46 protein-coding genes (2 of these 46 running past the window's edge) are annotated in these 57671 nt (G+C 42.0%); 28 read left to right on the forward strand and 18 right to left on the reverse strand.

Annotated elements, in window-relative coordinates; genetic code table 11:
* Both lepB and BUC17_RS09285 read left to right on the forward strand, forming a co-directional pair.
* A protein-coding gene (gene lepB / locus BUC17_RS09280) for a signal peptidase I (RefSeq protein WP_073363590.1) crosses the window boundary here: on the forward strand, nt 1-1595 show its 3' portion. Its footprint begins 4 nt before the window's first position; 1595 of the gene's 1599 nt are visible here — the last part of the coding sequence; its start codon lies off the left edge, out of view; the stop codon is at nt 1593-1595.
* Between the two features lie 2 nt (nt 1596-1597).
* Entirely contained in the window at nt 1598-2221 is a 624-nt protein-coding gene (locus BUC17_RS09285) for a WbqC family protein (RefSeq protein WP_083544850.1), read from the forward strand.
* On the opposite strand, the gene BUC17_RS09290 is transcribed toward BUC17_RS09285, so the two are convergent.
* From BUC17_RS09290 to BUC17_RS09315, 6 genes are all read right to left on the reverse strand, one after another.
* Nucleotides 2207-3259, reverse strand: coding sequence for an endonuclease/exonuclease/phosphatase family protein (locus BUC17_RS09290; RefSeq protein ID WP_073363593.1), 1053 nt, complete (start codon nt 3257-3259; stop codon nt 2207-2209). The two genes, BUC17_RS09285 and BUC17_RS09290, sit on opposite strands and share 15 nt — an antisense overlap.
* The gene (locus BUC17_RS09295) at nt 3259-4125 is read right to left on the reverse strand and encodes a rhomboid family intramembrane serine protease (RefSeq protein WP_073363595.1); all 867 of its coding nucleotides are present in this window, start codon (nt 4123-4125) and stop codon (nt 3259-3261) included. Before BUC17_RS09295 ends, BUC17_RS09290 begins: the two co-directional genes overlap by 1 nt.
* A 1-nt stretch (nt 4126) precedes the next feature.
* The gene (locus BUC17_RS09300) at nt 4127-4927 is read right to left on the reverse strand and encodes a rhomboid family intramembrane serine protease (RefSeq protein ID WP_073363596.1); all 801 of its coding nucleotides are present in this window, start codon (nt 4925-4927) and stop codon (nt 4127-4129) included.
* Nucleotides 4924-6789, reverse strand: coding sequence for a DNA mismatch repair endonuclease MutL (gene mutL / locus BUC17_RS09305; RefSeq protein WP_073363598.1), 1866 nt, complete (start codon nt 6787-6789; stop codon nt 4924-4926). Before mutL ends, BUC17_RS09300 begins: the two co-directional genes overlap by 4 nt.
* A 106-nt stretch (nt 6790-6895) precedes the next feature.
* Nucleotides 6896-7387 carry a 6,7-dimethyl-8-ribityllumazine synthase gene (ribH, locus tag BUC17_RS09310; RefSeq protein WP_073363600.1) on the reverse strand — a complete coding sequence of 164 codons (492 nt, stop codon included), beginning with the start codon at nt 7385-7387 and terminating at the stop codon, nt 6896-6898.
* 33 nt (nt 7388-7420) lie between these two features.
* Complete coding sequence (locus tag BUC17_RS09315; protein ID WP_073363697.1) at nt 7421-8230, reverse strand: tetratricopeptide repeat protein; 810 nt, start codon at nt 8228-8230, stop codon at nt 7421-7423.
* A gap of 140 nt (nt 8231-8370) precedes the next feature.
* Here BUC17_RS09315 and recF point away from each other — a divergent pair, with 140 nt between their 5' ends.
* The 12 genes from recF to BUC17_RS09375 all read left to right on the forward strand — a co-directional run bounded on the left by recF (nt 8371) and on the right by BUC17_RS09375 (nt 20772).
* On the forward strand, nt 8371-9450 hold the full coding sequence (gene recF, locus BUC17_RS09320; RefSeq protein WP_073363602.1) for a DNA replication/repair protein RecF: 1080 nt from the start codon (nt 8371-8373) through the stop codon (nt 9448-9450).
* A 54-nt stretch (nt 9451-9504) separates the two neighbouring features.
* Complete coding sequence (locus BUC17_RS09325) at nt 9505-10227, forward strand: thioredoxin domain-containing protein (protein ID WP_073363603.1); 723 nt, start codon at nt 9505-9507, stop codon at nt 10225-10227.
* Nucleotides 10224-10901, forward strand: a complete 678-nt coding sequence (locus BUC17_RS09330) for a DUF2461 domain-containing protein (protein WP_317044514.1) — start codon at nt 10224-10226, stop codon at nt 10899-10901. Before BUC17_RS09325 ends, BUC17_RS09330 begins: the two co-directional genes overlap by 4 nt.
* Nucleotides 10902-10941: 40 nt before the next feature.
* Nucleotides 10942-11955: a UDP-N-acetylmuramate dehydrogenase gene (murB, locus tag BUC17_RS09335; RefSeq protein WP_073363607.1), complete on the forward strand. Its 1014-nt coding sequence runs from the start codon at nt 10942-10944 to the stop codon at nt 11953-11955.
* A 1-nt stretch (nt 11956) separates the two neighbouring features.
* A complete protein-coding gene (locus BUC17_RS09340) occupies nt 11957-12571 on the forward strand; it encodes an FMN-binding negative transcriptional regulator (protein ID WP_073363610.1) in 615 nt (204 codons plus the stop codon).
* Nucleotides 12572-12630: 59 nt separating this feature from the next.
* Complete coding sequence (locus BUC17_RS09345; protein WP_234977699.1) at nt 12631-13755, forward strand: glycosyltransferase; 1125 nt, start codon at nt 12631-12633, stop codon at nt 13753-13755.
* Nucleotides 13746-14294, forward strand: a complete 549-nt coding sequence (locus BUC17_RS09350) for an RNA polymerase sigma factor (protein ID WP_073363612.1) — start codon at nt 13746-13748, stop codon at nt 14292-14294. Before BUC17_RS09345 ends, BUC17_RS09350 begins: the two co-directional genes overlap by 10 nt.
* Before the next feature lie 165 nt (nt 14295-14459).
* Entirely contained in the window at nt 14460-15281 is an 822-nt protein-coding gene (locus BUC17_RS09355) for an energy transducer TonB (protein ID WP_073363614.1), read from the forward strand.
* Nucleotides 15282-15358: 77 nt separating this feature from the next.
* Nucleotides 15359-16603, forward strand: coding sequence for an MFS transporter (locus BUC17_RS09360; RefSeq protein WP_073363616.1), 1245 nt, complete (start codon nt 15359-15361; stop codon nt 16601-16603).
* 77 nt (nt 16604-16680) lie between these two features.
* Complete coding sequence (lipA, locus tag BUC17_RS09365; RefSeq protein WP_073363618.1) at nt 16681-17553, forward strand: lipoyl synthase; 873 nt, start codon at nt 16681-16683, stop codon at nt 17551-17553.
* A gap of 10 nt (nt 17554-17563) precedes the next feature.
* Nucleotides 17564-18562, forward strand: coding sequence for a type I glyceraldehyde-3-phosphate dehydrogenase (gene gap / locus BUC17_RS09370; RefSeq protein ID WP_073363620.1), 999 nt, complete (start codon nt 17564-17566; stop codon nt 18560-18562).
* A 32-nt stretch (nt 18563-18594) separates the two neighbouring features.
* On the forward strand, nt 18595-20772 hold the full coding sequence (locus BUC17_RS09375) for a hybrid sensor histidine kinase/response regulator (protein ID WP_073363622.1): 2178 nt from the start codon (nt 18595-18597) through the stop codon (nt 20770-20772).
* On the opposite strand, the gene BUC17_RS09380 is transcribed toward BUC17_RS09375, so the two are convergent.
* Both BUC17_RS09380 and lpxK read right to left on the reverse strand, forming a co-directional pair.
* A complete protein-coding gene (locus BUC17_RS09380) occupies nt 20764-21585 on the reverse strand; it encodes a purine-nucleoside phosphorylase (RefSeq protein WP_073363701.1) in 822 nt (273 codons plus the stop codon). The two genes, BUC17_RS09375 and BUC17_RS09380, sit on opposite strands and share 9 nt — an antisense overlap.
* Complete coding sequence (lpxK, locus tag BUC17_RS09385; protein WP_073363624.1) at nt 21557-22588, reverse strand: tetraacyldisaccharide 4'-kinase; 1032 nt, start codon at nt 22586-22588, stop codon at nt 21557-21559. The genes BUC17_RS09380 and lpxK overlap by 29 nt, the downstream gene beginning before the upstream one ends.
* A gap of 48 nt (nt 22589-22636) precedes the next feature.
* Between lpxK and BUC17_RS09390 the strand changes: the two genes are divergently transcribed.
* The 6 genes from BUC17_RS09390 to BUC17_RS09415 all read left to right on the forward strand — a co-directional run bounded on the left by BUC17_RS09390 (nt 22637) and on the right by BUC17_RS09415 (nt 30779).
* Entirely contained in the window at nt 22637-23203 is a 567-nt protein-coding gene (locus BUC17_RS09390) for a hypothetical protein (RefSeq protein ID WP_143161769.1), read from the forward strand.
* Nucleotides 23204-23244: 41 nt separating this feature from the next.
* Nucleotides 23245-24378: a Nif3-like dinuclear metal center hexameric protein gene (locus BUC17_RS09395; protein ID WP_073363628.1), complete on the forward strand. Its 1134-nt coding sequence runs from the start codon at nt 23245-23247 to the stop codon at nt 24376-24378.
* Between the two features lie 3 nt (nt 24379-24381).
* Nucleotides 24382-25161: a zinc ribbon domain-containing protein gene (locus BUC17_RS09400; RefSeq protein ID WP_073363630.1), complete on the forward strand. Its 780-nt coding sequence runs from the start codon at nt 24382-24384 to the stop codon at nt 25159-25161.
* Nucleotides 25162-25209: 48 nt separating this feature from the next.
* A complete protein-coding gene (locus BUC17_RS09405) occupies nt 25210-26043 on the forward strand; it encodes an alpha/beta fold hydrolase (protein WP_073363632.1) in 834 nt (277 codons plus the stop codon).
* A gap of 26 nt (nt 26044-26069) precedes the next feature.
* Complete coding sequence (gene rluF, locus BUC17_RS09410; RefSeq protein WP_073363634.1) at nt 26070-26789, forward strand: 23S rRNA pseudouridine(2604) synthase RluF; 720 nt, start codon at nt 26070-26072, stop codon at nt 26787-26789.
* Nucleotides 26790-28562: 1773 nt separating this feature from the next.
* Nucleotides 28563-30779: a DUF7619 domain-containing protein gene (locus BUC17_RS09415; protein WP_083544852.1), complete on the forward strand. Its 2217-nt coding sequence runs from the start codon at nt 28563-28565 to the stop codon at nt 30777-30779.
* Here the strand turns inward: BUC17_RS09415 and BUC17_RS09420 are convergent, their stop codons facing one another.
* The 6 genes from BUC17_RS09420 to BUC17_RS09445 form a co-directional block, all read right to left on the reverse strand.
* On the reverse strand, nt 30780-31268 hold the full coding sequence (locus BUC17_RS09420) for a GNAT family N-acetyltransferase (protein WP_073363638.1): 489 nt from the start codon (nt 31266-31268) through the stop codon (nt 30780-30782).
* Nucleotides 31268-32155, reverse strand: a complete 888-nt coding sequence (gene folD, locus BUC17_RS09425; protein ID WP_073363640.1) for a bifunctional methylenetetrahydrofolate dehydrogenase/methenyltetrahydrofolate cyclohydrolase FolD — start codon at nt 32153-32155, stop codon at nt 31268-31270. Before folD ends, BUC17_RS09420 begins: the two co-directional genes overlap by 1 nt.
* A gap of 85 nt (nt 32156-32240) precedes the next feature.
* Nucleotides 32241-33602 carry a signal recognition particle protein gene (ffh, locus tag BUC17_RS09430; protein WP_073363642.1) on the reverse strand — a complete coding sequence of 454 codons (1362 nt, stop codon included), beginning with the start codon at nt 33600-33602 and terminating at the stop codon, nt 32241-32243.
* Nucleotides 33603-33734: 132 nt separating this feature from the next.
* Nucleotides 33735-34196, reverse strand: a complete 462-nt coding sequence (locus tag BUC17_RS09435; protein WP_073363644.1) for a hypothetical protein — start codon at nt 34194-34196, stop codon at nt 33735-33737.
* A 40-nt stretch (nt 34197-34236) separates the two neighbouring features.
* Complete coding sequence (locus tag BUC17_RS09440) at nt 34237-34938, reverse strand: hypothetical protein (RefSeq protein WP_073363646.1); 702 nt, start codon at nt 34936-34938, stop codon at nt 34237-34239.
* A 191-nt stretch (nt 34939-35129) separates the two neighbouring features.
* Nucleotides 35130-36149 (reverse strand): hypothetical protein, encoded by a 1020-nt coding sequence (locus BUC17_RS09445; protein WP_073363648.1) that lies wholly within the window; start codon nt 36147-36149, stop codon nt 35130-35132.
* 89 nt (nt 36150-36238) lie between these two features.
* Here BUC17_RS09445 and BUC17_RS09450 point away from each other — a divergent pair, with 89 nt between their 5' ends.
* From BUC17_RS09450 to BUC17_RS09460, 3 genes are read left to right on the forward strand one after another with little or no spacing between them, the layout of a single operon-like run.
* On the forward strand, nt 36239-36751 hold the full coding sequence (locus tag BUC17_RS09450) for an RNA polymerase sigma factor (RefSeq protein ID WP_073363651.1): 513 nt from the start codon (nt 36239-36241) through the stop codon (nt 36749-36751).
* A gap of 38 nt (nt 36752-36789) precedes the next feature.
* The gene (locus tag BUC17_RS09455) at nt 36790-37701 is read left to right on the forward strand and encodes a FecR family protein (protein ID WP_073363653.1); all 912 of its coding nucleotides are present in this window, start codon (nt 36790-36792) and stop codon (nt 37699-37701) included.
* A 47-nt stretch (nt 37702-37748) separates the two neighbouring features.
* Nucleotides 37749-40232 (forward strand): TonB-dependent receptor plug domain-containing protein, encoded by a 2484-nt coding sequence (locus BUC17_RS09460; protein WP_073363655.1) that lies wholly within the window; start codon nt 37749-37751, stop codon nt 40230-40232.
* Nucleotides 40233-40261: 29 nt separating this feature from the next.
* On the opposite strand, the gene argS is transcribed toward BUC17_RS09460, so the two are convergent.
* Complete coding sequence (gene argS / locus BUC17_RS09465; RefSeq protein WP_073363657.1) at nt 40262-42034, reverse strand: arginine--tRNA ligase; 1773 nt, start codon at nt 42032-42034, stop codon at nt 40262-40264.
* 199 nt (nt 42035-42233) lie between these two features.
* Between argS and BUC17_RS09470 the strand changes: the two genes are divergently transcribed.
* Nucleotides 42234-46808, forward strand: coding sequence for a choice-of-anchor L domain-containing protein (locus BUC17_RS09470; protein ID WP_073363703.1), 4575 nt, complete (start codon nt 42234-42236; stop codon nt 46806-46808).
* 100 nt (nt 46809-46908) lie between these two features.
* On the opposite strand, the gene BUC17_RS09475 is transcribed toward BUC17_RS09470, so the two are convergent.
* Together BUC17_RS09475 and BUC17_RS09480 are read right to left on the reverse strand one after the other, a co-directional pair.
* Complete coding sequence (locus BUC17_RS09475) at nt 46909-47916, reverse strand: 3-oxoacyl-ACP synthase III family protein (protein WP_073363660.1); 1008 nt, start codon at nt 47914-47916, stop codon at nt 46909-46911.
* 115 nt (nt 47917-48031) lie between these two features.
* A complete protein-coding gene (locus BUC17_RS09480) occupies nt 48032-49291 on the reverse strand; it encodes a T9SS type A sorting domain-containing protein (RefSeq protein WP_073363662.1) in 1260 nt (419 codons plus the stop codon).
* A 125-nt stretch (nt 49292-49416) separates the two neighbouring features.
* On the opposite strand from BUC17_RS09480, the gene BUC17_RS09485 reads away from it, so the two are divergent.
* From BUC17_RS09485 to BUC17_RS09495, 3 genes are all read left to right on the forward strand, one after another.
* On the forward strand, nt 49417-51822 hold the full coding sequence (locus BUC17_RS09485; RefSeq protein ID WP_073363665.1) for a S9 family peptidase: 2406 nt from the start codon (nt 49417-49419) through the stop codon (nt 51820-51822).
* Between the two features lie 126 nt (nt 51823-51948).
* Nucleotides 51949-52491 carry a DUF2975 domain-containing protein gene (locus BUC17_RS09490; protein ID WP_073363667.1) on the forward strand — a complete coding sequence of 181 codons (543 nt, stop codon included), beginning with the start codon at nt 51949-51951 and terminating at the stop codon, nt 52489-52491.
* A 2-nt stretch (nt 52492-52493) separates the two neighbouring features.
* Nucleotides 52494-52712, forward strand: a complete 219-nt coding sequence (locus BUC17_RS09495) for a helix-turn-helix domain-containing protein (protein WP_073363669.1) — start codon at nt 52494-52496, stop codon at nt 52710-52712.
* Nucleotides 52713-52719: 7 nt separating this feature from the next.
* Here BUC17_RS09495 and BUC17_RS09500 read toward each other — a convergent pair whose 3' ends face one another.
* The gene (locus tag BUC17_RS09500) at nt 52720-53640 is read right to left on the reverse strand and encodes an ABC transporter ATP-binding protein (protein WP_073363705.1); all 921 of its coding nucleotides are present in this window, start codon (nt 53638-53640) and stop codon (nt 52720-52722) included.
* A gap of 473 nt (nt 53641-54113) precedes the next feature.
* Between BUC17_RS09500 and BUC17_RS09505 the strand changes: the two genes are divergently transcribed.
* Nucleotides 54114-57671 carry part of the coding region annotated (locus BUC17_RS09505; protein WP_073363671.1) for an Ig-like domain-containing protein on the forward strand (this coding region is incomplete at its 3' end). 98 nt of the annotated region lie beyond the right edge of the window, so 3558 of the 3656 annotated nt are shown.

The raw sequence follows: 57671 nt of genomic DNA on the forward strand, positions 1-57671 counted from the left end.
CATTTACACAATGGTTCGTTTTTATCCTGATTATCCAAGTGATCCATGCCGCTGGAACGTGGAAATTCTATGTGGCTGCAGGTCGTAAAGCATGGGAAGCTTTTGTACCGCTGTACAATGCCGTTGTTTTGTTGAAAATAGTGAAGCGTCCCTCCTGGTGGCTGCTTTTATTTTTTATACCCATCATTAATTTGATTGTCATCCCAGTGGTTTGGGTAGAAACCTTGCGAAGTTTTGGTAAAAAATCGACCGGCGATACCGCTTTGGTCGTATTTACATTGGGATTGTACCTCTACTATGTAAACTACACCCAACCGCTTACCTATGAAGCCGAACGCAGCACCCATCCCGCTACCAAAACGGGAGAAACAGTCAGTTCGATTCTGTTTGCCATTGTTGTGGCTACTTTTGTTCACACCTATTTTATTCAACCGTTCACGATTCCAACCTCCTCTTTGGAGAAATCGCTTTTGGTAGGCGACTTCTTATTTGTGAGTAAGTTTCACTACGGTGCAAGGGTGCCCAACACCACAGTTGCCGCGCCTATGGTGCATGATACTATCCCGTTATTACGAAAAAAATCTTACCTCTACGATGATGAAAATCCAAATTCGTGGAAACAAAAATTACAATTACCTTATTTGCGTATCCCCGGATTTGAAACGGTAAAAAACAATGACATCGTGGTATTCAACTGGCCCGCTGATACGGTAGCGGAATTCTTTGTCAAAGACCGAAAGTACCTCAAACCGGTTGATAAGAAGTCCAATTATGTTAAACGATGTCTTGGTATTCCTGGCGATAGTTTACAAATCAAAGAGGGAATAGTATATGTAAATGGTAAACCCCTAGTTTTACCTGAACGTGCTAAACCGCAGTATTCGTATACTGTAACGTATGACCATAAGCAATTTTCTGATATTACTCCTTTTTTAGAGGAAAATGATGTTACTGACGGCGGTGGAGTTGCCAATGGCCGTTGGGAGAGCGATACACTTTTCATTAATGCCATGACCGATGATGTGGCTAAGAAATTACGCACCGTTACGGGGATTAAAAAAGTGGAACGGATTATTTTTAAAGAGGCTAGTTTAAGTGTTTTTCCGTATACTAAACCCTGGAACATCGATAATTACGGGCCGATTTACATTCCTAAAGCTGGGGCAACAGTAGCTTTGGATTTGAAAAGTTTACCCTTTTACAAAAAAATCATCCAAGAATACGAAAACAATACCCTTCAGATTCGCAATGGTGAAATTTTCATCAATGGAAAACCGAGTACCTCTTACACTTTTAAACAAAACTACTATTGGATGATGGGAGATAACCGTCACCGCTCGGAAGACAGTCGTTTTTGGGGGTATGTACCTGAGGATCACATTGTAGGGAAACCAATTTTCATTTGGATGAGTGTGAAAAACTTTGACAAAGGATTTAAAAATTGGAGTATTCGTTGGGACCGCATGTTTACAACGGTTAGTGGCGAAGGACAACCCCAATCGTACTTCAAATATTTCTTGGTTGCATTGGCGTTGTACTTTGTAGGCGAATATTTCTGGAAAAAGAGAAAAGCAAAACAATCGGAAGAACAATAATCGTGTCCAAAGTATTATTACATCCCGGATATTTCCCTTCTATAAGTACATTTGTTGCCTTAGCAAAAGCTTCGCATGTAGTTTTTGAAACGGGCGATCATTTTCAAAAACAAACCCACCGCAACCGAATGTACATCTACAGTCCCAACGGATTGCAATTGTTGAATGTTCCCATCAAACATATAAAAGAAGGACACCAAAAAATGCGCGATGTGCGTTTGGAAACCGCTTTTGATTGGCAAAAACAGCATTTTAAATCGCTAGAAGCCGCCTACCGAACGTCGCCTTTTTTTGAATATTTTGAAGATGATTTACGACCGATTTTTGAAAAAAAACACGAATTCCTTTGGGATTTAAATTACCAAACCTTAGAAATTGTTTCCCACTGTTTAGGTTTGGACTTCCCCTACGAAGAAACAGAGGAGTACCATAAAGAAGTGACCGATGTTTTGGATTTTCGCTATTTAATTCAAGGAAAAAAAGATCCTACCCTGATTGAACCCTACGTTCAAGTTTTTGGGGATAAACACGGTTTCTTAAACAACCTTAGTATCCTTGATTTACTCTTTAACGAAGGACGACGCGCTTTGGATTATCTGAAACGACAATCGTTAGCGGGGCTCTAACTTAATACGGGTTACAATTGGAAAGTGGTCGGAGTTCTTGAATTCAGGAAAATGTTGAAAGGACTTCACTTTAAAACGACGATCGGCAAAAATATAATCGATACGTGCCGGATAGTATTTAAAATTATACGTTGCGCCAAATCCTTTTCCCGCTTCTTCAAAACAATCATTCAAGTCGCCTTTGATGCCGCGATACACATACGAAAAGGCACTGTTATTCATGTCACCACAGATAATCATCGGGTAGCGGCATTCTTTTTTATGCTCCATTAATTCTTCGGCTTGAATTTGCTGCTTTTTGAATGCTTCCGAAATGCGATGCAGCACCATAGTCGATTTGCGCTTGTTGATGGAATCGACGTGCTGTTCCATCTCATTCACATCGGGTGAAATTTTGATGGATTGTAAATGCATGTTGTACACGCGCAGCGTATCCCTTCCTTTCCGAATATCAGCGTACACCAACATATTATCCGACCCTTCAAAAGCGATTTGTCCTTCGTCAATAATCGGATACTTAGAAAAAATAGCCTGTCCCGACTTTATTTGATAACCTTGCATGAATACTGTTCGGTACTTATACACCCGCAAATCAACGCCCGCATTTTCAGAATACTCTTGCAAACACAATACATCAGGATTCATCTCATTGATGAAACGGCGAATATCTTCTTTGACATGTGGACTGGGAAGCCATTGAAAAAGATTGAACAAGCGAACATTATAACTCATCACAACCATATCGCCTTCTTCTTTAGGTAAATCAAGGGCGGAGAATTTATAGAATTTATTGATAAAGGTAATGCCCAAAATCAACACCAATCCGGAGGCAATCATTTGCCGTTTCATTTGAAGAAGCCAATAGACAAAAAATAGGGCATTGACAATAAGAAAGAAAGGCAAAACAAGGGTAAGTACCGATAAAAAAGGGAAAAATTTTGGCGCTAAAAACGGAAGTACATAAGCAATGAAGGTGAGTATGACCACCGTCACATTCAACCCTAACATCAGCTTATTAAATCGTGATAATTTGCGCATTATTCGTTTCCTGCTCGAAATAAAAATTCTTTTTCCGCTTGGGTTAAACTGTCATAACCCGATTGACTAATTTTATCTAAAATCTCATCAATTTGTTGTTGTTTTTTGTCTTTTAAAACCACTTTAGAGGTGGTGCTTGTTGTTTTCCGTTGCGGATTTTTGTGCACACGGGTAAACGGCGACTTCGATTTGGGTTGCCCTAAAGTAGCAAAAAAAGTAATAATTTTCGTCACCGGTTGACTTAAGTCTGTACCCGATTGCAACAACTTCATGTAGAGAACCCCAAAGGTTGCCCCCGCGAGATGTGCGATATGTCCGCCTGTATTCGACATGGAGATTTGCAAAACGTCTAAGAGTAAAATAACCCCTGTTACATGCCATAGCTTTACGTTTCCAATCAGTAACAATCGTAACTCCATAAGCGGTTGGTAAACGGTGACCGCGGTTAAAACGGCCAAAACAGCTCCTGAAGCCCCTACAATGATGCCGTTACCGCCCAACAAAGTATAGGCAATACTGTAAGCCAATCCCGAAAACAAGAGGCTGAAGAGGTACATCCCCAAAAATTGCTTTTGGGTAAAAAAGGTTTGAAACAGTCGCCCTGCAAAATTGAGCATGACCATATTGAAAAACAGGTGAAAAAATCCGGAATGCAAAAAACCATACGAGATTAAGGTCCATGGCTTAAACAACCAAGCGTTGAAACTCGAAGACAAGGCCAACCAATCGGGATAGGCAAAAAATCCTTCACGAAATTGGTAAAAGAAAGGAATGGCCAGAATAAAAACGCCTACATTCCAGTAAATAACCTGATTAACGATGCCGCCAATTCGGTATTGTAATTTGATATCTTCCCAGATACGCATATTAATTCCAACGGTTTTGATTAAACTGATTTTTTCGCCACACCCACATCATGATAAATCCGAACAAGGCACCTCCAAGGTGGGCAAAATGGGCAATGCCTGTACTGTTACCGCCAAAAATGGATGTCCCGCGGTAGCCCATGATCAAATCCAAAAGTACCAAAGCTGTGACATAATACTTTGCTTTAATGGGTACTGGAATAAACAACATCATCAATTCGGCATTGGGAAACATAAAGGCAAAAGCGACCAATAAACCATAAATAGCGCCCGAAGCTCCTACCATTGGGGTTTGGTATTCTTTTACGGCTAGCGTTAAGGTGTTGAATTGGTCTTGGGTAAAACGGTATTTCTCCAAAAGCGTATTCACCTCACCTACAATTTTATAATCGCGATCCACAGAAAGATTGTAATTGGCATTCATCAAGAAATTGAAATCATCGGGTGCGATTTGCAAACTCGACAATTGCTGAGCAACGTCTTGGACAATAAAAAAACTAACCCCCATGTGAACCAAAGCGGCGCCCAAACCACATGAAATGTAAAAAAACAAAAACTTGGAGCTACCCCAGATACGTTCCAACATGGTGCCAAAAGAAAACAAGGCAAACATATTGAAAAACAAATGCATGAATCCGCCGTGCATAAACATGTACGAGAAAAACTGCCACGAACGGAAGCTCTCATTTTTGAAATAATGCAAAGCAAAATAATCGGTGGCATGAACCAAAGGAATACACCCCAAAAAGAAAATAACATTGATGATTAAAAGCTGTTTAACCACAGGGGACAATTGCATCATAGCGAAAATTTTTTATCGATTTCATCCACACTCATTGTGATAAAGGTGGGCTTTTGTTGAGGACTTACATTGGGATCTTTGCAGGCAAAAAGGCCGTTGACTATCATTTCTTGTTCTTTTTCCGATAAAACAACCCCTTTTTTGATCGACAAGGATCGTGCCATCGCTTTGGCCAAGGTATCGTTGGGACTAAAACTGTCGGTAAATCCTTCCTGAAACGCATGCAAAACCGTTTCAAACACGCTAGGAATGGCTTGCGCTGTCGTATTGACAGGAATGCCACTCACCACAACCCCTTCGGTTTCCCAGCGTTCAAACTGGAATCCCACAGCCTGAAGCGCAGGTTCGAGTTCGACCAATAAATGCATTTCAACCGGTGTAAACGACAGCGACAAGGGAAACAAAAGTTGCTGACTTGCGGCTTGTTGCACCGTTATTTGCGTTAAAAACTGCTCATAAAGAATTCGTTGGTGCGCTCGGTTTTGATGAATAAACATAAGCCCCGATTTGATAGGACTTACGATATATTTTCGCTGCAACTGATAGGTTTTGGTAACGGCAGCCTCGGGTTCTTGATCATTGAATAACGAAGGTGTGGCGCGTTCATGCGCTGATTCGGGAACATACATCGCTTCGGTATCTTGTTTTAAACCAACATACAAACTCTCCCACGAAGCCGAAGAGGGCGCTGGAGTAAACCGTTGTTGGCGAACCGATTGTTGCGTTGATGTTGATCGAACAGGAGTACTATCATCGGCAAACGGATTGTAATGCTGATCGACTTGAATGGTAGGATAAGCGGCCTCTTTATGCTGATACTCGTAGGGCGTATCCAAATTAGGATCGCGCTCAAAATCCAAAACGGGAGCCACATTAAACTGCCCCAAACTGTGTTTGACCGCTGCCCGTAATATAGCATAAAGCGCCTGTTCATCATCGAACTTAATTTCGGTTTTGGTAGGATGGATATTGATGTCAATGGTATGCGGAGGCACATCCAAATAGATAAAATAACTGGGTTGCATGCCTTCTTTCAACAAGCCTTCATAGGCCGACAACACGGCATGATGAAGGTAACTGCTTCGAATGTAGCGGTCGTTGACGAAAAAAAACTGCTCGCCCTTATTTTTTTTGGCAAATTCAGGTTTTCCAATAAATCCTTGAACACTCACAATTTCCGTAGTTTCTTGAACCGGAACGAGCTTTTCATTGGTTTTTCCTGCAAACAAATTCACAATGCGTTGCCGCTGATTGGAAATAGGCAGATTAAAGGTTTCGCTGCCGTTGTGGATTAGGGTAAAATGAATGCCGGGATGGGCCAAGGCAACCCGTTGGAACTCATCCATGACATGGCGAAACTCTATGTGTTCGGACTTTAAAAAATTTCGTCGGGCGGGAATATTGAAAAACAAATTTTTAATCGCAAAGGACGTCCCTTTGGGGACTACTGCGGGATCTTGGGCAATAAACTTGCTCCCCTCGATGATGATATGAGTCCCCAACTCGTCTTCGGCTTGTCGGGTTTTCATTTCAACATGAGCAATCGCCGCTATGGAGGCCAGGGCTTCCCCTCGAAACCCTTTGGTATGAATAGAAAATAAGTCCTCTGCATGACGAATCTTGGAGGTCGCATGGCGTTCAAAACAAAGGCGGGCGTCGGTGACATTCATACCAATGCCATTATCGACTACCTGTACCAAGGACTTACCGGCGTCTTTAACAATCAACTTAATGTCGGTTGCCTTCGCATCTACCGCATTTTCGAGCAATTCTTTTACCACAGAAGCCGGACGTTGTACCACCTCACCTGCGGCAATTTGGTTGGCAACGTGATCGGGAAGTAATTGAATTATTGACGACATACCATGCAGAAATTAGTAAACCTATCTTTTCAGACAAATCCACGCAAAGTTAGCGAAAAACTAGGGTTTAAAAAACAAAAAATCCTGCCGCAGCGACAGGATTCGATTATTGTTTTGTTCGTTGCCGTAGCGCGGCCATGTGAATCGCTGTGATGGCAGCTTCGACTCCTTTATTGCCATGCTTTCCACCACTTCGATCGATGGATTGTTGTTCGGTATTGTCGGTGAGCAAACAAAAAATAACAGGTTGAGCTCCCAAGCAATTCAAATCTTTGATGCCTTGCGTTACCCCCTCACAAACAAACTCAAAATGCATGGTTTCCCCTTTGATCACGCAACCAATCGTAATTACACAATCAACCGGTTGATCCATCATGCGTTTGGCACCGTAAATTAATTCAAAACTTCCGGGTACCTCCCAGGTCATGATGTTTTCAGGGCGAGCGCCACAATCGAGTAAGGTATGTAAAGCCCCTTGGTATAAGCCATGGGTAATGTGTCCATTCCAGGCAGAAACAACAATCCCAAACCGAAAGTCCTTCGCGTTTGGGATTGTATTTTTATCGTATTGGGATAAGTTTTTATTTTCCGTTGCCATGCGTAATAGGGCGTACTAGATCATGAAGTGGAATTACTTCACCATTCCGATTAGCGCATCGATTTGCTGTGCTTCAGGAGCGCTTTCGTACTGTTCCTTAATTTCGGTAAAGTACTTTAAGGCGTCTGCTTTTTTTCCCATTTCCACACACATAACACCAGCTTTGTATAAATAACGTGGCGTTGTGAACTCATTCGCTTTAGCACGAGCTGCTTTTTCGTAATATTCTAAAGCTTTAGCATTGTCTTTTTTCTGTGCATAGGCATCACCAATAGCTCCAACCGCAATCGGACCGGTAAAATCGTCATTGGCTTTGTATGCTTCCAAAAATTTGATAGCATCATCGTACTTCTTCAAATTCAAATACGCGATACCTGCATAATAGTTGGCCAAATTCCCCGAATCGGTTCCACTGTATTGACTTGCCAAATCCACAGCACTTTGCTTTCCTTCGGCACCTTTGACCACCAAGGTGAACAAAGAATCTTGTACTTTAGGATCTTGTGCATCAACAGCTGCTTGGAAATTTTGCTGGGCTACATATAAATCGTCAGTTGCTTTTTGCTCGTTAGGCTCAACAACAAATTTCTGATACAACAAATACCCGATGGTCATCAAAGCGGCACCACCCAAGAACCCTAAAATAAATTTTTGGTTACGAGCAACCCATTCTTCGGTACGTGATGCGGTTTGGTCTAAAGCATCAAACGTACGAGCCGTTGCACTGTCCTTTTCATCAACATTGGGCACGTCTTCCAAGAACTGATTGTCCATCTTTACGTTCTCATCGCCTTCTACTTTTTCTTTGGGGGCTTTGTATCCTCTTTTATTATATGTTGCCATGTATGTTAAATTAGTGTGCGCAAAAATATAATTTTTATTCAAATTTAAAAGCCCTTTTTTTCGATATTTTTCAATAATTTGCACCTCTTGTAAAAATCTCCTTTACGAGGCAATCGAACAGGCTAACCCTTTGTTTTGCAATGTTTTTAAAACGCATTTCTTTACTAAACTATAAAAATATCGCTGAAGTAACCTATGCTTTTGACGCTAAAATCAATTGTTTTGTAGGGAAAAATGGAGTAGGCAAAACCAATGTATTGGATGCCGTGTATCACTTGGCTTACGGAAAAAGCTATTTTAATCCGTTGGCAGCGCAGAATATTCAACATGGGACCGATTTCTTTATGATTGAAGGAGAATTTGAAAAACAAGAACGCAGTGAACATATCGTTTGTAGCTTAAAAAAAGGACAGAAAAAAGTATTGAAACGGAACGGTAAACCCTATGAAAAGTTTTCTGAACATGTGGGACTCATTCCGTTAGTCATCATTTCACCCTCGGATACGGATTTGATTGTAGAAGGAAGTGAAACCCGCCGCCGCTTCATGGATACCGTGATTTCGCAATTGGATGCTCCCTATTTGCAACAACTAATTCAGTACCAAAAAGTGGTCAGTCAACGGAATGCTTTGTTGAAGTATTTTGCCTTGAATCATACGTTTGACCCCGAAACGCTGGCCGTATACAACCACCAATTGCATCAATTGGGCGCACCTATTTTTCAAAAACGACAAGACTTTATTGCTTCATTTGAACCCATTTTTCAAAAACACCATCACCACATTACTGGGCGTGCTGAACGGGTTGAACTTCGCTACGAAAGCGATTTGCTGGAAGCGTCCACCGAGACATTGTTGGCAAGGAATCTCCCACGCGATCGCCAGTTACAATATACAGCAACCGGCATTCACAAAGACGATTTGTCATTTTTAATAGAAGGCTATCCCATAAAAAAATACGGTTCGCAAGGCCAACAAAAATCGTTTTTAATCGCCTTAAAATTGGCGCAATTTGAATTTGTAAAAAAACAAAGCGGTGAAAAACCCATTCTCCTTTTTGATGATATTTTTGATAAATTGGACGAAAATCGGGTGCAGCAAATTATAGCCTTGGTGCAACAAGAAGAGTTTGGCCAACTTTTTATCTCCGATACCCATCCTGAACGCACGGAGCAATTGGTAAAAAACACCCAACAATCGTATAAATTATTTCATTTGTAACAAAGCTTACAGAATGGCTATCTTTACCCTATTATTTTCGCAAAAAAATAACCGATGAAAAAAATTACTTTAGTGTTGTTATCCCTAGTGATGCTAACGGCCAGTTGCCAAAAAAAAGCAACCGAATCAACCGAAAAAAATGCTGAGAGTCGCTATGAAACATTAGACGCACAAGCCTTTGCAACAGCTATAAAAAACCAAGCTGAAGCTCAAATTATTGATGTACGAACACCCGAAGAATTTGCGGCTGGCCATCTTGACAAAGCGAAAAATTTGAATTGGAATGCCGCTGAGGAATTTGAAAAAGGGGTAGCACAACTCGATCGATCAAAACCTGTCTATGTGTATTGTTTGGCGGGAAGTCGTAGCACTGCGGCTGCCAAAAAACTACAAGAAATGGGATTCACAACCATTTATGAACTGGAAGGAGGCTATCAAAAATGGCGTGCTGCCGGGTTGGCTAATGCTTCGGCTGCGGGAGGAATGACCCAAAGCGATTTTGAAAAGCTTTTGAATACCGACAAAAAAGTACTGGTCGATTTCTACACAACATGGTGCGGCCCCTGTAAAAAATTGAAACCAACGCTGGATAAAATTGCTACCGAAATGAGCGACAAAGTGGTTGTGGTTCGCATTGATGCTGAAGAAAACCTCGCATTGGCAGAAGCCCTTAAAGTAGAAGGATATCCCACGCTGATGGTGTATGAAAACAAAAAACAAGTGTGGCGTTATTTGGGCTACCTTTCGGAAGAAGAACTCAAAAAACAATTGCAATGATGACTACTCGTGAAGCGTTTGATTTCCTTGAAGCGCTCAAAAACAATAACAATACGGAATGGTTTCACAGTCAAAAAAAAGCCTATGAGGCCTACAAAAAATGGTATCATAGTACCATTGCAGCAGTTTTGGAGGAGCTAAAAAAATGGGACCCATCTCTCGAACCCCTTGAGCCTAAAAATTGTACGTTTCGTATCAATCGCGACATCCGTTTTTCAAAAGATAAATCGCCGTATAAAACCAATATCGGCATGTGGTTTACCCAAGATAAAAGTCAGAAAAACAGTCCTGGCTACTACATTCATTATGAAAAAGGCGCCTCGTTTATTGCGGGTGGCGTATGGTGTCCAGAACCCGAGCAACTGAAAAAAATCAGAAAGGAAATTGAATTCTTTTACGAAGATTTGGATGATATTGTCCATGAAAAATCATTTGCAACACAGTACAAATCCTTGTCGCGGGAAGAAGGCAACGTGCTCAAAAAAGCGCCCAAAGACACCGACCCGAACCATCCTGGAATTGAATTTTTAAAATTAAAAAGTTTTACAGCAGCCGCTCCCCTTGCCGACGAGCGATTTCTTGAACCCGATTTTGGTAAAAAAATAGCCCGCGAATTGGCGGTTTTAAAACCCTTAAACGACTTCCTTCGCCGGGCGTTGGAGACTGAAGAATAAACCCACAATTTACAACTTCTTGCGTTAAGCAATTTCCGTTATGACCATTGAAACTCATTTTCCCTTAAAAAAATACAACACGTTTGGCATCGAAGCCTTTGCCCAAAAATTTGTCGAAGTGCAAACCCTAGAGGAATTGCAAACGGTGTTGCATCAGCACGTAAACGAACCTAAATTTATCCTCGGAGGCGGTAGTAATATGTTGCTCACACGCAATATTGAAGCCTTGGTGATCCATGTAAATTTGAAAGGAAAAAAGGTAATTAAGGAAGACGATGACCATGTGTGGGTAGAAGCGATGGCGGGTGAAAATTGGCATGAATTTGTGCTTTGGACCTTGGAACACAATTACGGTGGTCTCGAAAACATGTCCCTGATTCCCGGAAATGTGGGTACAACCCCCGTTCAAAATATTGGAGCCTACGGGGCCGAAATCAAAGACACCTTTGTTTCGTGTGAAACGATAACCATAGATGGACAGTCGAAACGAACTTTTGATAGGGAAGCCTGCCAATTTGGATACCGCGAAAGTGTTTTCAAACAAGAGGCCAAGGGAATCTACATCATTACATCGGTTGTTTTTCGCCTAACCAAACGAAACCACAGCATCAACAGTAATTATGGCGATATTCAAGCGGAATTGGCCAAAAACAATGTGGTCACCCCCACGATCAAAGACATTAGTAACGCGGTAATAACGATTCGTCAACGCAAACTTCCCGACCCGAAAGAGTTGGGCAATAGCGGTAGTTTTTTTAAAAATCCCGTGATTCCCCGCACGCATTTTGAAACCGTACAAGCTCAATATCCCGATATAAAATATTATGACGTTTCCCCTACCGAGGTGAAAGTGCCCGCAGGTTGGCTTATCGAACAAGCGGGACTCAAAGGATATCGTGAGGGCGATGCAGGAGTACATAAAAATCAAGCCTTGGTATTGGTAAATTATGGCAATGCCACGGGACAAGACATTTTGAAACTATCCCAAAAAGTACAACAAACAGTTTGGGCAAAATACGGTATTGCCATCGAAGCTGAAGTAAATATTATTTAGCATGTATATTCCCGAAAATTATAGCCTTTCCAACCCAGAAGAAATGCATGAATTCATTCGGGCCAACAATTTTGCAATTCTTGTTAACCAAACGCAAGGCCAATTGTGGGCCACTCACCTGCCGTTGGTTTTGGATACAAAAACGGATGGCACACCGTATCTTTTGGGACATCTCTCCAAATTAAATCCGCAGCACCAAGGGTTTTTAGAAAATGATGCTGTCCTTGCTATTTTTTCGGGTCCCCATGCCTATATTTCTTCCTCTTGGTATGATCATGAAAATGTTCCGACGTGGAATTATATCGCAGTGCATGTCTATGGAAAAATAAAAATCCATTCACACGAAGAAGCGCTAGCGGGCTTGAAGAAACTTGTTGATTTACAAGAAGTAACTTCAGAGCATCCCATTCGAATGGAAAATCTTTCAGAGAAAACCCTGCGTGAAGCCCGGGGTATCGTGGGATTTGAAATCACCATTACCGACACACAAGGACAGAAAAAACTATCCCAGAATCGGGATGATAAAAACTACCAACGTATTCTGAATGCCCTCGAAAAAACAGCCGATCCAAATACCCATGCCTTGGCACAAGCGATGCGTAAAAACCGTCCGTAAAATGTTAAAATCGAGGTTGTGTATTGCCTAGAGAATCGCTACCTTTGCGCTCGCTTTAAATGCAATTTACCACTATGGTTTTAGGGACTCTTTTTGGATTATTTATTGCCGCTGTTGCTGTTCAATTCTTATATTACGTTTTCGTTTTTGGCAAATTTGCGTTTCAAAAAGCCCAACAAGGCGCCCCAAAACGCATTCCAGTTTCGGTGATTGTCTGTGCCAAAAATGAAGCTGAAAATGTCTTAAAATTGGTTCCCCTTTTGGCCGAACAAGACTATCCTCAATTTGAAATTGTACTCATCGACGATGCCTCAAGTGACGATACCTTGGCGCATTTTGAACATTTTGAAGCAATCTATCCCAATATCAGGTTGGTTAAAGTAGAAAACAATGAAGCCTTTTGGGGCAATAAAAAATTTGCCTTAACCTTAGGCATTAAAGCCGCCAAATACGAATATTTACTGTTTACCGACGCCGACTGCTACCCGACTTCAAATCAATGGATCAAAGAAATGACGGGTCATTTTACGGCGCAAAAAACCATTGTACTTGGCTATGGCGCTTATGAAAAAGTAAAAGGGTCGTTTTTGAATAAATTAATTCGTTTTGAAACGCTACTAACCGCCACCCAATATTTTGCTTGGGCGCGTTTAGGAAAACCTTACATGGGCGTAGGTCGTAATATGGCTTACAAACGCGAAGAATTCTTCCGGGTTCGGGGCTTTATGGATCATATGAAAATACGTTCGGGTGATGACGATTTGTTTATCAACCAAGCGGCCAACGGAAAAAATACGGTGTGCAGTTATACGACAGATAGTTTTACCTATTCACAGCCCAAAACGACATTCAAAGATTGGTTCCAACAGAAACGACGTCATGTCGCAACAGCCCAACATTACAAAGGATTTGACAGCTTTCAACTAAGTGTTTTTTACCTGAGTCAGCTGCTATTTTTGCTCACCCCTATAGCCTTGTTGGCTTTTCAATACCAATGGATTGTAGTGTTGAGCTTGATTGGTTTTCGGTACATTTTTTGCTGGATAGTGTTGGGAATGGCAGCCGGGAAGTTGAAAGAAAAAGACGTGATGTATTTCTATCCGTTGATTGAAATCGTTCTCATTTTCACCCAACTTAACGTAGCTTTCACCAATCTTTTTTCAAAACCTGTGCATTGGAAATAATTCATCACATCGAAAAAGCAAAGAAAGGCGATCAAGTGGCCTTCACCTTTTTACTCGACCATTATTGGAATGAGGTGTATGGTTTTATGCTCAAACGCACTGAAAATGAAACCGATGCTGAAGATATTACGATTGAAACCTTTTCCAAAGCTTTTGACAAAATAGCGACGTATAATCCCGAATTTCAATTCAATACCTGGCTGATTGCCATTGCTAAAAATGTACATATCGACTTATTGCGTAAACGAAAATCAGCGCTTTTTATAGAAATAACCGACAAGGAAGACCAACAAGCTTATAACATAGCAGACACTTCTCCTACCGCTGAAGACGAACTAATTACGGAACAAAACTTATCCCGTTTGCTGCAATTTATCAAAGAACTCAAACCTCACTATCAAGAAGTAATTCAATTGCGTTACTTCCAAGAATTGAGTTATCAAGAGATTTCAGAGCACTTAAATGAACCGTTGAGCAACGTAAAAATCAAACTTTTACGAGCCAAAAAACTGCTGGCTGAAATCATACGAGGACGTTAGATTGTTTCGTTTTTCCCTTTTTTTTTGATGTAAATCCAATCGTGTTGTTAAAAAATTAACGCTATCCTACAATATTGCGATTCGTACCGGCGTTATCGTAATACAAACGCTTTTCATCCTTTTGCCTATGTAAAAAAGATACGCTAACATTAACACATTAGAACTATGAACCATGTAAGTATCTTTGAAAAAAAATGGCTAGATGTCATTTTTGAGGGTAAAAACCAACAGTATGGCGCCTATCAACTTCGGCGCGAAAATGAAAAAACCACCTGGTTAGCTTTTATTTTTGGGCTTTCCTTGCTCACTTTTGGCATCTTTCTTTTAAGCTCGTTTCACACTAAGCCAACCCCCGATAACAATCTGCCACCTATACTTAGCGATACGCTTGTCTTGACCAAAGTTGAGATTAAAAAAGAAGTTCACAAAGGGGAATCGGCCCAAGCAAAGACTACAGAAAATGAGGTAAAAAAATACACCCCAGTTGCGCCTGAATTAGTACCTGTCGAACCTGAACCTGAGCCCAAAGATCCTGTAGTAAATCCAAATCCTGGCTTGGGTAGCGATACGGGTACAAGTACGAATCCGTTTGCGAATGGTGGCGACCCCAATGGAACGAGTACACAACCAACCTCTGGAGGTGATTCGGGCAATGCTATCGACCCCAACGCCATTGAAAACGCTGTGGGACTGGATGAACAACCTGAATTTCCGGGAGGCATTAACCGTTTTTATGAAGAAATCAAACGAAGATTTGACCCGCAAGCGCTTGAAGAAACCGATCAGGTACATAGAGTTTTTGTCACTTTTGTCATTGAAAAAAACGGAACCATGACCGACATTCAAATTTTACGCAATGCCGATGAATCGGTTGACAAAGAAGCACTGCGCGTTTTACATGCCATCAAAGCCAAATGGCGTCCCGGGCAAAAGAAAGGGCAAGCCGTACGCTCCCGTTTTACCATTCCGATTACCGTAAGCCAATAACCAAATAGGTATTCCATGAACCGTAGCAAATCGCTGCGGTTTTTTTTTAGTATTTTAGCCCAACAAAGCCAACCTATATGACCCAATTTTCTACCCAAGAAAAATGGAAACACCTCTTGAGTTTTCCAGTAATTATTGCTGCTTTAGGCTATTTTGTTGACATTTACGACCTATTGCTGTTTGGTATTGTTCGCGTTCCTAGTCTCACCGAACTCAACCTTGATGTCGATACCGTAGGAACAAAAATCATCAACTACCAAATGACAGGCCTGTTGTTGGGCGGCATACTTTGGGGTGTTTTTGGGGACAAAAAAGGACGTTTGTCGGTGCTCTTTGGATCCATTCTTGTGTATTCCTTGGCCAATATCGCTTGTGGATTTTTACCACAACTCGAGGCGACACATCAAGCCTCCGCTTATGCTTGGTTGCGCTTTATCGCAGGGGTTGGCTTGGCGGGTGAACTCGGTGCCGGGATAACCTTAGTTTCGGAAAGCTTACCCAAAGAATTACGCGCTCTGGGAACGTCTTTGGTGGCTGGTTTTGGGTTATTGGGAGCGGTGGTGGCACAACTTACGGTGGAAATGGCCGACAATTGGACTACGGCCTACTTTATCGGGGGTGGATTGGGTCTCTTGTTGTTGGTGCTTCGCATTAGTGTCACCGAAAGCGGGATTTACAAGAGCATTGCCGAAGATACAACCTTGTCCAAAGGGAACTTTTTGAGCCTATTTACGCACAAAACCCGTTTGATAAAATACCTTAAATGCATTGCGATCGGGCTGCCCACTTGGTATTGCATTGGTATTCTTGCGATGATGGCCAATCAATTTGCTCCCGAAATGGGAATTGACACTATCGTTCCCGGGAAAGCCATCATGTGGGCGTATGTAGGAATATCGGCTGGGGATTTTGCCAGTGGATTTATTTCCCATGCTTTGCATTCGCGAAAAAAAGCCATCTTGTACATGATGCTATTTACGGTTTTGGGCGTGATTGGAATGTTGTTTGGTGGCGCTTACTCTGAACAAAGCTATTATTTTTTCTGTGTTTGGTTGGGACTCGGTACGGGCTATTGGGCGATGTTTGTCACTGTGGCAGCCGAACAATTTGGCACCAATTTGCGCAACACCACAACCACAACAGTACCCAACATGGTGCGCGGTTTACTTCCTTTGATGTTACTCCTCTTTGATTATTTAAAAAAAGACCTTTCCATCATCCATGCCGCGATGTGGGTAGGTGTTTTGGCCTTTTCCTTGGGAATTTACGCTACCTTAACTATTCCAGAAACGCATGATAAAGAATTGGACTTTTTGGAGTAACAAACGATTCTTAAAACTTTAACACATCACCGAATTTCTCAAATTTTGATTGTATTTTTGCGTACAATTTTCGAATTATGCACACAGAAACTACCAACGTATTGCCTCCCAATGGAAAACCTAAATGGCTCAAAGTCAAGTTACCCATTGGACAAAAATATACTGAATTACGGGGGCTTGTTGACAAATATAAACTCAATACGATTTGCACCTCGGGAAGCTGCCCCAATATGGGGGAATGCTGGGGTGAAGGGACCGCAACGTTTATGATTTTGGGGAATATTTGTACCCGTTCGTGTGGTTTTTGTGGGGTAAAAACAGGACGCCCTGAAACGGTGGATTGGGACGAACCTGAAAAAGTAGCCCGTTCGATTAAAATTATGCGCATCAAACACGCCGTAATTACCAGTGTGGATCGCGACGACTTGAAAGACATGGGCTCCATCATTTGGTTGGAAACCGTAGAAGCCATCCGACGCATGAATCCCGAAACGACCTTAGAAACTTTGATTCCCGACTTCCAAGGCATTCACCGTCACATTGATCGTATCGTTGAAGCCAATCCCGAAGTGGTGTCGCACAATATGGAAACCGTACGTCGTTTAACGCGTGAAGTGCGAATTCAAGCCAAATACGACCGCAGTTTGGAAGTATTGCGCTATTTAAAAGAAAAAGGAATTCGCCGCACCAAATCGGGGATCATGTTGGGATTGGGTGAAACCGAAGCCGAAGTCATTGAAACCATGCAAGACTTACGCAATGCCAATGTGGATATTGTTACCTTGGGACAGTATTTACAACCCACCAAGAAACACTTACCCGTAAAAGAATTCATCACCCCAGAGCAGTTTGAAAAATATGAACGTATTGGGAAAGAAATGGGATTCCGTCATGTAGAAAGTGGCGCGTTGGTTCGTTCAAGTTACCACGCTGAAAAGCACATTCTATAACCGCCTACACATGCAAAAAATTCGAGTAGCCATCAACGGATACGGACGCATTGGCCGCAATTTGTTTCGATTATTGTGGAATCATGACGCCATTGAAGTGGTTGCCATCAATGACATTGCCGACACCGCTACGATGGCGCACCTCACCCGTTATGACAGCATTCATGGACGCTTTGGTATACCTGTTTCGGCCGAAGCTGATTTTTTGGTCGTTGACGGTCACAAAATTCCCTTTTTTCACGAACGAAACATTGCGCAAATTCCTTGGGCTTCTGTAGGTGTGGATGTTGTGGTTGAAGCGACGGGAAAATTTAAAAGTTATCAGGCATTACAAGAACACTTGGAGGCAGGAGCCAAAAAAGTAATTTTATCGGCCCCCTCTGAAGTGCCAGAAATCAAAACCATTGTTTTGGGGGTCAATGAAAAAGAACTCGATGGGTCTGAACAAATTATCTCCAATGCGAGTTGCACCACCAACAATGCTGCACCCATGATTCAAATTATTGAAGAGTTGTGTGGTATTGAACAAGCCTATATCACCACGGTACATTCGTACACTACAGACCAAAGTTTACACGACCAACCCCATAAAGATTTACGTCGTGCCCGGGGAGCCTCACAATCCATTGTGCCTACTACTACCGGTGCCGCCAAAGCATTGACCAAAATATTTCCTCACATGGAAGGAAAAATTGGAGGTTGTGGCATTCGGGTTCCCGTTCCCGATGGCTCCCTTACCGACATTACATTCAATGTTAAACGCGATGTCAGTATTGCCGAAATCAATCATGCGTTTCAAAAAGCAGCGCAGGGTCACTATAAAAACATTTTGGATTATACCGAAGACCCAATCGTCTCTGTGGACATCCTTGGCAATACCCATTCTTGTCTTTTTGATGCGCAACTGACTTCTGTTATCGACCGTATGGTTAAGGTCGTCGGCTGGTATGATAACGAAATCGGGTATTCTTCGCGATTGGTCGATTTAATTCGTTTGATTTCCAAATAATTTTATTATTTTGTGGTCAATATTGCCCTGTAATGAGAAAACTTTGGTTTTTCATCGTATTTACTTGTGTCGTATCGGCACAAAAAAAGGTATCGAAGCCCTTCGATAGTGTTGGCTATTACTTCGAACAGATACAATACCACAAAAAAGCAAACAACTATAGAAACTGCCTTAATTTTGCCCAAAAAGCAATCAATTATGCGCAAAAGAAAAGCGATGAAAAAGCTTTAGGGGATAGTTATTTCAATTTAGGGCTTATTTATTTTGATTTAAAAAAGAATGAAGACGCGATCGACGCTTTTGTACGAAGTATTGCTTTTTATTCGAATTTAGCCCCCTCACGAGAGCAAGCTTTGTGTTATTATTACTTGGGACTTACGTACATTGAGCAAAATAACACCGCATTGGCAGAGAACAATTTGAACAAGGCCCAAGCCATTTACCAAAAGTTAAAAATTCATAGCGCTATTGAAATGATTAATCTACAGCGCGCCATCGTATACAAACGTATGGGGCGAAATAATCAAGCGCAAGGAATTTTAGAGAAAATTGTAAGTCTTACCGACACGGTACACAACCGAAAAATCGTTCCCGAAGCCCTCTACCATTTGGGGATGTTGGAAAAGGAGAAAAAGCGCAATAACTTGGCCTTAAACTACATGACGCGTGCCCTAAAACAATCGGAAGGACAAGCGGGCCTGCAGGCCAAAATACTTCTAGCATTGAGTGAAATTTATGAGAAAAATGCCAATCTCGAGCTTTCACACGCCTACTTAAAACGCTATGTACAGTTGAAGGAAAAAAATGATATTCAATACCTTCAAAAAATTGAACCGGTCGATTTTGACTCCTTCAAAAATGCTGAAAAACTTAAGCATGCGGAGCAATTGGAACGGGAAAATGAGAGTCAAACGAAAGCCAAAAACTTTGCGAAACTCATCAGTATTTTGGCTATTGCCCTGATTTCAATTCTTTCGTTGTTGAGTTTATCGTTATACAAAAACAACATCCTCCGCAACGAATCCAATAAATTGCTTCAAGAAAAAAACCGCGAATTGGAAATCGCCAAAGAGCGTGCTGAAAATGCCACTAAAGCGCGGTCTGAATTCCTTTCGACAGTGAGTCACGAATTGCGAACTCCTTTGAATGCAATCAATGGAATTACCCACCTTTTGATTGAAGACAACCCCAAAGAAAGTCAGATTGAATATTTAAACTCCCTTCAATTTTCTGGAAATTATTTGTTGACTTTCATCAATGACATTTTGGAAATCAATCGAATTGAGTCGGAAAACGTACCGGTGGAGAATATTCAGTGTGCATTTCATACCCAACTCAAGAACATTCAAAACTCATTTAAAGAAATTGCCCAGGAGAACAATAACATTTTTGAAATTGACATCGACAAATCGATTCCGGAACATCTTATTTGTGACCCGACGAAATTATCGCAAATCATCATCAACTTGGTGAATAACGCCTTGAAGTTTACCAAAAATGGCCACGTGCGTTTAAGCACTCATTTGGAGGAAATTCAAGACAAAACCATCAAAATCAAATTCCAAGTAGCCGATAATGGCATTGGGATACCCGAGGACAAACAACATGAAATCTTTGAAAGTTTTTCACAAGGTTCGATAGAAATCAACCGCAAATACGGGGGCACAGGTTTGGGATTGGCCATTGTAAAACGATTGGTCGAATTGTTGGGCGGTACCATTACGTTGAACAGTAAAGTGGGGCTTGGCACAACGTTTACTTTCATTTTACCGTTCCAAGTCAGCGAAACCCTAATTGAAGAAAAAAAGACATTTGAAACGGAAGAACCCGTCGAAACCGTGGTCGAAGGAAAACGTATATTGCTAGTTGAAGACAATAAAATCAACCAGATGATTACCAAAAAAATGTTGGAAAACCGCGGGATGTCCTGTCGTATCTTAGATAATGGCGAAGACAGTGTTACCCTACTTCGTAAAGAGCCCAACAGTTATGATTTGGTGTTAATGGACGTGCATTTGCCTGGCATTAACGGCACCATCGCTACGCAACAAATTCGGGAATTCAACACCCAAATTCCGATTATTGCTTTGACCGCGATTTCTTTAAATGAAAACCGAGAGATGCTTCTTTCGTATGGAATGACCGAAGTGTTGACGAAGCCGTTTGAACCCGAAAAGTTTTATAAAATTATTGCCGATCACCTACTCTAAGGTATCCGTTTGGATCAATTCACGAATGAGTAAACGCACCTGAGGTTCGGCCTTTTGCGCAGCTTTAAGCACCTCCGCATGATTGACTTCTTCGATACTTTCTTCATTGCCCATGTCGGTAATGACCGATAAGCCAAAAACCTCCATATCCATGTGCCGTGCCACGATAACTTCGGGAACTGTAGACATCCCCACACAATCGGCTCCTAAAATTTTAACCATTCGATACTCGGCTAAGGTCTCAAAAGTAGGCCCTTGCAAGGCTAAATAAATCCCTTCGTGAACTGGAAATCCAGCCTGTTGGGCAATGGCATGTGCTCGGGCAATAAGGGTACGATTGTAGGGTGCACTCATGTTTACAAAGCGAGGCCCGAAACGTTCCTCATTGACACCCCGCAACGGATGTTCGGGCATCATATTGATGTGGTCGGTGAGCAAAACAATTGAACCCACCTGGTACTGTGGATTCACTCCCCCCGAAGCATTAGAAACAATAAGTTTGGACACCCCCAAGGCTTTCATCACCCGAACCGGGAAGGTCACTTGGGTCATGGAATATCCTTCATAATAATGAAAACGACCTTGCATGGCCACAACTTTCTTGGCTCCGATAGTTCCAAAAACCAACGCGCCTTGGTGCCCTTGAACGGTTGATATAGGGAAATTCGGAATTGCTGCATACGGTAAAACATGCGTTATTTGGATGTCCTCGGTAAAACTCCCTAACCCCGAACCCAATATCACCCCGTAATCGGGTGAAAATGAAGTTGCCTTTTTGATGTAATTAACGGTTTCTTGTACTTGTTCCCACATAATCTTGAATGAGTTGTTTCCATTGGTTTTCATGTTGCAAAAGTTGACTTTGCATGGGAAGATAATACAACGGTAATTCTAGTCCTTTTCCGTATAAACGCACAAAATCTTTTTCTGTCGTAATCACTGTTTTACCCGCAAACTCCCGATTCATTCGTTCAATATCTTGCGTAGAAAAAGAGTGGTGATCTGGAAATCGAAGGGTTTGACTTTCGGTTGCGCCCACAAATTCCAAAAAGGGTTTTGGTTTCGCAATTCCGGTAACAAACACACAATCAGCTTTGTTTACACTTGACCACGCCCTACGATTTTGACCGTCATAGACCCCATCTTCGTAGACAATTGTACTAAAAAAAACAGGGACCGAGGCAGCCAAACGCTGTCGTATCTTCTGCTGTGCAAGTTCCGACAAATTGGGGGGACATTTTGTGACAATTATCATGTGGGCGCGTTGTACCCCCGAAGTAAACTCACGTAGAGTACCCGTAGGCAACATCCAATCGTCGCAATACAAATCATCATAGGCCGTCAACAGGATATAAAACCCTGCTTTTACGCGTCGGTGTTGAAAAGCATCATCAAGTAAAATGACTTCGGGTTGCGGCTTTCGGGCCAGCAATTGCGTAATGCCCCGCACGCGATCGGCATCGACAGCAACGGTAACTTCGGGAAACTTTCGGTGAATTTGATACGGCTCATCCCCTACAATAGCTTCTTTTGAAGACGGATCTGTAAGGTCGTTGGCCACCCAATACCCCTTGGATTTTCGACGATACCCTCGACTCAGGGTAGCGATGCGGTAATGAGGGTGTAAAAGTCGTATTAACTGTTCAATCTGTGGCGTTTTTCCTGTTCCACCCACACTTAAATTCCCCACAGCTATGACGGGCACGGGAAAGGTGTAGGAACGTAAAATACCCCAATCATAGGCCTTGTTGCGCAGGGCGGTGATTCCTCCATAAAGAAGGGCTAAAGGGAAAAGGAGAATACGCAAAATAATCATTTTACGAAAGTAACATTTTTTTATCTTTGAGCGATGGAATACCAAAAAATGAGCAAATGCTGGGTGATCCTTTGGGCATTCATAGGCTTGTTGGGACAGGCGCAAAACACGCCTTCCGACAATGCGGTGTTGCTAAAATTGCTATTGAATCGCTTTTATGCCCAAGAGAAACCCATTGTGAAAAATCGGTTGCAATTGCTGTACTTTTACCGTGATAAAGCGCCCAATACCCTTGAACTATGGGATGGCTGTCGCAATCATCCTATTTTACAATCGCGATTGGAGGCCATTAAAAAGCAGGTACAAACACCCAAAGCCCCAGAAACCTGGGACGCTGAATTTTCCCTTTTGTTTGCCAAAGAAAATCAATACTTAAAACAAAAAGTACAACAGCCTGTGACCTTGGCCCAATTTGAAAAGGACACCCAACGCTTTGGCGAAAATAATCAGCGTATGATGATTGTCAATCAACCCATCTACCTAGACCAGGGCTATTGCTTGATTAAAGTGGGATTTTACCGCTCCATTGAACACAACAGCGGCAGTTTCTTTTTATTTCAAAAAAAAGGAGACACGTGGCAAATCGTTGACGAATTTAATCGCTGGGAAACTTGATCCTTTTCCTTTTCTAACCTAGTTTATTTCAAAACCATACTATGACCATAAACCCTTCATTTACCCTACGCCAATTAATTCCTTTGCTAGAAACCCTCGCTCCTACGGCCTATGCTGAGGATTTTGATAATGTGGGCCTTTTGGTCGGCGACCCTGAAGTGACGGTAACCGGAATTCTGGTATGCCACGATGCCTTGGAACCCGTTATTGAGGAAGCTATAGCGCGACAGTGCAATGTGGTTGTGTGTTTTCATCCCATTCTATTTTCGGGTGTAAAAAAGATTACCGGAAAAAATTATGTAGAGCGGGCGATTCGTAAAGCCATCAAAAATGACATTGCAATTTATGCCGTCCACACGGCATTGGACAACCATCCTGAGGGGGTGAATACACTCTTGTGTAAAGCCTTAGGCATCATCGAGTCGGAGGTTTTGATCCCAAAAACCGATTTTATCCAAAAACTAGTCACGTATGCCCCTGTCAAACATGCGGCTGCCCTCAGAGAAGCCTTATTTGCTGCAGGCGCGGGTCGCATCGGAAACTACGAAAACTGCAGCTTCAATTCGACCGGTATCGGAACCTATCGAGGGAATGAAAACAGCAACCCGGTTGTAGGACAACGCCATGAGTGGGTAAACGCCGAAGAGCAAAAAATTGAAGTGACCTTTGAAAAACACCTTCAACAACCCATCCTTCAAGCCCTTTTTAAACACCATTGTTACGAAGAAGTGGCTTATGAAGTTTACAATTTACAAAACACCCATCAAAATTTGGGATTAGGACGTATCGGTAAACTCCCTAGCGCCCGAGACGCCAGAGAATTTTTGCTGGAGGTAAAAGCAACATTAGCCTGTGGCGGCATTCGCCATTCGGCTTTTTTGGATCGAAAAATTGAACGCGTAGCCGTTTTAGGAGGGTCGGGCAGTTTTGCCATCAAAAATGCCTTAGCCGCAGGAGCCGATTTGTACCTCACAGCCGATTTAAAATACCATAATTACTACGAAGCCGAGGGAAAAATGATCTTGGCAGACGTGGGACACTTTGAAAGTGAAAGATTTACAAAAAATTACATAGTTGATTTTCTTAAAGAAAAAATTACTAATTTTGCACCCGTTCCGCTACCGAGTGGAATTCAAGTATCAGAAGTAAATACAAACCCGGTTAAGTACTTATAAAATATGGCTACTACAAAAGAAATGAGCGTTGAAGAAAAATTAAGAGCGCTATATGATTTACAGCTAATTGATTCCCGCATTGATGAAATCAGAAGTGTACGCGGCGAATTACCGCTTGAAGTAGAAGATTTGGAAGATGAAGTAACCGGTTTAACCACCCGTTTGGACAAATTACAATTGGAGCTCAACCAAATTGAGGACAATATCAAATTGAAAAAAGGGGCCATTGAAAGCCACCAAGCCTCGATTAAGCGTTATGCTGAACAACAAAAAGAAGTGCGCAACAACCGTGAATACAATGCCTTGACCAAGGAGATTGAGTACCAAGAATTGGAAATTCAATTGGCCGAGAAGCAAATCAAAGAAATGAAAGCTTCGATAGAGTTCAAAAAAGAAGCGGTGGGTCAAACGAAAGAGAAATTAGATCAAAAAACCACCCACTTAAAGCACAAAAAAGCGGAGTTGAATGATATTATGGCTGAAACGCAAAAAGAAGAAAACTTTTTGATGGAAAAATCGGCAGAATATCGCGAAGGCATCGAAGACCGTTTGTTGGCGGCTTACGATCGTATCCGCAAAAGTGTTCGCAACGGATTGGCCGTGGTATCGATTGAGCGTGGCGCTTCTGTAGGATCGTTTTTTACGATTCCCCCACAAACCCAAGTGGAAATTGCAGCCCGTAAAAAAATCATTACCGACGAGCATTCGGGACGTATATTGGTCGATAATGTATTGGCACAAGAAGAACGAGAAAAAATGCAACAATTGTTTGCATCCATCTAATACACAAGGCCACCCTACGGTGGCTTTTTTATTTCATCCCCCGCGCCTATGATTCAACTACTACTTGCCAAGACTTTGGGGTTATACCTTAACCTCATGAGTTATGTGTATCCCAAACACGCCTTCCGTTTGGCGTATCGTTTTTTTAGTCAACCGCGAAAAGGAAGGTTCAAGGCCGAAAAACCGCCAAAGATTTTACAACGTGCCCAATGGGAAACACATACCATGGATCCCCATGTGATTCAAACCTATGTTTGGCAGGGGAACGACCAGGTAATTCTTCTTGTACACGGATGGGAAAGCAATGCCTCGCGATGGAAAAAGCTGATCAAACCCTTACTCAAAACGGGAAAAACAATTATAGCCCTAGATGCGCCCGCGCATGGATTGTCGAGTGGAATGGAGTTTAACGTTCCCTTGTACGCTGCATTCATTCACAAAATCGTAGAACGCTACCAACCTACCGTCCTTATTGGCCACTCAGTGGGGGGCAATGCCATCGCGTACTATCAAAAACATTATCCGCATCCGGCGCAAAAGTTAATACTTCTCGGGGCGCCTTCTGATTTTAAAATTATTCTAAAAAATTACCTCAAACTGCTTGGGTTAAACCGTCGCATTTACCGCTTTTTAAAGGCGTACACCCAAAAACGATTTGAAGTGACCCTAGAATCCTTTTCGGCGGCTTTGTTTGTAGAATCGCTCACGTTACCTGGAATCATTGTCCACGACAAAGAAGATACAGTGGTTTTGTGGGAAGAGAGTGAAAAAATTGCCAAAGCGTGGCCTAAGGCAGAGTTTATTACGACACGCGGACTGGGACACAGTTTGCATGATGCGTATTTGTATCAAACCTTGATTGATTTTATAGAAAAACCGTAATCACTGCGAATCGCTATCTTTGTGTCATGACACGATTGAATAAATTTCTTTCCGAGTCGGGCTATTGTTCCCGACGTGAGGCTGATCGGCTTATTGAACAAGGGCGCATAACCGTCAATGGATTGCGTCCGGAAATGGGTACAAAAGTGGGTCCTGAAGACCGCATTTGTGTCGATGGAAAACCGATACACAACGACCAAGAGCAACGGATTTATTTGGCGTTTCACAAACCGGTAGGCATTGAATGCACGACCAACACGTCGGTGAAAAACAACGTCATTGACTACCTAAAGTATCCTGAGCGCATTTTCCCTATAGGCCGTTTGGACAAAGCCAGCGAGGGTCTTTTACTGATGACCAACGATGGAGATATTGTCAACAAAATTCTTCGAGCGCGGAACAATCACGAGAAAGAGTACATTGTAACCGTAGATAAACCGTTGACCGATCGCTTTATCGAACGAATGCGCAAAGGCGTTCCTATTTTGGATACAGTCACACGGCCCTGTCCGGTGGAAGCCATAAGCCGGAATGTATTTCGCATTACGCTAACCCAGGGGCTAAACCGACAAATTCGACGCATGTGTACCTACCTTGGCTATGAAGTGACGGCCCTAAAACGGATACGAATCATGAACATCTCGCTCGATGTTCCCATGGGAAAATACCGCCCCCTTACCGCAAAAGAAATGGCACAACTAAATACCTTGCTCGCGGATTCCAGTAAAACGGCTGAAGGGTTTTGAGTTATGAATTATGGGTTATGAATTATGAATTATGAATTATGAGTTATGGACTTGCTGAAAGGGAGTTCCATCTTCTTTATTGATATAGTTGCATTGAATTGGGCGGGGTTGCAATGTGTGGATGATATAGAGGAAAGAGCAAAGAAGCAAGAGCAAAGACTAGTTTTGGGAAGCAAGGGAGCTAATTGCTGATGACTGAACACTGTTGACTGAACACTGTTGACTGAACACTAATCGCTGACTGCTAAAATGACTTACGACTTACGACTAGACGACTTACGACTAACCTTCTTTTAGAAAAAAGAGCAAAGAAGCAAGAGAAAAGAAGGCGCGTTTTATGATCATGGTTCACACTACACTATTAACCCCCTTACACTTTTACACTAATTAACCTTTTAAACTTTGTGCAAACATCGTGATACTTTGTGCTCCAAAATTTCAAAACATTAAGGAATTAAGACTACTCACTATACCGCATAAATTAAGACGATTAAGCAGGCCAAAAAACTAGTTTTTCTAGTCTTAAATCTTAGTGACTTTGAGTCTTCGTGGCAAATAGAAAAAAGAGCAAAGAAACAAGAGAAAAGACTGTCTTTGGGAAGTGAGGAAGCTAATTGCTAATGACTGATGGATAAACACTGATGACTGAACACTGACGGCTAATCGCTAATCGCTGACTGCTAAAATGACTTATGACTAATCCACTTACGACTTACGACTAACCTTCTTCTAGAAAAAAGAGCAAAGAAGCAAGAGAAAAGAAGACGCGTTTTATGATCATGGTTCACGCTACATTATTACCCCCCTTACACTTTTAAACAAAAAAACCTTATAAAACCTTGTGTTCCATTTTTTAAACATTGAGAAATTAAGACTACTCACTATACCGCATAAATTAAGACTATTAAGCAGACAAAAAAACTAGTTTTTCTGGTCTTAAATCTTAGTGACTTTGAGTCTTCGTGGCAATTAGAAAAAGAGCAAAGAAGCAAGAGAAAAGAAAGATTAGAATAAGGGATTTCTCCTTCGTCGAAATGACAAAAAAGGTGTGAAAATAAAGTTTTAGCTGTGTTAAATACTCAAATTTAAAACCTAATACTATTTACTTTGGAAAAATCCCTACCGAAGCAAAAACGAAAAATAGAAGACGCAAGCCCGCGTGAGGGGTAGTAGCGAAAAGCCCGGATGCTGAGGAACGAAAGCAACGGACTTGTAGCGGATGACCCGACCCGGAGGGACACGCAATTGTAATTATAAATTATAAATTATGAGTTATGAATTATGAGTTATGAGTTATGAGTTATGAGTTGCAGAAATACAATCCTCGCGGAAAAGGGGTTTTTAATCGGGGGTTTGGGGTGTGTACTCAGTAGCGCTTGGTGTAGCATTTCTTTTACGTACATTCGTACTGTGTTATTCATCTATTTATTCGCCTTTAGAAATAACGATACAAAACAAACATGAAAGCAACGTATTGTATTGTTCTGACTACTGATTCAACAATGGTTTAGTCGCAACTGCGCGTACATTTTGTCTCCTTCGCTGAGGAAAGCGGGGGCGGCTGGACCCGAATCGGTTACCTATTGTTCCTTATCCAACCTTTATAAATTGCAGTGTAATGTGAACCCCGAGCCTTTCGGGGTTTATTTTTTTATCGGCAAACGGAGTAATACTTCGATTAATTCCTTCGTTTTTAACAAAATAAATGTATAATTGAAAAATAAATACTACTTTTGAAATACGACGAAACAAGAATAACACCCTTTAGTACGGATGAAAAGAGCATTCCTTGCTTTTCTAACACTGCTTCCTGTAGTGGTCTGGGCACAGACCCTAGTTATTCCTGACGTCAATTTTAGGTCCAAATTACTCCAAGCTTCTCCTCAAAACAACATTGCCAAAAATCAGAACGGGGTGGCAATAACCATCGACACAAACCATAATGGTGCGATTGAAGGGAGTGAAGCCGCGGCCGTTTATCAGTTGGACATCAATAACACCAACAGTCCCATGGCCTTCAAAATTCTTTCGCTTGAGGGCTTGGAATCTTTCAGTCAACTGCGGGTTTTATACTGCCAAGACAATGCCATTACTGCTATTCCAGAGGCATCGATGAGCTTACTCACCCAATTGGGATGCCGTAACAATCCGTTGGAAAATTTATCGTTAGCCTCGGCGCAACAGTTGCAATGGTTGGATTGCCGCAATACTGCGTTGCAGTCGTTGACGTTGGCACCCAATATCCCTCTTATCTTTTTGGACGCTTCCTACAATCAACTCACCGAAGTTTCGGGCTTTGGATTGGGAGCACTCTCCTTGGTGAATTTACGGAACAACCCCCTGACTTCGCTGTCTTTAAACGGGGCTACTTCGCTTTCGCATTTGACGCTATCGCATACTTTTTTAACGAATTTGGACGTGTCCACGCATCGCAATTTGGTATTTTTGGACGTGAGTGACAACCTCTTACTTGCCCAGGTTAATTTGAAAAATGGCAGTTTTGAAAGTGGTTTGCATGTGAACAACACCCCGCAGCTCCACTACATTTGTACTGACGAATCTGCTTTGGAACGCGCTTCCGTGCTGTATCAAGTGGCCCTTAACTCGGGTAGCACAAACTGTGAAGTAAACACGTATTGCACCTTTGTTCCTGGGGGAGTGTCGTACGCCTTGAAAGGCATGTTGCGATTGGACACACAGAATGACGGATGTCAACCTACAGATGCCCCCTTTACCCCTTACAAAATGGCCATCACCGCTTCGGGCATCACGCAGTGGATACAGCCTTCCGCAACGGGAAGCTATTCGATTGGTCTCGAGGCGGGGAGTTACTCGTATGCCCCGGTTTTGGAAAATCCCACTTATTTTTCGGTGAGTCCCACGAGTGCTCAAGTTCATTTTCCCGCAAACGTATCCCCGTTCACTACCGATTTTTGTGTGACTCCCAATGGCGATCACCCCGATATCGAAGTGTTTATTACCCCATTGGATGAGGCTTTTGCGGGGTATTCAAGTCGGTATAAAATTACCTGTAAAAACAAAGGAACTACAGCTGTTTCGGGTATGGTCGTTTGGAATTACAATGCCGATGTTAGTCAGGTAATTTCAAGTTTTCCCGTAGCCAACACCGAGGTAAATGGCCAACTTCAATGGTCGTTTGATGCCATTGCTCCGGGGACCAGTTTAAGTTATACCGTTACCCTTGCTCTGCATTCTCCGTTGGACAATCCGCCGCTACTTTCGGGTGAGGTATTGGAGTTTACAGCGCATGTGAGCGGCTTTACCGATGTAGCGCCCTTGGACAATACCTTTACCTTGAAGCAGACTGTGGTCAATTCGATGGACCCCAATAACAAAATTTGTCTTGAGGGAACGAGCATTACACCCGATAAAGTGGGAGATTACATCCATTATTTGATTCGCTTTGAAAACTTAGGTACGGCGAATGCGCGCCATGTCGTGATACATGATGTAATCGATGCCTCAAAATTGAACATGAGTAGCATTGTTGCCCTCGATGCAAGCCATCCTTATGAAATGCGGGTGTATCCCAATCAAACGGTTGATTTTATATTTGAAAACATCAATTTACCTTTTGAGGATGCTTCAAATGACGGTTACGTATTATTTAAAATCAAAACCCAACCTACCTTAACGCTGGGCGATGTATTTAGCAATACCGCTGCGATTTATTTTGATTACAATGCGCCAATCATTACCAATACTTACACCACGACGGTACAAGCGTTAAGTCTCCCTACCCCTTTGCAACCTTCGCTTACCCTGTATCCCAATCCAACGAAGGGCCTATTGTATTTAAATGACGATCAGTTTGCCACCGCGAGAGTTTTTGATTTTGCAGGACGACAATTGGCGGTACTTCCCGTGGTGAATCGTGCCATTGATACGACTGCACTGGTTCAGGGTACGTATATATTGCGTTTGGAAGGGGAAACTACGGCAACCGTACGTTTTTGTAAGATCGACTAACTACACTAGTTTTTTTTCCATAATAAAATCCTCCATCCAATATCCTTGACCAATAGGAATATCGATTGTTTCAACCGTTTGAAATCCTTTTTTATAGTAAAAAAATTGCGCTGTATTGAATCGGTTGACATTAAGTCGTAACGTATGTTGCCCTGCATGGAGCGCGCGTTGTTCGACGGCGTCCAATAAAATACTCCCCCACCCTTTGTGATGTTGTGCGGTACGAACATATAACTTATGCAGTTGGGTGACTCCGGGGGTATATTCTAGTTGATAGGCCGCGAATCCTTGGGCTCGATGATCTTCCTCTAGCAGTAGAAACTGTTGTCCAGCTTCCATTTGCCGACGCAAGGCTTCAAGCGTATAAAACGCCTCCAACATATACGAGAGTTGGGCTGGCGATAAAATTGAGGCATAGGCTTCTGGCCAGATTTCGTGTGCTAACGTCTGAATTACAGTACAATCCTCGAGGGAAGCGGGCCGAACCATTAGGCTAATTTCATTCGTTTTTGTTCTCGTGCCAGTAACGTATTTTTCAACAGCATGGCAATTGTCATCGGTCCCACCCCACCCGGTACAGGCGTAATATAGGAGGCTTTTTTGGAAACATTTTCAAAATCGACATCGCCAACAATGCGATAGCCTTTGGGAGAAGATTCGTCGGGAATTCGGGTGATTCCCACGTCAATCACTACCACATCATCTTTGACCATTTCGGCTTTCAAAAAATTAGGCACTCCCAACGCTGTAATAATGATGTCGGCCTGGGTCGTAATTTGACTGATATTTTTAGTGTGGCTATGGGTTAGGGTTACGGTAGAATTTCCCGGAAAATGATTACGTCCCATTAAGATACTCATGGGGCGCCCTACGATATGACTTCGTCCGATAACCACGGTATGCTTCCCTTTGGTTTGTACGTCGTAGCGTTCTAACAATTCCAAGATTCCATAGGGTGTGGCAGGAATAAAGGTAGTCATATCGAGAGCCATTTTACCAAAGTTTTCAGGATGGAATCCATCAACGTCTTTACTGGGATCGATAGACATCAAAATATGTTGCGTATCAATTTGTTTGGGCAATGGCAATTGAACGATAAATCCGTCGATCGCCTCGTCTTCATTCAGTTGCTTAATTTTCTTCAGCAATTCGGTTTCCGACGTAGTACTGGGCATACGAATGAGGGTGGATTCAAATCCAACACGCTCACAAGCCTTGACTTTACTATTGACATAGGTTAAACTCGCGCCATCATTTCCAACGATAATCGCAGCCAAATGGGGCACTTTTTCGTTGTTTTCCCGCATCTTTTGTACTTCGGCAGTGATTTCATTTTTAATGTCTTCAGAAACTTTTTTTCCGTCTAAAATAATCATGTGTGTTGTGGTTTAGTAGTCGTTCGTATTGGTTATAAAGACAAAGGGTTTGGTTTCGTTTCCGAACTCCAAACCCTTGTAGGTGTTATCGCATTCCGCCGCCGGGCATTCCAGGCATTCCTTTCATCCCTCCCATCATGCGCATGAGATTTTTCCCTCCAGGACCTTGCATCATTTTCATCATTTTACTCATTTGTTCAAACTGTTTGAGCAATTGATTGACTTCTTCCACTTTTCGTCCCGATCCTTTAGCGATTCGTGTTTTGCGTTTCATATCGATGATAGCGGGCTTGCTGCGTTCTTTTGGCGTCATCGAATAAATGATAGCTTCGATATGTTTGAAAGCATCATCTTCAATTTCAACATCTTTCATGGCTTTACCAGCACCCGGAATCATTCCGACCAAATCTTTCATGCTTCCCATTTTCTTGATCTGTTGAATTTGTGCCAAGAAATCGTCAAAACCAAATTCGTTTTTGGCAATTTTCTTTTGGAGTTTTCGAGCCTCTTCTTCGTTGTATTGTTCTTGGGCGCGTTCTACCAAGGAGACCACGTCCCCCATTCCCAGAATACGATCGGCCATCCGCGAGGGATAGAATACATCGAGGGCTTCCATTTTTTCACCCGTACCGATAAACTTGATGGGTTTGTTGACCACCGATTTAATGGTTAAGGCAGCCCCCCCTCGGGTATCACCATCGAGTTTGGTTAGGATAACACCGTCAAAATCCAAGCGATCGTTGAAAGCTTTGGCTGTGTTTACCGCATCTTGTCCCGTCATCGCATCGACGACGAAAAGAGTTTCTTGGGGTTTGATGGCTTGATGCACTTGTGCAATCTCATTCATCATTTGCTCATCAATCGCCAAACGACCGGCGGTATCGACAATTACGACGTTGTACCCATTGGATTTAGCATGTTGAATGGCTTTTTGGGCAATATCGACAGGGTTTTTATTTTCGGGTTCTGAGTATACCTCAACCCCAATTTGTTCTCCCACAACATGCAATTGGTTGATCGCTGCAGGGCGGTAAATATCACAAGCTACCAATAAAGGTTTCTTATTTTTTTTCGTTTTTAAGTAGTGGGCCAACTTCCCAGAGAAGGTGGTTTTCCCCGATCCTTGTAAACCCGACATTAAAATCACAGTAGGGGCTCCCGACAAGTTAATTCCAGTTGCCTCACCTCCCATCAATTCGGTTAATTCATCTTTTACAATTTTGACCATTAACTGTCCCGGCTGAAGGGTCGTCAATACGTCTTGTCCCAATGCTTTTTCTTTGACTCGGGTGGTAAAGTCTTTGGCGATTTTAAAGTTCACGTCGGCGTCAAGAAGAGCACGTCGAACTTCCTTGAGCGTTTCGGCTACGTTGATCTCGGTAATTTTACCGTGTCCTTTTAAAATATGAAAGGCTTTATCGAGTTTGTCGCTTAAATTTTGAAACATAGTTTGCTACTAAAAAAAATGATGGCAAAGATACAAATTAACCCTATGCCATTCAAGCTGAAAACAAACAAAAAACCACCCTCTAAGAAGAGAGTGGTTTCTAACAAAAACACACATTAGTAGGTAATCTACTTAATTTTTTTCAAAGGTGAGATAATCGGTTCCGCCGTTACCGCCGCTGATATCAATGAGTTCAATTTTGGTGTCGGTTCGGGATTGAATATCCCAATCGTCGGTGAGTTCTAGGAAATTAGCTGGCGCCGTAAACGCAATATTAAAATCCAAATCATCCATACTATCATCATTACTGTTGGAGTCGGTTACCGACCAAACCCCAGTGTACGTTTGTGTTCCATTCGTCGCTGTCAATACATTGGAGGGACCGAAGGTAAAATTGTATCCTGTAAATTGATTGGTTTTAATGGTACCCGAATCATTGTACAAGGTAATGCGCCATGTCCCTGAGGAGACCGTATTCACCACCGTAGTTTGATTTACAGAAGAAGTTGAATTATCATCATCATTACTACACATGGAGGCTACATTGACCAAAAAAACAAGGCACAGCAGCATAAGGATCTTTAGTTTTTTCATATTTATTTATAGTTAGGTTTACATTTTGATAGACCACTCGCTAGTCGTCTAATTCGATGGTATCTTTGATACGATTTTTGATTAAATTGGCCAAGCTTTGATTGCCATCTTGATCGTTGGGATTAATTTCGATAACCCCATCACCGTCGTTATCGGTCGCAACACTAAAGTCGATACTATTGACTACCGCATTAAGGTCAAAATTGAGGTATAAGGTAGTAGTGGTATTGTCGATGATCAAGTTTTGTGCGGCATCTTCATAGTCAATCTCAAAATCTTCTTCAATGTTATGCCAGAAAACAAAGGGAGTTCCGTTGATCGTTCCTTCAATTTGCACTGATTTATTGTACATAGGACTGTTGACTTGTTTGTTGCGACTCATCGTGAATTCTACTTCTTCATAAACCCCTGCAGGAACATTTAAGGCCGCAATATCAATCGTATTGTTTAAAACATTTACTACAAATGGTCCATTCAATTCGATTTCATCATCACTATCAAAAAAACCATCATCGTCGTTGGAAGAATTCTCAGCAAATTCAAATTCGATTTCTTTAAAATTAAAAGTAAACGAAGTAAGACTCACTACCGCATTTGGACTCGCTGCAGTTACCTTTCCTTGGTTGTAAATACTGCGTGCTTTAAGGACTAGATTGTCACTTTTCCCTTCATTATCATTACTACAAGAAGCGAGTAATACTAAAACTAAAATTGCGAAGAAAGCATAAAATCTTGTTTTCATAAGAGTATTTTTTTAAGAGTTATTTGATTTATTACTAAAACAAACGACCCCTAATTTACCCTACCAAAAAATATTTTTTTAACACTTGTTTATTGAAAAAAATTGAGCCGCCTATAACGCAAGAGATTTAGCCTATTTACCAAAAAAAAAGCCTGAACAATTTCAGGCTTTCTAGGGTATTTTTTGAAGAGCTACAGCTTGCGCAAAACAAGATATTCTACGTCATTATCGCTATCAATATAACGAAGCCGTATAACACCAATGGTATATTCTACAATGGTCCAATCTTGATCTAAATCCAGTAAATCGGCATTGCTAAAATTGAGGTTTAACTTTTGGGTATTCCCTGTTGTATAATAATTCCAAGAACCATTGGCAAACAAACTACCTTCAAAAACTTGGATATCAAAATTACTGAGAAAATCAAAGGTATAATCTTCATAATCATCCGTATCGTCACTGCCATCATCGTCGATATAACTCGATACATACCAAATATTATCTGTTAGTAGGGTAGTAAACGATAGCGGCGTATTGCCTACGGGAACATCGCATAGCGAGAGGTTGGCATCAATTACCGATTCAAACCCAACATTAGATGTTATCGTTTGGGGGTTGTTATTGGCATCGGTAACTGTAAGGGGATAACTTAGGCTATATTGAAGATTGGGTGTCAAACTTGCCAGGAACTGATACAAAGAAACATCATTGGTCAAGGTATAGGCTTGGGTTTGTTGGCTCGACGTATTATAGGTATTGATGGTTATGGGAAACTGTATGTTCACACAACGAATTTCGGTTAAATCATCAGAGCTGTAATCTTCATACAAGTCTTCAAACTGATTGTAACTGGTCACGGTTACCAGTTGGTGGTTTTTTAACCGAAGTTGAATAGGATAGGTAAAAAACACCTCATCCGTATCGTTGGAATAGGCATTTTTGATGTTTTGCACCGTTTGAAAATCACTTTCTGAAGCCACGGTAATTGTTGAACCATTAACCGTTACGGTCACCGGCAAAACTACACTAAAACCACTACAACCGTCCAATACATTATCAAACGCTGTAGGATTTTGAGCAATTCTTTTTAACAACCCCGTCAATAAAGACGATTGGGTTAAGTTGGAATTGGAGGTCGTTTCAGTCAACGATTCCTTTTCACAACTCATCATCGTGAGTAGAATTCCGAAAAAAAGTAATTTTTTAAACATGAAATTAATTTAGGGTATAACAAATATAAACGCATTTTCCCTACCTAAAATTTATTTTTTTACTTTTAACCGCAAATAGTTTTTTTCTCATGGAGGATGCCAACCTATGTAACGAGTCGCTTTTTGAGCGTTTTTACCGTGCCCATGTCAAGGCCTTGCGCAATTTTTTGCTGTATAAATTTGGAAATACCGAACAAGCGGAAGATTGCACCCAAGAAGCTTTTATCAAATTATGGCAAAACTGTGGGCAAGTTACTCCTGAAAAAGCTAAATCTTTTTTGTACACGGTGGCCAATAATTTGAATTTGAATCAAATTGCCCATCAGAAAGTTGTACTAACTTACGCACAAAAAGCAAATGTCTCCTCGGCGACTTCTGAATCTCCACACTATATAATGGAGGAAGAAGAATTTAAAACCCGACTTTTATCCGCCATCGAAAATTTAAACGAAACCCAACGGGTCGCTTTTTTAATGCATCGCATTGATGGAAAAAAATACCACGAAATTGCAGAAGAATTAAACATCAGTGTAAAGGCCGTCGAAAAGCGAATTCATTTGGCCTTGGAAGAGTTACGAAAAAAATTTTCAAATTTTAGGTAGGGTTTTTACAACGATAACGGTTTTATCCTTGAATCATTATGAAAGAAGAAGAAAAATATCAATGGGCAGCTTGGTTGGACGACCAAGTTTCTGATGCGGATCTGGAGCAATTGCGTCAGGATCCGGATTATGCTGTGATGGAAAAAATCAAATCCTACACCGCCGCCTTGCGCACCCCTGAATTTGAGGAAGATGCGCTTTTACTTCGTATTCAAAACCAGCAACGTCAAATTGGCAAAGTCCGTCGTTTGTTCGTCAAACAAACCCTGCAATGGGCTGCTTTACTACTTGTATTCCTTGGTTTAGGACTAGGGTACATGATGACGCGTACGGAACATGAAATGACAGGATCGGGTGAACGGATCACTTTTCAACTCCCCGATGCCTCTGAGGTGCAATTGCATGCCGGTTCTGAACTTGCATATAAATCTTGGAACTGGGATTCCAACCGCCTAGTTTCACTCGATGGTGAAGCGTACTTTAAAGTGGCCAAAGGAAAACGATTTGACGTAAAAACAGCACAAGGAACTGTTTCGGTTTTAGGGACGCAATTCAACGTAAAAGTGAGAGGAAATCGTTTGGAAGTGACTTGCTTTGAAGGAAGAGTTCAAGTAGCTACCCCCTCCGAAAAAATTATACTTACTCCCGGAAAAACATTGGCTTATGACCAACAAAAGCGTCTGTTTTTCCATACAACAAATGCACTGCAACCCGCTTGGATTGCTAAGGAATTAGCCTTTGAAAAAGAAAAACCACAAGATGTTCTGGCAGAACTAGAGCGCCACTTTGACCTCACGATCAAAGCCGAAGCGTTTCCGAAAAACGAATTGTTTACTGGAAAATTACCCGGTGATAATTCGGAAGCTGCCCTACAATTGTTGGCCCATTCTTATCATTTCAAAGTGGTCAAAATCAATGACCGCACCTATTCCTTAGACGCTACTCCTTGATGCGATTACGATACTTTTCATGTTTGTTACTCTGCTATATCTCCTGTTTGGGCACATTTGCTCAGTCAGGAGATCCGGCTTTATTGGCAACTGTATTAAAAGATATCGAAAAACAACACCGTGTTGAATTCAGCTACATCGAAAGTGATATCAACTTTCTAAAAGTAGTACCCCCACCAACTTCCTTTTCGCTTGACGCCAAACTTGTTGCCATCACACGGCAAACCCTTTTGGCCTTTACAAAGGTCAATAACCGGTACATTTCGGTATCGGACAACCCCCAGAAAAAAGTTAGATTTCAATTGTTTTTAAAAGATAACGAATGGAAGAAACCTGTTGAAAATGCGCGCATTACGATTTTTCCAAGCGAAACTGTGGTCTACTCTGATGAGTTAGGCTATGTCTATTCGACAGACAAACAAATTACCGCGATTACGATTGAACATTTGAATCATGCCACGGTCCGATTAACCGATGTGAACCCACTTCATGGAACCGTTGTCTACCTCAACGTTAAACCCACTCAATTGCAAGAGGTGGCCACCCAATTTTATTTTACCAAAGGGGTAACCAAAAAATGGGACACCGGCTATGAGATAAAGCCCAAACAGTTTGGACTCTTGCCCGGACTTACCGAGGCTGATGTGTTTGAATCGGTGAAACAAATTCCGGGTGTGATTAGCGCCGATGAAACACTATCCAACTTGACCATTCGCGGGGGCACTCAAGATCAAATCCTGTTTCAATGGAATGGGATGCGGCTGTATCAAGTCAGTCATTTTTTTGGATTACTTTCTGCGATTAATCCCAATCTAACCCACAAAATCAATATTGTTAAAAATGGAACCTCTCCTTTTTTGGGAGAAAGCGTTTCAGGCGTAGTTAGCCTTTCCACTTTGGACGACACCGAGAAATCCCCGCCGTTGGAATTGGGCGCCAACCTCATCAATGTCGATGCTACATTTCGCCATCGATTCTCAAAAAACGCCCGTTTGGCCTTGAGTGCCCGTCGCGCCATCACCGATGTATTCAATACACCAACCTACCAGAACTACTTTGATCGGGTATTTCAAAATACGGTAGTGACCGATTTGGGGCAAGCAGCCACGACGAATTACGCTACCGAATCCAACTTTTATTTCTTTGATTATACGGGGCAATATGCGCAAAAAATCGGGGCTAAAACGACGTTGACTTTTGATTTTATCACCATTTCCAATCAACTTAATTTCAAACAATCGCGTCAAGAAAATTCCCTTCGTATAGAAAAGGATAACGGTTTGGATCAAGAAACCTTTGGGGGCGTGATCAATGGTATAATTGCTTGGAATGCCAAAACCAACAGCGCCGTTAAAGCCTTTTTTACCCGACACGAACTCTATGCCTCCAACGAAGCTCTTTTTTCAAATCAAACCACATTTATACGAAACGATATTAACCATTTGGGACTTGAATGGCGACAAACGTATACCTGGACACCCGAAATTACTTTGGACGCTGGCTATCAATTTGACGCTATCAGTAATCAAAACATCAGCCGCGTAAACAGTCCGTTTGTAGATCGCAATGAAGTCAATGTGTTGCAAAATCACGCCTTGATTGCAAACCTTACTTGGCAACGAAAGGCTTTTAAATGCAGTGGTGGCCTGCGACAAAACTATTATGAACGTTGGGGTGTTTGGTTGACTGAGCCCCGTTTTACCGCGACTTGGCAATTTCATCCCGCGTGGGAATGGGAATGGGCAGGAGAACTGAAGAGTCAAACCGTGAGTAAGATTGTCGACCGACAGCAAGACTTTTTGGGTATTGAGCGCCGGCGTTGGATATTTAGTAATAACGAAGACCGACCTATTTTACAAAGCCGACAACTGTCAACGGGAATTACGTTTAAAAACAACGGATGGCTTTGGGGTACTGAGCTTTTTGCCAAAAAAGTAACGGGCATTACAGGCCGCAGTCAAGATTTTCAAAATCAATATGAAAATTTGGACTTCAATGGCGATTTTTTAGTGTATGGAGCGGAAATCCTTTTACAAAAAAAATGGGAAAATTGGGTGAGTTGGATTACGTATAGCTACAATTATAACACTTATACTTTCAAAGGATTACGTCCAGAAAGTGAGTTCCCCAACAACAATGAAATACGCCACCATATCGCCTCGGGTATTGGGTATGTCAACAAGGCGCTCAAAATTACCTTAGGAGGAAAATGGTTTAGCGGTCGTCCGACTACTTTACCGAGCGAGCCTGCCATACTATTTGACCCACAAGCAGGAAATAGTTTTATCAATTATCAATCGCCCAATAGTGATCGCTTGCCTGAGTTTTTCCAGTTGAATGCGTCGGGTAGTTATGCTTTTACTTTTCAAAAACATACCCTAACGCTGGGCGCTTCGGTGATTAACTTGACCAATACTCAAAATCGTATCAACCAATTTTTCAGGATCAATACCAATGCGCAAACCTTGGAGCAAATTGATACCTTTTCCTTGGCTCGAACGGTAAATGTTTTTGTGCGCTATTCGCTATAAAAAAATCGATATAAATCGGATTTCTATTTTTACATACGTTCAGGAACCTGAATTCCGAGTAATTTAAAGGCGATTTGAATTGTTTCGGCAACTTTGGCAGAGAGTTGTACGCGAAACACTTTTTTGTCTTCCGCCTCTTCTCCCAAAATAGACACGGATTGATAGAACGAATTATATTCTTTAACCAACTCGTAAGTATAATTGGCCACCAACGCTGGACTATGGTTACGGGCCGCATCTTGAATGACAGTGGGGAATTGGAAAAGCTGCTTTAACAATGCTTTTTCTTTGGGATGCAAGGCAACGAGAACAGGATAATTATAGTCGAAATCGGCTTTTCGTAAAATCGACTGAATTCGCGCGTAGGTGTACTGAATGAACGGGCCCGTATTGCCGTTGAAATCAACTGATTCTTCAGGATTGAATAGAATTTGCTTTTTGGGATCCACTTTTAGAATATAATACTTCAAAGCCCCTAGTCCGATGACACGGTACAACTCTTGCTTTTCGGCTTCAGAATATCCGTCAAGTTTCCCCAATTCAGCAGCAATTTTACCCGCAGTTTGAGTCATATCGTGCATCAAATCATCGGCATCAACTACAGTTCCTTCGCGGGACTTCATTTTACCCGAAGGCAATTCCACCATTCCATACGACAAATGATACAAGTGTTCGGCCCAAGCGAAGCCTAGTTTTTTGAGGATTAAAAACAACACTTTGAAATGATAATCCTGTTCATTTCCAACGGTATAGACCATTCCTTTTACATCGGGATAATCCTTGACGCGTTGAATGGCTGTACCAATATCTTGTGTCATATAAACGGCAGTACCATCGGAGCGCAAAACAATCTTACGATCGAGGCCATCGGCGGTCAAATCAATCCAAACAGAGCCATCGGGATCGCGTTCGAAGATGCCTTTGTCCAAACCTAATTGCACTACTTCTTTCCCGAGTAAATAGGTATTGCTTTCGTAGTAATAACTGTCAAAATCAACGCCCAAATTGGTATATGTCGTATTAAAACCATCATACACCCACTGATTCATGGTGTTCCAAAGTGCCACAACTTCGGGATCGCCGGCTTCCCACTGGCGCAGCATTTCTTGGGCCTCACGTAAGATTGGCGCTGTTTTTTTGGCCTCCTCTTCGGCAACACCTTGGGCTACTGCCTTTTCAATTTCAGATTTATAGGCTTTGTCGAAAGCAACATAGTAGTTGCCAACGAGTTTGTCGCCTTTGATACCAGTTGTTTCGGGTGTCTCGCCGTTTCCAAATTTTTTCCAAGCCACCATGGACTTACAAATATGAATTCCGCGATCGTTGATGATTTGGGTTTTGTATACTTTTTTTCCCGCTGCCTTTAAAATTTCGGCCACGGCATAACCTAATAAATTATTGCGAATATGACCGAGATGCAGGGGTTTATTGGTGTTGGGAGAAGAATATTCGACCATTACGGCCTCAGCATCGTTGGAGGTAGAAAATCCAAAAGTGGCGACTTCCCGTATTTCTTGAAAGGATTGGGTATAAAACGTATCGGCAATCGACAAATTCAAAAAACCAGAAACCACATTAAAAGCGGTTACCTCAGGCGTATGAGCTACCAAATACTCACCCAAGAGCGTACCGATTTGAACGGGATTTCCCTTGATGTGTTTTAAAAAAGGAAAAATAACAACGGTAATGTCTCCTTCAAACTCTTTGCGCGTTTCTTGAAATTCAATTTTTTCAAGTTGAACGTCAAAATGTAGCGCTAAGGCTTGTTGTATGGGAGCGGTTAAAAGCTGTTGAATCGTCATTGGTAATTTTTTTGATGGCAAATATACCACATAAAAAGAATAGTAATTGTAATCCAATACTTACGAATTTAAAGTTTACGTAAAAATGATTTTATATAATATTTTTCTTACATTTAATACTTTTTTTATCACTTTATCGATTTTATTTGTTTTTAATCGATTTTATATTACATATTTGTCTTGTCAAAATCAAGCCCCTATGAAAAAACTACTAACCCTTTTGCTACTGTGCATCAGTGTCGCAGGCTTATCACAGCCCATCACTGTTGATGCCAATACCTACACGGTACCCCAATTGGTCAACAACATCTTGATCAATTCTCCCTGTATTTCGACACAAAATATCTCTTGGCGTACAGGTTCCAATTTTGGATCTGTTAATGGTATTGGATATTTTGTGAACACCAATCCAAACTTCCCCATGCAAAGTGGTATTGTTTTGTCCACGGGGAGTGCTGTTGAGGCTGCGGGACCTAATACTGTTTTTTTAAACTCAGGAAATGTGGCGTGGACAGGTGACTCCGACTTGGAAGCGATATTGGCTGCCTCTGGGATCACGATGAATTCGACCAATGCTACAGTGTTAGAATTCGAGTTCTCAGCTTTATCCCCCTATTTCGATTTTGATTTCTTATTTGCTTCTGAGGAATATGGTAATTTCCAGTGTCAATTCTCTGATGCCTTCGCTTTCTTGTTGACTGATTTAACCACAGGAACCACACAAAATTTGGCGGTGGTCCCTAACACCAATACGCCTATTTCGGTTGTCACTATTCGTGATTTTCTATACAACTCAGGCTGTCCTTCGGTCAATGCTCAATATTTTGGTCGTTTTAATGGCGGCAACAATGCAGCTTCAGCACCGATCAACTATAATGGTCAGACAACCGTATTGAATGCAGCAGCGACATTAGTTCCGGGACGCAATTATAGAATTAAATTGGTCATTGCAGACCGTGGTGACTTCAATTCGGATTCGGCAATTTTTATTGCCTCCAATAGTTTCAACATCGGACAAGATGTATTGGGTCCAAATCGAACCGTTGCCAGTGGCACTGCGGTTTGTCAAGGAGGGTCAACTGTGCTTACTTCTGGGCTCAGTCCTGCTCAGTATACGTTCCAATGGCGTCGTAATGGCGTGGTAATCCCTGGGCAAACGGGTCCTTCACTTACGGTGACACAACCCGGTACCTATGCGCTTACGTATACTAATATTGCTTTCCCTTGCCAAGAAGTTACGGATGAGATTACGGTAGAGTTTCATGCCAACTTTGTGTTCCCTAATCCCGTGAATTTATACAAATGCAATACAGGAAATAGTCCTTATACGTATAATTTAAATTACAATACGGGTCAAGTTACCAACGGTATAGCTCCAGGTCATACGGTAGCCTATTTTGCGACACAAGCCGATGCACAAAACAACGTTAATCCTATTGGCCCCAGTTATGTCAGCGCTGGTAATGAAACGGTCTTTGTTCGTGTAACGAGTCCGGTTACTGGTTGTGGTATGGTGAAATCATTCCAATTGCTTTTAACAGCGCCACCGGTTGCCAACACCCCCAATGATGTTCAACTATGTGCGCGCCCTGATGGGAATCCCGTGAATTTTAATATTCGTCAAGCCGTATCTAGCCAAGTTTTAGGAGGTCAGAATCCAAATATCTACGGTGTTGCAGTCTATCGTACCTTAACTGATGCTACCAATAATACTAATATTGTAGCCAATGGAGTCATCGGTTCGCTTGGAGGCACTTGCTATGTTCGTGTATTTGTGTTTACCGACCCTACGTGTTATGCCATTGTCCCTGTTAACATGGTGGTATTACCAATTCCTCCTGTTGATGATTTTGAAGATGTGATTACCTGTGATGATTATACCCTTCCTGCGTTAACCAATGGACAATATTTTACGGAAGCCAATGGACAAGGAACACAATTATTCCCAGGTGATGTGATTGATCAAAACGCCACTATTTACATTTTCAACAGTAATCCAACACCCCCTTTGTGTCCGAATCAAACGTTTTTTACGATTACTATCTTACGTCCCGATGAATCTATTCCCGATGAGGAGCATTGTAACAGTTACACCTTACCGGCATTGGTACGTGGAAACTATCATACTGCGCCCAATGGTGGGGGAACCTTATTGCCTGGAGGATCTATCATTACTACCTCGCAGACTATTTATTACTATTATATGATGACAGAACCGCCGTTTTGTCAAATCGATATGCCTTTCAATGTAACCATTATTCCTTTTGGGGATGTCCCAACGATGGAAAATGTGTATGATTGTACTTCGTATACTTTGCCTCCCCTATCTTTTGGAGCTTATTACACTGAACCCGGTGGTCAAGGAACATTATTAGCCCCCGGTACTGTTCTAACGAGTACGCAAACCGTTTTCATTTATGCAACCAATGGAACTTGTACCAGTCAATCCTCTTTCCAAGTAGTGATTGGGATGAACTTCCCTACTTCGGTTAATGAATGTGTTTCGTTTACATTACCTGCTTTAGAGGCCGGAAATTATTACACTGGTCCGATGGGAACGGGAACACAAATCCCAGCCGGAACTGTCATTAATACTACCCAAACCATTTATGTATATGCGGTGACCCAAAATCAACCGAACTGTACAGACAATTACAATTTCACAGTTAGTATTAGCCTTCCTCCTTTGAATCCACCCCAAAATGCGGTAGGATGTGGAAGCTATGAATTGCCTCAACTTCCTTATGGGAACTACTTTACGGGACCCGGCGGAACTGGAGACATTATGTTTGCAGGAGATTTAGTCACTACGAGCCGCACTATGTATATCTATCTTGATGGTGAAGGAGGATGTATCAATGATGTTAGTTTCCCCGTGACGATTAATCCATTCCCAGAAGTTGATTCGCGTTCGGATATTGATGCTTGTCATGCTTATGTGTTGACCAATTTGGAACATGGAAATTATTTCACGGGTCCCAATGGAACGGGTACGCAATTGCAAGGGGGCGATGTGATTCAAACCACACAAACCTTATACATTTACGCTGAAAGCAACGGATGTACAAGTCAAACAAGTTTCACCATCAACATCTTCACCATTGATGCCCATGAGTTAAACGATGTTACCGTTTGTGATGCCTATGTACTTCCTGCGTTGCCCGGAAACAACAAATATTTTACCCAAACAGGAGGACAACACGGCTCAGGACAAGAATTGGCTCCCGGAACAGCAATCACTACTTCTCAAACGATTTACATCTATGTAGAATCGGGAGAACGCATCAATTGTTCCAATGAAAGTAGTTTTGTGGTTACGGTAAATCAAACCCCCGTCATCCCTGCCATACCATCGGTTTTTGTTTGTGAATCCTATACGTTACCGACGCTTACGGTTGGAAACTATTATACACAACCCAACAAAGGTGGAGATTTAGTTGCTGCGGGAACCGTAATCACTACAAATCAAACCTTGTATGTGTATGCTGAAACTGGGACAACACCCAATTGTTTTGCTGAAACTAGTTTTTCTATCACGATTTATAATGTGCCTCAATTGAACAATGTAGTATCATGTTCAAGCTATGTTTTACCCGCTTTAACTACGGGGAACTATTTCAATGGACCCAACGGTACGGGTGGACAAATTGCTGTGGGCAGTGTAGTTACGCAAAGTCAAACAATTTATGTCTTTGGTCAATCGGGATACACGCCCAACTGTACCGATGAAACATCGTTTACGGTAACTGTCGTTCCAGCTCCAACTGCGCAAGCGGTTCCAGTAGCACAACGAACTTTTTGTGATACTGATGGAACAAACGATGGTGTACTTAGCCTTGATTTAACGCAATTCAACACTACCGTATTGGGGAACCAAAGCGGACCTGAATTTGTAGTTACCTATCACGCTACTTTGACCGATGCACAAAGCAATACTGCACCATTGACACAAAGTTCTGCTGCAATCGTTTATGTTCGCGTAAGCAACACTTTAGCACCCGATTGTTTTGCCGTTCGAGCGCTTCAATTCATCATCAACAAGTTACCCGAACCAACCCCACAAGATGGTATCATTTGCTACAACACCTCGACCAATCAGCTAATCCAATCGTACACATTGAACAGTGGATTATCAGCTTCAACACACACCATTCGTTGGTACAATGAAGCAGGCGATCAAGTGGGAACAGGTGCCATGTATACCGTTCTTGCTCCAGGTGTGTATAGTGTTATTGCCACAAACAATGCTACAGGATGTGCTTCAGAGGAAGTTATGGTTACGGTAACACCTTCAGAACCGGCCATTGTAACCTACACTGTGAGTGAAGATTTTGCAGATTCGCAAACCTTAACGGTCAATGCACAAGGCAGTGGTGAATATGAATACCAATTGAACAACGGTGAGTTTCAAGACAGCCCAATATTTTACAATGTAATGAGTGGTTTCCACACCTTGACTGTTCGCGACAAAAACGGTTGTGGTTTGACCGTATCGCAAATTGTTGTGGTAAACTACCCTCATTTCTTTACGCCTAACGGTGATGGTGCCAATGAAACGTGGAATATTCGTGACCTACGCGATCAAGAAGTAGCTTATATCTACATTTATGACCGTTACGGAAAAGTACTTACAAAAATCAAACCTTCGGGATCCGGATGGGATGGTACTTATAACAATGCCCTTATGCCATCTGATGATTATTGGTTCTCCATCACCTACCAGAAAGATGGCCAAGAAAAAGAATTTAGAGCGCATTTTGCGTTGAAACGATAACTCCTTTTTGCCCCAAATAAAAAGGAAAGTAATTCTGTTTGTACATGAAAAAGCCCGATGTAATGTCGGGCTTTTTTTTTGTATTGAATAAAAAACGGTTTTACCATCGAATAATAGCACTTCCCCAAGTAAAACCACTTCCAAAGGCGGCCAAAACGACTAGATCACCTTCTTTGATTTTTCCTTGTTCCCATGCTTCGGTCAAAGCAATTGGAATAGAAGCTGCCGTGGTATTGCCATACTTCATGATATTATTGTAGACTTGATCGTCTTCCAAGCGGAACTTTTGTTGAATGAATTGCGCAATACGCAAATTAGCTTGATGTGGAATCAACATATTAATGTCGGAAACCTGCAAATTATTGGCCTCCAAACCTTCATTGATCACTTCTGTAAAACGAACTACTGCATTTTTAAAGACAAATTGACCGTTCATATACGGAAAATACGATTCGTCATTAGGATCATTATCGCGAATGATATCGGTCACCCAACGTTGCCCCATTCCAGGTGCAATCAAGGCCAATTCTTCGGCATGTTGTCCTTCAGCATGTAAATGGGTCGAAAGAATTCCCTTTTGCATATCGGTTTCACGACTGATGATCGCTGCTCCTGCCCCATCGCCAAAAATGACAGAAACCCCGCGTCCGCGTGTGGTCATGTCCAACCCATGGGAGTGCAATTCGGAACCGATAATCAAGATGTTCTGGTACATCCCTGTTTTGATGTACTGATCGGCAATGGAGAGGGCATAAACGAATCCAGAACATTGGTTGCGGATATCCAGTGCGCCCACCGTTTTGAGTCCCAAATCTCGCTGCACCAATACGCCCGGTCCAGGAAAATAATAATCGGGACTAAGGGTCGCAAAAATGATAAAATCGATATCGTCTTTTGAAATTTGAGCGCGTTCAATGGCTATTTTGGCAGCTTTGACCCCCATTGAAGTGGTCGTATCTTCGCCACGAATCACATGACGACGCTCTTGAATCCCCGTACGCTCCTGAATCCAAGCGTCGTTGGTATCCATGCGTTGGGACAAATCATCGTTGGTGACAACATTATCGGGGACATAAAAGCCTAGGCCTTTTATTTTAGAACGATACATAGACTTCGTTTTTTACAAAATTAAGTCCACAAATTTAGTGAATTGTTAAAAACTGACCCGAATATCACCCAAAAAACATTGCTTTTGACAAAATAGAAGGCCCAAAAATCTAGGTCTATTTTACAATTTTAACCGATTGCCGGCCCGTATTGGTATGCAGATTTATATAATACACGCCCGAAGGATACGGAAAATCAAATTGATATGTTTTGGGTCCTTGGTGTTGAATCTCATCAACTATCAAGGTTTTCAACCATTTGCCTTGGGCATCGTACAATCCTAAGTTCAAATGATCATTCCCCAAATATTCAATCGTCAGTTGCAATTTATCGCGAATGGGATTGGGAGCAACGGTAACCTGCAACGGCATCCGTCCTTGTTCGTCAAAAGTAGGGGTACTTAAATTCCCCGACAACTTATAAATAGTCGTACCGCAGGCAAAAGCTAAGGTCGAATTCACCATAAAAATGCGGTTCAAATTCCCCCCCACATTGGTATTCACCCAAGTATCCCCTCCGTCGGTGGTTTCATATATTCCTGCCGAGTAGCCGCCCATCCAACCGTGATTGGCATCGAGAAAACCCACGGCTTGAATACCCGTTTCAGGAGCTGTTTTGGTTGTCCACGTTTGTCCCCCATCACTAGAGGTAATTAATTTTCCCGTTTGAGGGCCAAACGATTGCACTGCACCAAAGATCTGATTGGGATTATTGGGTAAAACTTGTAACTTCCAAACGTACTCACCCGGAATCGAACCGTTGTAGACTACCGACCAGGATTGTCCGCCATCGGTGGTTTTTAGGATTAATGCTCCTGCGGCATTATTTCCGCAGGCGTAACCTGTTTGCGCATCCAAGAAAAGAACTTCAACCAACGCATTGGCATAGGCTGCCATATCGGTATATTGCCAAGTTTGGCCGCTATCGGTAGACTTGATCATATAGGCAGGAGAAAAATAAGCTCCGCAACCGTACACCGTTGCTCCCACAGCATCAAGGCCGCAAATCGCTTGTGGATTGGGCGAGATAGAAACTAAATTCCAGGTAACACCGCCATCCGTTGTGCGGTAAAACTTACCATTCAAAGTACCTAAAAATCCAACATTTTCATCGATAAATTCGATATTTCGAAAATAGTGATCACTTCCCAAAAGAGCATTGTTGGTTTGCAACACCCAATTTTGACCGCCATCGGTAGTTTTATACACCGCGGCATAATACCCATTGGCAGCCCAACCGGTAGTTTCATTTAAAAAAAACACATCATCAAAACGCTGTCCGTTGGTATTCACAGTAATGTTGGGAAGCGGTGCCCAAGTTAACTGTGCATACAGTGGAAAATAGCAACATAAAAGGAGTAATCGTATTGTTTTCATCGGGTTGGAATTTGACCAAAAGTAAAAAAATTAACGTTTTATTAGTCGTTCGATTCAAATAAAAATATGAGTTTTAACTCCGTAAACAGATTTCGTTAATAGAAACGATTAACAAACCTAAAACCATGAAATTTAAAGCTTTCTTTTTATTCCTGATTACGGCCACCACTTGGGCTCAGGAAAATGTTACGTACCAAAAACCACCTGCTGAAATTATGGCCTTGGCCGATTACCAACGTGCTCCTTCGGTATCGATGGATAGCAAGAAAAACTATATGTTGCTTTCGTATCGAAATACTTACAAATCTCTTGACGACTTGAATCAAGAGGAAATGCGATTGGCTGGTTTACGGATCAATCCCATTACCAATATTGCGAGTACGACCAACTATGTCAACAATTTAAAGTTGCGTAAAGTAAAAGATACACAAGAAATGCAAGTGAAGGGATTGCCTGAAAATCCGAAGATTGCCTTTATCACCTGGTCGCCCGATGAGCAAAAAATAGCCTTCACCCATACGACAGCTACGGGTGTTGAATTGTGGGTGATTGATGTGGCAACCGCTACGGCCAAGCGCCTTACGGAGGCCGTTTTAAATGCCAATTTGGGTTCGCCTTTCCTCTGGAAAAATGACAATTCCCAAATATTGGTCTTGCAATTACCAGCCCAACGTGCGGCCTTGGTTGATCAAAAAAAGGACTTACCTACCGGCCCTACGGTTTCGGTGAGTGAGGGTAAAAAGTCGCAAAACCGCACCTACCAGGACCTTTTAAAAAACAAAACCGACGAAGCCAATTTTGAGGCATTGGTGCAATCGGAGTTGTATTGGGTTGGACTTGATGGTAAAAAAACCTTGTATAAACCGGCTGCTATTTATGCAGGCATGAGCTTTTCCCCTGATGGGAATTATTTGATGCTCACGCAAATTGAGCGTCCTTACTCGTATATCGTGCCGATGAGTCGTTTTCCACAACGCTCTTTGGTGTATCGCACGGATGGCACTTTGGTGCAACAAGTGAATGAAGTCCCCTTAACAGAAATCATGCCCAAAGGTTTTTCTTCGGTTCGCAAGGGAAAACGTAACATGACTTGGCGACCCGATCAACCGGCGACTTTGTTTTATGTGGAAGCGTTGGATGAGGGTGATGCGGGGAAAACGGTAACACACCGCGATGCACTATGGGTATGGGAAGCACCATTTACAGCGGCACCGCGTGAGTTTATGCGAACCCAACAACGTTTTGCCGGAATTGCTTGGGGGAATGAAACCGTGGCCTTTGTGTATGATGATTGGTATGACACGCGAAATCAAAAAACCTACCTTGTCAATCCTTCGATCAACAATACAAATCCCAAAATTGTATGGGATGTAAACTCACAAGACATTTACGCCGATCCGGGTAATTTTGAAACCAAACGCAATGCGTACAATCGAAATGTTTTGGCCATTGAAAACGATAATTTATACCTTTTGGGCGATGGATTCACCAAAGAAGGACAGTTTCCATTTGTGGATGAATTTAGCCTGAAAACTCTAAAAACCAAGCGTTTGTATCAATCCAAATTGAAAGATAAAAAAGAAGATTTACTTTCGATAGAAGATTTCAAAAAAGGCGAACTGCTCGTCATGATTCAATCCAAAAACGAATTCCCCAATTATTTTTTCCGCAATCTAAAATCGGGGAAGTTAACCCCAATTACCCAATTTAAGAATCCTTTTGAAAGCATTAAAAATGTGTACAAAGAGGTGATCAAATACAAACGCAATGATGGCGTAGAACTTTCTGGCACGTTGTACTTGCCGGCCAATTATGACCGAGTGGCTAAAAAAGAAAAACTACCGTTGTTGATTTGGGCGTATCCTGCCGAGTTTAAAGACAAAAATTCTGCTGGGCAGAGTGACAAGAATCCCAACGAATTTACGTTTCCCAACTATGGTTCATTTGTGTATTGGGTAACCCGAGGCTATGCGGTGCTTGATGATGCATCGTTCCCGATTATTGGGGAAGGAACGACCGAACCCAACGACACTTTCATTCCGCAATTGGTGGCCAATGCCGAAGCTGCAATTAATGCCGTTAACGATTTGGGGTATATTAATCCGAAAAAAGTGGGTGTGGGAGGCCATTCGTACGGGGCATTTATGACTGCGAATTTGCTAACACATTCCAATTTATTTGCCTGTGGTATTGCGCGAAGCGGAGCCTACAACCGAACGCTGACCCCTTTTGGATTTCAAAGTGAGCAACGCAATTATTGGGATGTTCCGGGCGTATACAACACCATGTCGCCCTTTATGAATGCCGAAAAAATGAAGACCCCTTTGTTATTGGTACATGGCGATGCCGATAACAATCCGGGGACATTTACCTTGCAATCGGAACGGTATTTCCAGGCGTTGAAAGGCTTGGGAGCACCTGCACGATTGGTTTTACTCCCCAAAGAATCCCACGGATATGCTGCCAAGGAAAATATTTTGCATTTACTTTGGGAGCAAGATCAATTCTTGGAAAAGCACTTGAAGAACTAAATCAACCCACATAAAAGCGACAAGCCCGAAGTTAATCTTTCGGGCTTTTTTTATGTTAAAAACTATTTATTTATTGTTTTTCAATAAATTTTTATTATTTTTACCCCGAATTAAAAACCCTAACCCATGGAAATAAAAATTTCAACACAAACCCTTTTACAAATTTTTAAAGGTCTCACGTGGATTGTATTTATCGGTTTATGCATTCAAGCGGGGACAGTATTATTTAATGTACTTTACGCGGTGAGTTATCAACCCAATGCGGCTCAGTATTTTTTTCTTGACAAATTGGTCGAAGTAGCTCCCAGTAACTTTGTCGTTTTGATGATTCACATGCTTATTGTGGCCGTGCTCAAGGCACTTTTGTTTTATATTGTTTTAAAGTTATTTACCGAAAAACGCTTTGATCTTGAGAAGCCTTTTACGATACATTTACAAAAACTTTTATCCAATATGGCCTATATTGCCCTTGGGATTAGTCTTTTTGCTGCTTGGGGAACGCGTTATTTGAAACAGCTCACAGCTATGAAAATTGAACTTCCCAACAATGAAACCTTGTTCATGGGTGGCGCCGACGTTTGGCTGTTATTGGGCATTATACTTTTGGTTTTATCCCTTGTCGTAAAACGCGGCATTGAAATGCAACAAGAAAACGAACTTACGATATAACGATGGCAATTATTGTAAACTTAGACGTCATGATGGCGAAACGAAAAATGTCGTTGAACGAACTTTCTGAGCGGGTCGATTTGACGCTTTCCAATGTATCGATATTAAAAACTGGAAAAGCCAAAGCTATTCGTTTCTCAACTTTGGAGGCCATTTGTAAGGTATTGGACTGCCAGCCGGGTGATATTTTGGAATATGCTCCTGATAAAAAAGCAGAATAAATTGCGGTTATCGGGACGTTATTTGAACAAAGACATGGGAACCTTCAGCAATGGGTTCAAAATGAATACCATAAACCAATGCCGTACCCATGCGTAACGCCAATAAATAATGACTTCCCTTAAAATAGCTTTGTTCAACCTGAGCGGGGATGCCTTTTGAGGAAATTTGGACGTGATGCGGGTAAACGTGATGGATTTGCCCTTCACGATCCAAAATCGATACTTCCTCAAAAAGAGAGGCTACATACAAATCGGAGGTATGGTACAATTCCTTGGGGGTTCCTTGGGCGATGGCGTTTCCGTCTTTCATTACCAAAACCGAATCGGCATACGACAATACATCGGTGGTATCGTGTGTAGCGATGAGGGTCGTGATGCCTTGTTTTTTTAAGTAATGAAATAATTTCCGACGAAGACTGTTTTTGCGAAAATTATCAATATGACTAAAGGGTTCGTCCAGTAATAACACCTCAGGTTCTTTGGCCAAAACACGTGCCAAAGCGACCCGTTGCATTTGTCCACCGCTCAAATATTTGGCCTTAACATGCGCATAATCGGTCATTTCGACAATGTCTAAAAGTTCGAATATGCGCGCTTTTTTCTGGTCAGGATAAAAATTGGACAAATGTTTCCCTACATTCTCAGCTACGGTAATGTAAGGCATCAAATCAAAATCTTGGGCCAAATATTTCATAAACTCCATCCCTGGAATCAAATGGTACTTGGGTCCGAGAATTTCAATATCATTCCAAAAAATTTGACCTTCATCAAGATCAAACAGTCCGTAAATCGCTTTTAAAAGAGTACTTTTCCCACAACCGCTTTCGCCAATTATAGCATGGCAACACCCTTGCGGAACTGAAAAATCAATCGCCTTCAGCGTAGGTTTATTTTGATAGGAAAAAGAAACAGCAGAAACGTTAAGCATGGCACAAAGGTAAATAAACCAAAAGTCTTCAGCGCCACTAGTTTCGCATTTACCCTTAAAAAAGGAACAAAATTGAAGTATAAAAGCAAAGATTGCCAAATTGCTGTTCTTGGCCTCTAGAATTGCGATATTAAAAATTTTGTATTTACTAATTTTTTACTTAAAAATTTAAATACGTCAAAAAAAATCATTAAAAATATTTACACTTCCACAATCATTACCCCTATTTAAAGGTAAAAACTCTCTTTTTACCTATACATCATTACAACATTGGTGTTTTTTGTACGCTAAATCCCACACAGAAAACAGCAGTAAAGTCAGGTCGATTCAACTTCAATACGCGCGAAGGTTAAAGGAATTACAAGGGATAAATAAAGAAAACCAACCTTGTATAGTTTTTATACACTACAGGAAAACTTTTTGTGTTTACAAGCCTTATAAATTTGAGAATCAACAAAATCAAACAATAAATCATGAAAAAATTTTTATTATTAATTTTCCTATTGTCATTTGCATTAGGACGATCACAAGGGGCAGCACCCGGTGATCCCGGAAGAAACTCCTGGGATGTGATTTCCCTATTTTCAGGAGCTTACACCAATCTTCCCGGTACCAATTTTAACCCATTTTGGGGACAAACAAACAATCACCCTAACAACATGACAACGCCTTCGTATGGTGGTGATGAAGTAAGGCAATACCAAAATACGGGTAGTTATCAGGGCACTGAGACCCAAAGTGATGTAAATGTATCGGCAATGACGCGATTTCACATTGAAATTTATTCCTCAACATTGACATCGATTCGTTTATCTTTGATCAAAATCACTGCGGGAACTGTTGAAATCCCAACCACTTTGCCACTGATTCCTGGGCAATGGAATGTGTTTGATATCGATATTTCGGGGCCAGCATTTGCAGCAATTCGTCCCAATTTCCGACAAATAAAATACGACCAACCTGCTGGTGCTGGGAATATTCAAAATTTAATTGTCGATAATTTATTCTTTTGGAGACCGGCAACGTTACAGCCTCCTACAGTTGGGACATTTACTGTACCTGCACAATCCGTTGGAGCCGCGCCATTCACCTTAACGCCTCCCACTTCCAACAATACCAGTCCGTTTACTTACACCAGTAGCAATACGGCAGTAGCTACCATTTCGGGAAACACCCTTACAGTAGTTGGAGCTGGAACCTCAACCATTACCGCACTTCAAGTATCGGACGGCATCTATGGTCCTAGTAGCACACCGGCAACCTTGACCGTGAGCTTCCCTGCACCGGGTCCGTCGCCAACACCACCACCCCGAAGTGCAAGCAATGTAGTATCCATGTTTACGGGTACACCCACTACCTATGCCAATGTAGTTAACGCCATTCGAGCACCATGGACAGCTGGTACGACCATGACTGAAATACCAAATGGATCAAACACTTGTCTTCGCCTCGAAAACTTTGGATACTTAGGTTACATTACCCCTGGGGCGAATTTTAGTGTTGTAGGGATGACCAAATTACATGTTGACATTTATTTGAACACCCCCATATCAAACATGTTTGTTGTGCTTTTAGCACCTGGAGATCAAATGTATAACACAGGACCTCTTGTCGCTGGTTGGAATTCATTAGACATTAACTTGTCTGCTTACCCTGGAGCAAATCTTGCCAATATTTACGGTATCAAATTTGAACAAAATGTAGGTCCCACACGTCAAATCTATTTGGACAATATTTACTTCTATGTAGCGGGTACCGAACCTACAATCACTGATTTTACCCTGCCTGAAAAAGTATTTGGAGATGCGCCATTTACCATTACACCCCCTACTTCGAATAGTGCTGGAGCGTTTACCTACAGCAGTAACAATCCGAGTGTAGCAACCGTTTCTGGAAATACGATTACAATCACGGGTATTGGAACAGCAACCATTACAGCAAGTCAAGCAGCCAACGGTATCTATGATGCTGGATCTATTACCGCGCCTTTGGTAGTAGCTGCACCCCCTTTAACCACACCTGCACCGACCCCTCCAGCGCGCAATCCTTGGGATGTTATCTCATTGTATAGCAATGCCTACAGCAATGTACCTTCGGTGGCTTGGCAAGGAGTATCTGCCCTTTCTGACGAAGTTTTAGCGGGTAATGACACCAAAAAAATGAGTAACTTCTTGATTGAGTTGGTCAATTTTGCTGGAACCAATGTGTCGCAAATGACCACACTTCACATGGACATTTACACTACAGATTGTACAGGCTTTAATATTTGGTTATTAAACAACGGCGATCGTAATGCGCAATTTTTCCCTACCTTAAATACTTGGTTTAGTGTTGATATTCCCTTATCTACCTATGCCAACAATGGATTGAACTTAGCCAACATAATTCAATTAAAATTTGAGAGTTTGAATGGCCCTGGAAAAACGGTTTATGTCGATAATATTTATTTTTATCGTCCAGCAACTTTATTACCGCCAACCGTAGGTTCTTTCAGCGTTCCTGCGAAAAATGTGGGGGATGCTACCTTCACCATTACTCCCCCTACTTCGAATAATACAAATCCGTTCACCTACACCAGTAGCAATACCAACGTAGCTACGATTGTAAACGGAAATCAAATTCAAATTGTATCGGGAGGAACAACAACGATTACGGCGTCTCAAGCGCAAGATGGAACCTACGGCCCGAGCAGTGCAACCGCTTTATTTGTGGTAAACTTCCCTCCTCCAGGTCCATCGCCTATTCCTCCTGCTCGTGATCCTGACACTGTGATTTCGATGTACACCGGAACACCTTCTACTTATGCAAATCCGGTAGGTTACACCATGATTCGCGCTCCTTGGACAGCGGCGACAACGTTGACCGAAATTCCTAATGGAAGCAATACTTGCTTACGTGTGGATAACTTAGGCTTTTTGGGCTATGTTACGAGTACAGAACCTGTTCGTTTCAGTGTTGTAGGAATGACACACTTGCATTTGGACGTTTATGTAAATACCGCTTTTTCTAACTTATTCTTCTGGTTGTTAACCGATGGTGATCAACGCAGAGACATCGTAGACTTACAACCCGGTTGGAATTCAATCACCATTGATTTGAATGAATTTTCGGGAGCTAACTTATCCAATGTATATGGGTTCAAGTTTGAGCAAAACCAACCCGGACCCCTACAAATCTATTTGGACAACATTTACTTCAGTAACGATACGTACTATATGGATGCGGATGGGGATGGATTTGGAAATCCTGCTTCACCTGTCATCGGTCAACAAATTGGTGCTGTCATGAATGATAACGATTGTGATGACACCCGTGCTTCGGTTCGTCCTGGTGCACCCGAAGTTTGTTTCGACGGTTTAGATAATGACTGTAACGGAGTGATTGACAATATCGGTCAGCCTGGAGGATGTACCCCCATTGTGAGTACAATTCCAACAGCAACCTGTGGTACTGAAGTAGCTTACGGAGGTATCGTGTATTCCAGCTGGGTAACCGGGGCTCAAGGCTACCGTTTCCGAGTGACAGAGGTTAACCCTGCCGATGATTCTGAAATTCCTGGAACACAAGTGATTGTGGATATGGTATTGCGTAATTTATACTTACACAACTTGTCGAACTACAAGTACAATGCGAAGTTTAAAGTTGAAGTAGCCGTTCGTTTCAACAACGTATGGCAACCGACCTACAGCGCCCCCTGTTTCTTGTTGACGCCAACACCTGTTAGTTCTATGATTGGTTGTGGTACTCAAGTAACGGGAATCAATACGCAAATCTTCAGTACTATTGTGCAACGAAGCAATGGTTATCGTTATCGTGTACAACGTTTAGACAGCTCGTTACAGCCTGCTGGTCCTGTTCAGGAAATCACTTCGGGTATCCGTAACTTTACGTTTGCTTCGGTAACTGATTTCCGTTACGACGCGAATTATAGCGTCTCATGTGCAGTGCGTAACACCGACGGTTCGTTCTTGCCTTACGGTCCAAGCTGTACAATTCAAGCACCGAAACACCCTACGACGCAAGTTCGTGGT

Origin of the sequence: Flavobacterium fontis, assembly GCF_900129405.1 — a bacterium.
GTDB lineage: Bacteria > Bacteroidota > Bacteroidia > Flavobacteriales > Flavobacteriaceae > Flavobacterium > Flavobacterium fontis.

Coding starts and splice junctions, on each gene's coding strand:
- BUC17_RS09290 (WP_073363593.1), bottom strand. CDS start 3,259: ATGCGCAAATTATCACGATTTAATAAGCTGATGTTAGGGTTGAATGTG.
- ffh (WP_073363642.1), bottom strand. CDS start 33,602: ATGTTTCAAAATTTAAGCGACAAACTCGATAAAGCCTTTCATATTTTA.
- recF (WP_073363602.1), top strand. CDS start 8,371: ATGTTTTTAAAACGCATTTCTTTACTAAACTATAAAAATATCGCTGAA.
- BUC17_RS09495 (WP_073363669.1), top strand. CDS start 52,494: ATGGCAATTATTGTAAACTTAGACGTCATGATGGCGAAACGAAAAATG.
- lipA (WP_073363618.1), top strand. CDS start 16,681: ATGCACACAGAAACTACCAACGTATTGCCTCCCAATGGAAAACCTAAA.
- BUC17_RS09340 (WP_073363610.1), top strand. CDS start 11,957: ATGTATATTCCCGAAAATTATAGCCTTTCCAACCCAGAAGAAATGCAT.
- BUC17_RS09330 (WP_317044514.1), top strand. CDS start 10,224: ATGATGACTACTCGTGAAGCGTTTGATTTCCTTGAAGCGCTCAAAAAC.
- rluF (WP_073363634.1), top strand. CDS start 26,070: ATGACACGATTGAATAAATTTCTTTCCGAGTCGGGCTATTGTTCCCGA.
- BUC17_RS09345 (WP_234977699.1), top strand. CDS start 12,631: ATGCAATTTACCACTATGGTTTTAGGGACTCTTTTTGGATTATTTATT.
- BUC17_RS09490 (WP_073363667.1), top strand. CDS start 51,949: ATGGAAATAAAAATTTCAACACAAACCCTTTTACAAATTTTTAAAGGT.
- BUC17_RS09395 (WP_073363628.1), top strand. CDS start 23,245: ATGACCATAAACCCTTCATTTACCCTACGCCAATTAATTCCTTTGCTA.
- BUC17_RS09325 (WP_073363603.1), top strand. CDS start 9,505: ATGAAAAAAATTACTTTAGTGTTGTTATCCCTAGTGATGCTAACGGCC.
- BUC17_RS09300 (WP_073363596.1), bottom strand. CDS start 4,927: ATGATGCAATTGTCCCCTGTGGTTAAACAGCTTTTAATCATCAATGTT.
- BUC17_RS09485 (WP_073363665.1), top strand. CDS start 49,417: ATGAAATTTAAAGCTTTCTTTTTATTCCTGATTACGGCCACCACTTGG.
- BUC17_RS09415 (WP_083544852.1), top strand. CDS start 28,563: ATGAAAAGAGCATTCCTTGCTTTTCTAACACTGCTTCCTGTAGTGGTC.
- BUC17_RS09500 (WP_073363705.1), bottom strand. CDS start 53,640: ATGCTTAACGTTTCTGCTGTTTCTTTTTCCTATCAAAATAAACCTACG.
- BUC17_RS09405 (WP_073363632.1), top strand. CDS start 25,210: ATGATTCAACTACTACTTGCCAAGACTTTGGGGTTATACCTTAACCTC.
- BUC17_RS09315 (WP_073363697.1), bottom strand. CDS start 8,230: ATGGCAACATATAATAAAAGAGGATACAAAGCCCCCAAAGAAAAAGTA.
- mutL (WP_073363598.1), bottom strand. CDS start 6,789: ATGTCGTCAATAATTCAATTACTTCCCGATCACGTTGCCAACCAAATT.
- BUC17_RS09375 (WP_073363622.1), top strand. CDS start 18,595: ATGAGAAAACTTTGGTTTTTCATCGTATTTACTTGTGTCGTATCGGCA.
- BUC17_RS09445 (WP_073363648.1), bottom strand. CDS start 36,149: ATGTTTAAAAAATTACTTTTTTTCGGAATTCTACTCACGATGATGAGT.
- BUC17_RS09355 (WP_073363614.1), top strand. CDS start 14,460: ATGAACCATGTAAGTATCTTTGAAAAAAAATGGCTAGATGTCATTTTT.
- BUC17_RS09435 (WP_073363644.1), bottom strand. CDS start 34,196: ATGAAAAAACTAAAGATCCTTATGCTGCTGTGCCTTGTTTTTTTGGTC.
- gap (WP_073363620.1), top strand. CDS start 17,564: ATGCAAAAAATTCGAGTAGCCATCAACGGATACGGACGCATTGGCCGC.
- BUC17_RS09450 (WP_073363651.1), top strand. CDS start 36,239: ATGGAGGATGCCAACCTATGTAACGAGTCGCTTTTTGAGCGTTTTTAC.
- BUC17_RS09470 (WP_073363703.1), top strand. CDS start 42,234: ATGAAAAAACTACTAACCCTTTTGCTACTGTGCATCAGTGTCGCAGGC.
- BUC17_RS09455 (WP_073363653.1), top strand. CDS start 36,790: ATGAAAGAAGAAGAAAAATATCAATGGGCAGCTTGGTTGGACGACCAA.
- folD (WP_073363640.1), bottom strand. CDS start 32,155: ATGATTATTTTAGACGGAAAAAAAGTTTCTGAAGACATTAAAAATGAA.
- BUC17_RS09380 (WP_073363701.1), bottom strand. CDS start 21,585: ATGTGGGAACAAGTACAAGAAACCGTTAATTACATCAAAAAGGCAACT.
- BUC17_RS09390 (WP_143161769.1), top strand. CDS start 22,637: ATGAGCAAATGCTGGGTGATCCTTTGGGCATTCATAGGCTTGTTGGGA.
- lpxK (WP_073363624.1), bottom strand. CDS start 22,588: ATGATTATTTTGCGTATTCTCCTTTTCCCTTTAGCCCTTCTTTATGGA.
- murB (WP_073363607.1), top strand. CDS start 10,942: ATGACCATTGAAACTCATTTTCCCTTAAAAAAATACAACACGTTTGGC.
- BUC17_RS09420 (WP_073363638.1), bottom strand. CDS start 31,268: ATGGTTCGGCCCGCTTCCCTCGAGGATTGTACTGTAATTCAGACGTTA.
- ribH (WP_073363600.1), bottom strand. CDS start 7,387: ATGGCAACGGAAAATAAAAACTTATCCCAATACGATAAAAATACAATC.
- BUC17_RS09475 (WP_073363660.1), bottom strand. CDS start 47,916: ATGTATCGTTCTAAAATAAAAGGCCTAGGCTTTTATGTCCCCGATAAT.
- BUC17_RS09400 (WP_073363630.1), top strand. CDS start 24,382: ATGGCTACTACAAAAGAAATGAGCGTTGAAGAAAAATTAAGAGCGCTA.
- argS (WP_073363657.1), bottom strand. CDS start 42,034: ATGACGATTCAACAGCTTTTAACCGCTCCCATACAACAAGCCTTAGCG.
- BUC17_RS09480 (WP_073363662.1), bottom strand. CDS start 49,291: ATGAAAACAATACGATTACTCCTTTTATGTTGCTATTTTCCACTGTAT.
- BUC17_RS09295 (WP_073363595.1), bottom strand. CDS start 4,125: ATGCGTATCTGGGAAGATATCAAATTACAATACCGAATTGGCGGCATC.
- BUC17_RS09440 (WP_073363646.1), bottom strand. CDS start 34,938: ATGAAAACAAGATTTTATGCTTTCTTCGCAATTTTAGTTTTAGTATTA.
- BUC17_RS09360 (WP_073363616.1), top strand. CDS start 15,359: ATGACCCAATTTTCTACCCAAGAAAAATGGAAACACCTCTTGAGTTTT.